The organism is Nonomuraea polychroma, from assembly GCF_004011505.1.
GTDB lineage: Bacteria > Actinomycetota > Actinomycetes > Streptosporangiales > Streptosporangiaceae > Nonomuraea > Nonomuraea polychroma.
In genome coordinates this window covers 4430982-4488652 of record NZ_SAUN01000001.1, presented here as the reverse complement: position 1 = coordinate 4488652, position 57671 = coordinate 4430982, and the positions used below count along the sequence as shown (strand labels likewise).

Here is a 57671-nt window from a genome sequence, read left to right as displayed (position 1 = left end):
TGCTGCGCGCCCAGATCGCCTTCGCCGTGGAACGCGGCAGCGACGCCGCCCCGTTGCTGCTCAAGGCCGCCCGGCAACTGGAGCCGCATGACGTGCCGCTCGCCCGCGAAACATACCTGGAGGCGATCAGCGCGGCGATGTTCGCCGGCCGCCTGGCCAACGGCGTCGGCCAGCTCGAAGCGGCCCAGGCCGCCCGATCGGCGCCGCCCACGGCACGGCGCCCACGCGCAACCGACCTGCTCCTCGACGGCGCGACGACGCTGATCACCGAAGGCTACGACGCCGGGACACCGGCATTGAAACTGGCGCTGAGCGCGTTCCTGGCACCTGATCTCCCCGAGGAGGAAGGGCTGCGCTGGCTCTGGCTGGCCAATGTGATCAGCGCGGGCCTGTGGGACCACGAGACCTGGGGTCGGCTCGCCACCCGTCACCTCCAGCTCACCCGGGAGACCGGCCAGGCCACCGCGCTCCCTTTCGCCCTCACCGCACGTACCGCTGTGCACGTGTTCGCCGGTGAGCTGACCGAGGCCGCTTCGCTGGCCGAGGAGGTGAGCATGGTCTCGCAGGCGATCGGCATTCCCCTGCTGCCTTACGCCGCCCTGTTCCTCGCCGCCTGGCAAGGCCGTGAAGCCGACTGCACAAGGTTGTTGGCTGCCGTCGCGGCGGAGGGCGTGCGCAGGGGCGAGGGAAACGCACTGACCGTCGTCGGCTGGGCAAGAGCCATGCTCTGCAACAGTCTTGGCCGGTACGAACAAGCGGCGGCGGCGGCGAGCGACGCCGGCAGGCGCCGCGGGCCCGAAGTGGGCGCCGCGGCGACGTGGGTTCTCGTGGAGCACGTTGAGGCCGCTGCCCGGAGCGGCGCACCAGAGCAGGCCGCCGACGCGCTCAAGCGACTCGCCGAGACAACAGGTCCGAGCGACACGGACTGGGCGCTGGGCGTCGAAGCGCGCTCCCGCGCGCTCCTCAGCACGGGAGCGGCCGCTGAGGACCACTACCGCGAGGCGATCGAGCGGCTCGGCCGCGCAGCGGTCCGCGGGGAACTGGCCCGCTCCCATCTTCTGTACGGCGAATGGCTGCGGCGAGAGCGCCGTCAGCGGGACGCGCGCGAGCAGCTGCGTGCCGCCCATGAGTCGTTCACCACGATGGGCATGGAGGCCTTCGCCCAGCGGGCCGAGCGCGAGCTGCTGGCCACCGGCGAGCAGGTACGCAAACGCACCGTCGAGACCACCAGCGAACTCACCGCCCAGGAAGCCCAGATCGTCCGGCTCGTCCGCGAGGGCCTGACGAATCCCGAAATCGGAGCCCGGCTCTTCATCAGCCCGCACACCGTCGAATGGCACCTGCGCAAGGTCTTCCGCAAGCTCGGCATCACCTCCCGCAGGCAGCTCCAACGCCCCATCTCCGCCTAGGAAGGCGCTGGAACCGTGCGAGGGAGTGCGTTGCCTGAGACCCCTCCACATCGGCGCCAAGACCGGGCGGCCGCATCACGGCTGAAGCCTTTGAGAAATCGCTTCACCGTTGCATATCTGTGATCTAACCCAGCATTGACGGTCCAACGGGCGGGATTTAGCTTAGGGGAAATCGATTTCTGAGCAATCGATTTCTCCCTCTTCACGACCTATGGAGGTCAACGACCGTGGCACGTATCGGAGTCCTGAGCATCTCGGACGGGCGCGACTTCGTCGCCCGCGATCTCGTGGACCACATCGACGCCGCCACCACCACCCTGGCGGAGGCGTTGCGCAAGGAGGGCCACGAGGTGATCGTGGCGCCGGAGATCGTGTGGACCAACGAGCTGGCCACGTCGCAGGCCCGCTGGCTGGCCGACCGGCGGCCCGATTTGACGATCTTCAACTACGCCGTCTGGGCGTTCCCGCATTTCACCATGCTGGCCGCGGAGTCCACGCCCGGCCCCCTGCTGCTCATGGCCAACATCGACCCCGCCCAGCCGGGTATGGTCGGCATGCTGGCCGGCGGCGGCGGGCTCGACCAGATCGGGCGGGTGCACGCCCGCGCCTGGGGCGACATCGCCGACCCGGCCGTCCTCGACCGGGTCCTGACCGAGGTGCGGGCGGCGAAGGCCGTGCGGGGGCTGCGCGGGTCGACGTTCGGCAGGATCGGCGGCCGGCCGATGGGCATGTACACCGCGGTCGCGAACACCGACCAGTGGATGCGGACGTTCGGCGTGGACGTCGAGGAGATCGACCAGTGGGAGATCGTCCGGCGTAGCGAGAACGCCTCCCAGGCCCGCGTGACCGAGGCCCGCCAGTGGCTGGAGCGCATGGGCAACGTCCACTACGACGGCAAGCAGCTCACGCCCGAGCTGTTCGAACGGCAGATCCGCACGTACTACGCCATGCGCGAGCTCATCGACGAGTGGAACCTGGACTTCTCCGGCATCAAGGGCCAGCCCGAGCTGACCACCCACTTCTGCACGATGGATCTCGCCGAGGCGTTCCTCAACGACCCGTACGACTGGGAGGGTCCCAAGGAGACGCACGTCTGCGCGACCGAGGCCGACATGGACGGCGCGCTGACCATGCAGATCCTCAAGCTGCTGAGCGGCGACCCGGTGCTGTTCGCCGACGTCAGGCACTACCACGCCGACAAGGACGTGTGGGACCTGTGCAACTCGGGCCAGCACGCCACGTGGTACGCGGCCAGGTCCGACGACCCGGCCGAGAACCTCGCCAGGACGCACTTCTACCCCGAGGTCTTCTTCTTCCCCGCGGGCGGTGCGAGCGTGCACCATCTGGCGGCTCCCGGGGCGGCCACGTTCGCCCGGCTGACGCGCAGGGACGGCGCGTACCGCATGCATGTGATGCGCGGCGACTTCGAGCTGTACGACGACGCCACCAACGAGGCGATGGCCAGGCAGTCGACGTTCGAGTGGCCGCACGCGTTCACCCGGCTGCACGTGCCGGCCACCGAGTTCCTCGGCCGCTTCGGCTCCAACCACATCCACGCCGTGCCGGGCGACTACGTCGCCGAGCTCCGGGCGGTGTGCGAGCAGCTCGGCGTCGCGTTCGAGGGGTTCGGCGATGCGGCTTAGCGCGATCGTGGGAGCGGCCGTCCTGGTGGCGGGCGGGCTGATCGCCGCTCCGGCACAGGCCCAGCAGGTCACGGTCACCGCCACCGCCAAGGGCCCGGTCGGGTGGGACGTTTACCGCAGGCTCGACCGGCTGCCCGAGCTGCCGGTCGGCGTGCAGACCAAACAGTTCTCCAGCTTCGACCGCACCGGCGACAACAACGACGGGTTCGAGGGCAAGTACTCCTGCCTGAGCACCACCGGCCAGGGCTGCGTGATCGCCGAGCACACAGGCGCCGGTGAGGTGCAGGCCATCTGGTTCACCAGGGACGGCGGTGACGTCACCCGCACCGGCACGATCACCATCGAGCTGGACGGCAGGAAAGTCGTCGAGACGAGCCTGCAGGACGTGGTGAACGGCAAGCTCGGCGCCCCCTTCGCCTACCCCCTCGTGGGAAACGCCGACCAGAGCTCCGGCGGCGTCTACATCCAGGTGCCGATGCCGTACACGCGCTCGATGCGCGTCACCACCGAGCACAATCCGTTCTTCTACCACGTCAGCTACCGCACGTTCGCCGACGCCGAGGGCGTGAGCACGTTCGACCCGGCCGACAAGGCGCAGGACGTCATCGACAGGCTCAAGGCGGGCGGCGACCCCAAGCCCCCGATGCCGGGCGCGCGCACGCACGACGCCGCGATCGATCTCGCTCCCGGCGCGTCGGCGCGGGTGGCGCGCACGGTGGGCTCCGGCCTGCTGTCGCAGATCAGGTTGAGGCTGCCGCAGGCCGTGCAGGTGCTGCCGAAGACCGAGGCCGACGAGGGCCGGGCGTTCGGCGCCGGCGGCTCCAGCGAGTTCACCGTCGCGATCGACCCGGCCAACGACGGGGTACGGCTGACCCGCCGCATCGACCCGGCCATCGGCAGACAGGTCGCCAAGATCCTGGTGGACGGGCAGGAGGTCGCCCAGTGGCCGCCCAGCAAGCTGGGGGCCGCCGGGATGTGGGCCGAGGAGGTCGTGGACCTGCCCGCCAGTGCCACCAAGGGCAAGTCCAAGATCACGATCAAGAACGTGTTCGCGTCGTCGGACCTCGACTACAACGAGTTCACGTACTGGGTGGACAGCGCCGGCAAGCGCACCGACACCGTGGACGTCGGCGACGCGGCCAGTGAGCCGGCTCACAACTACAAGATCGTCGCGCAGACCTGGCAGGGAGAGCGGACCTTCGCCTTCCCGATGAACGAGGACCAGCTCGCCACGATCAGGTCGGCCCAGGAGGTGTTGCAGGGGCTACGGCTGCGCATCAGCTTCGACGGCCACCGCACCGTCGACTCGCCGGTCGGCGAGTTCTTCGGCAGTGGCCACGCGATGATGCCGGTCGCGTCGCTGATGTCCGCGATCGACGCCAAGACGAGCACGCTCACCGCCTGGTGGCCGATGCCGTACCGGACGGGCGCGACGGTCGAGCTGTACAACGACTCCGGCCAGGCGATCGAGGGCCAGGCGGTGGTCACGTCCACCCACAGCCCTATAGCAGGAAATGTCGGCTATTTCCGGACGCAGTCCCGTGGCGGCGGCACCACCCCCGGCACGAGCTGGCCCTTCCTGCGCGTCACCGGCGCCCAGGGCAAGTTCGTCGGCGTCAGCCACACCATGCGCGGCCCGACGAACCGCAACTACCTGGAGGGCGACGAGCGCGTCTACGTGGACGGCTCGCGCACCCCGCAGATCCACGGCACCGGCACAGAGGACTTCTACCAGGCCGGCTGGTACTTCAACCGGGAGACCTTCACCACTCCCTTCCACGGCAACACCGCGCACCTGGCCCCCGCGACCGGCTGCCCGGCCGACGGCGACTGCACCGGCGCGTACCGGCTGATGATCGGCGACGCCGTGCCGTTCGGGAGCTCGCTCACCTTCGACATCGAGCACGGCTGGACCAACGACGTCGAGGGCGTCTACTCCTCGACCGCCTACTGGTACGGCCGCGACCAGGCGGCGGCCACGCAGACCGACGCTCTCACCGTCGGCGACCAGGCGAGCGAGCAGCAACACGGCTACACCGGCCAGGGCGAGATCACGACGCTGGACTCGGCGTTCGAGGGCGACTTCAGGAACCCGCTGACGCTGAAGACCACCCAGCGCACGACCGACGGCCCGGTGAGCTTCAAGCTGCGGATCGACCGCGGCAATCGGGGCGTCGAGCTGCGCCGCACCGGCGACCAGAACCTCGCGGGCCAGCACGCCGAGGTCACCGTCAACGGCCACAGGCTGGCCGACTGGGTGCAGCCCCTCGGTAACCGGACCCGCAGGTGGCTGGAGGACGTCTACCAGATCCCGGCGGGCGTCACGAAGGGCAAGAGCGAGATCACCGTCCAGCTCGCCCCGAAGACCCCCTGGTCGGCCGCCTCCTACACGGCATGGAGCCTGCGGTGACGACGGTTCTGACGATGCGGGCCATCGGCAAGTCCTTCCCCGGCGTGCGGGCGCTCGACGGCGTGTCGCTCACCGTCGGGGAGGGCGAGGTGGTGGCCCTGCTCGGCGAGAACGGCGCGGGCAAGTCGACGCTGATGAACATCCTGGCCGGGGTGTTCAAGGACTACGAGGGCGAGATCGAGATCGGCGGCGAACCCGCCCGCATTCACTCGCCCAAGGACGCGGGGCGGCACGGGATCGCCATGATCCACCAGGAGCTCAACCTGGTGCCCGAGCTGTCCATCGCCGACAACATCTTCCTCGGCAGGGAACGCGCGATCCTCGACCGCAAGGGCATGGAGGCGCGGACTGCCGAGCTGCTGCGCGGCCTCGGGCTCGACCTGTCACCGCGCACCCTCGTCAAGCAATGCAAGATCGCCGAGCGTCAGCTCATCGAGGTGGCCAAGGCCCTGTCGCAGAACGTCCGGGTCCTGGTCATGGACGAGCCCACCTCGGCGCTGGCCGACGCCGAGGTGCACCGGCTGTACGAGGTCATCCGCGACCTCACCGGGCGCGGCGTGGCCGTCATCTACATCTCCCACCGCCTCGAGGAGCTGGAGGAGATCGCCGACCGGGTGGTCGTGCTGCGCGACGGTCGCTACGTCGGCGAGCGCTCGTCCATCGACCGCGACGAGCTGATCCAGATGATGGTCGGCCGGCCGCTGGGCGAGATGTTCCCGCGCGCGAACGGCGGCTCGGACGGCGCGGAGCTGTTGAGGGTGGAGGGCCTGTCGGTGCCCGCTGAGCCCGGCTCGGGGCGCACCGCGCTGCGCGAGGTCTCCCTGTCCGTACGGACGGGCGAGATCGTCGGCGTCGCCGGGCTGATGGGCGCGGGCCGCAGCGAGCTGCTGGAATCGATTTTCGGCGTCCACCGGGCGGCGGCGGGCCGCATGATGCTGGGCGGCCGGCCGTACCGCCCGCGCAGCCCCAAGCAGGCGATCGCGCGCGGCGTCGCGCTGGTGGCGGAGGACCGCAAGGCGCAGAGCCTCGTCCTCGGCAACACCATCGGCTTCAACGCCAGCCTCCCCTCACTGAAGCGGTTCCTGCGCTTCGGGGTCGTGGACCGGCGGCGCGAGGGCGCGGCCGTCGCCGGGCAGGTGCGCGAGCTGCGCGTCAAGGCGCCGGGCACGCGCTTCACGGTCGGGAACCTGTCGGGCGGCAACCAGCAGAAGGTCGTGCTGGCCAAATGGCTGCTGACCGCGCCGTCGCTGATCCTCATGGACGAGCCGACCCGCGGCATCGACGTGGGCGCCAAGGCGGAGATCCACGCCCTGATGTCCGAGCTGGCCGCCTCCGGCAAGGCCGTGCTCGTGGCCTCGTCCGAGCTGCCCGAGCTGCTCGCCATGTGCGACCGGATCCTCGTGCTGTGCGAGGGCCGGATCACCGCCGAGTTCCCCAGGGGGCAGGCGACGCAGGAGGCGATCCTCGCGGCCGCCATGGCCAGACAGCAGGTGACGACCCTATGACTCTTCACGCGGACAACCGGATGCGGCGCACGCTGTCCGCCCTCGGCGCCGCGCAGGCGTACATCGGCCTGGTGCTGGTGCTCGCCGTCGGGATCGCCACCAAGGGTGAGATGTTCCTCAGCGAGACGAACCTCACCAACGCCATCGGCGCCTTCGCCTCACGCGGCATCCTCGCCGTCGGCGTCACGCTGGTCATCCTGACCGGCGGCATCGACCTGTCCGTCGGGTCGCTGCTGGGCATCGCGTCGATGACGGCCGCGATGATGCTGTCCGAACACGCGCTGGAGCCGTGGCAGATCGTGCCGATCTGCATGGCGGTGGGGGCGTTCTTCGGGTTCCTGAACGGCGCCGGCACCGCCTGGCTGCGCATCCAGTCGTTCGTCGTGACGCTGGCCATGCTGTCGGTCGTACGCGGCTTGGACCGGCAGGTCAGCGACAACGTCAGCGTCGGAACCCAGATCACCGGCCCGGACGGGCAGCTGACGCCGCAGGCGGAGGCGTTCCAGCTGTTCGGCACGCCCGGGCACAACCTGTTCGGCCGAATCTACTACCCGGTGCTGGCCTTCATCGTGGTCTGCGTCGTCTTCCACCTGATCCTGACGAAGACCCGGTTCGGCCGGCACGTGTACGCCGTCGGCGGCAACCCCACGGCCGCCCGGCTGTCCGGCGTCAACGTCACGGCGGTCACGATCGCGGTGTTCACGCTGTCCGGCATGCTCGCCGGGTTCGCCGGGCCCATCGACGCCGCCTACAGCGCCTCGGCCGACCCCCAGGCCGGGCAGTCCTTCGAGCTGGACGCCATCGCCGCCGCGGTCATCGGCGGGGCCTCGCTGGCCGGCGGCAAGGGCACGATCGTCGGCACGTTCGTCGGGGCCCTCATCCTGACGCTGCTGGACAACGTGCTCGGGCTCAACGCGGTCAGCGACAACTGGCAGCTCGTGATCAAGGGACTGATCGTCGTCGTGGCGGTCGTCCTGCAGCGTCCCGATCTCTTCACGTTCTTCCGAGGAGGGTCTCGATCATGAAGAGGACCATTGCCATCGCGCTGTGCGCGCTGCTCGCCGCGGCGTGCGCGTCCAAGGCGCCCACCCCGACGGCTTCCGCGGACGGCGGGAAGAAGAAGTTCGTCGTCGGCTACTCGCAGTCGAACAACGCCGAGCCGTACCGGGCGCAGCTCAACCTGCAGCTGCAGCACTTCCTGGAGAGATATCCGGACATCGAGCTGCTGCCGATCGCCGACGCCAAGCAGTCGAGCGCCACGCAGGTCTCCCAGGTCCAGAACTTCATCACCCAGAAGGTCGACGCGCTCATCGTCTCGCCCACCGAGCCCGCGCCGCTGACGGCGGCCGTGCAGCAGGCGTGCGACGCCAAGATCCCGGTGATCATCCTGGACCGCACGGTCAACACCGACTGCTACACGGCCTTCATCGGCGGCGACAACGTGCTCATCGGCAGGAAGGCGGGCGAGGAGGCGGTCAAGCTGCTGCCGGACGGCGGCAACATCGTCGAGCTGCGCGGCATCCTGTCCAACCAGCCGCAGATCGACCGCGACAAGGGCTTCCGCGAGGCCATCGCGGCCAACCCCAAGATCAAGATCATCGCGGATCGCGAGGCCAAGTGGGTGAAGGAGCAGGCCACGCCGATCATGCAGCAGTGGCTGGCCCAGCATCCCAAGATCGACCTCGTGTACGGGCACAACGACCCGATGGCGCTGGGCGCGTACCTGGCGGCCAAGGCGGCAGGAAAGGCCGAGCAGATCAAGTTCATCGGCATCGACGGTCTGGCCATCCCGGACGGCGGCATTCGCGCCGTGCAGCTCGGCCAGCTGTCGGCCACGTTCATCTACCCGACGGGCGCGCAGGAGGCGGCCGACACCGTCAACAAGATCCTGCACGGCCAGCCGGTGGACAAGCAGCAGGTGCTCGGCACCACGCAGGTCACCAAGGACAACGCGGCCGACCTGTACAAGCAGTTCGACCTGTCCGGGCAGAACTGATGTTCCTCGGCGTCGACATCGGGACCTCGAGCTCCAAGGGCGTCCTCGTCGCAGCGGACGGCACGGTCGTGGCCACGGCCGTACGCGAGCACCGGACCGCCACGCCCCGGCCCGGCTGGTTCGAGCACGACGCGGAGGAGGTGTGGTGGGCCGACTTCGCCGCGATCGCCGGCGAGCTGGCCCGCCCCGGCATCGAGGCGGTCGGGCTGAGCGGGATCGGGCCGTGCGTGCTGCCCTGCACGGAGGACGGCACGCCGCTGCGCCCGGCCATCCTGTACGGCGTGGACACCCGCGCCACCGCCGAGATCGCCGCCCAGACCGCCCGCTACGGCGAGGCCGCGATCCTGGACCGGTGCGGCTCGCCGCTCACGTCCCAGGCGGTAGGGCCCAAGCTGGAGTGGCTCCGCGTCCACGAGCCTTCCGTATGGGCGCGGACCCGGCGGACGTTCATGGCGCACTCGTGGCTGGCGTACCGGCTGACCGGGGACTACGTGCTGGATCATCATGCGGCCAGCCAATGCACGCCGCTGTACGACACCCGCGCCCACGAGTGGATCACGGACTGGGAGATCGTGCCGGAGCTGGAGCGGCCCGCGCTCGCCTGGAGCGGCGACGTCGTGGGCACGGTCACCTCCGGCGCGGCCGCCCTGACCGGACTGCCCGCCGGGATCCCGGTGGTCGCGGGCACCATCGACGCGTGGGCCGAGGCGCTGAGCGTCGGGGTGAGCTCGCCGGGCGACGTCATGCTCATGTACGGGACCACCATGTTCCTCGTCGAGGTGCTCGCCTCGCGCGCCGCCTCCCCGCAGCTGTGGGGGACCGTGGGGGTGGCGCCGGGGACGTACAACCTGGCGGCCGGGATGGCCACGTCGGGAGCGATCACCGCATGGCTCCGTGACCTGACCGGGGCCTCGTTCTCGGACCTCACGGCGGAGGCTTCCGCCGCGGGGCGCGGGGCGGAGGGGCTGCTGATGCTGCCGTACTTCGCGGGGGAGCGCACGCCGCTCTTCGACCCGGACGCCCGGGGGACGATCGCCGGGCTGACGCTGCGGCACGGGCGCGGCCACCTGTACCGGGCCGCGCTGGAGGCCACGGCGTTCGGCGTCCGGCACAACCTGGAGGCCATGCGGGAGGCGGGCGGGTCCGCCAAGCGGCTGGTGGCGGTGGGCGGCGGCACGCAGGGCGGCCTGTGGACGCGGATCGTCTCCGACGTCCTCCAGCAGCCGCAGGTCGTGCCCGCCCACACGGTCGGCGCCGCCTTCGGCGACGCCATGCTGGCGGCGCAGGCGGTGGGGGTGTCGTGCGAGGGATGGAACCCGGTGGCGTCCGTGGTGGAGCCGGACCCCGCGGCCGCCGCGGATTACGACCGCCTGTACGCCCTCTACCGCGACCTGTACCACTCGACGTCTCACATCACTCATGCCCTCGCCTGACCAGCGCCGAACGGCGGGGCGGGGGTCAGCGGGCGCTGCTCTGGCGAGGGCGGAGCTCGGCGGGCAGGACGACCTTGGCGGGCTTGGCGGCCGGGGTGGCGATGCGGTCCACCAGGAGGCGGGCGGCCATGCGCCCCAGCTCGTACGTCGGCTGCGCCACCGTCGTCAGCGTCGGCCGGACGAGATCGGCCCACGGGATCTCGTCGAACCCGACCAGCCCCATCTCCCCGGGCACGTCCACACCCCGATCGGCCAGGCACCGCAGGGCGCCCACCGCCATGAGGTTGTTGGCCACGAACACCGCGTCCGGACGATCGGAGGAGGACAGCAGTGAGGACATGGCGTCGTACCCGCCCTGCTCGCGGAAGTCCGTGCGAACCACCAGCGGCTCGCTCGGCAGGGCCCCCGCGTAGCCCCGCAGGCGCAGGTCGGCGGTGCTCACGCCCTCGGGCCCCGTGATGCACGCGATCCGCCGGTAGCCGGCCGTAAGGAGGTGCTCCGTGGCCGTGCGCGCGCCTGCTTCGTTGTCCACCACGACCGTGTCCACCTCGCCGCGCGGCAGCTCGCGGTCGATGGCGACGACAGGGACGGGCGACTCGAGCAGGGTCTTGGCGGCCTTGACGCTCCCCGACGAGGAGATGATCACGCCGGCCATCTGCTCGCTCAGCGCCGCAGCGACATATGTCTCTTCCTTGGCCGGGTCCTCGTCGCTGTTGCACAGCACGACCGAGTAGCCGGCCTGCTGGGCGACGTCCTCGATCCCGCGGACGGTGGCGGTGAAGAACGGGTTGCCGATGTCCGAGATGATCACGGCCCAGAGGGTGGTGCGGCTGCGCCGCAGGTTTCTGGCCACCGCGTTGGGGCGGTAGCCGAGCTCTCTGACGGCGGTGAGCACGCGCGCGACCATGGCGGGGTCGACCGTGCGGGCGCCGTTGAGCACGCGTGAGACGGTGGCGGCGGATACGCCGGCCTCGCGGGCGACATCGTAGATAGTTGCCATCGAACCAAGTTTCTACCATCGCGGAGGCCTGCAATGCCGCCGCGCTGAGGCCGCCTACGGCGAGCTCACCAGCACGCTTTCTCTCCAAGATCATCATCCGATGCTTCCGGAATGTTTGAAACAGGGGTTCAGCTGAGCGAATACCCCTACCGAAATCTCGACAAATCAGGGCTTGACGCTGTCAGGCAGCGATTGTACCTTGCCTGAGAAATCGATTGCTTCCAGCTCTTCTCCCTTCACCCCCCACCCTCGCGACCCCTGACTGACGCGTGCTCAGGGCCACCGGACTGCCTGGAGAAGTCATGTATTCGACCCTTCGACGACGCCTGAGCGCGGGCCTGGCGGCTGTGCTCGTCGCTGCCGCAATGACGGTTACGGGAGCGGCCCCCGAGACCGCCGGAGCGGCCACGTCGCCGCCGCCCAGCACGTTCTTCTCGACGGTGCAGGTCGACTCGGCCGCCACGGTCGGCGCCCCGGCCGTCGGCGACAACCGCAACCACGGCGACCTGTGGCCGAACTGCTGGTCCGACGACGACAACGTCTACACCGCCTACGGCGACGGCATCGGCTTCGCCAACACGTACAGCGACATCGGTGTGGCCCGCATCTCCGGCATGCCGGGCAACCTGACCGGCGCGCAGCTGCCCATCGGCGACAACGTCGGCCAGGTGTGGACGGCGAACCACACGCGCAAGCCCACCGGCATGGCCTGCGTCGACGGCACCCTCTACCTCGCCGTGCAGGACCTGGCCCTGGACTTCGACGATGCCCCCGCCGCCACCATCGCCAGATCCACCGACCACGGCAGGACGTGGACGTGGGACCGGTCGGCGCCGATGTTCGGCAACGGCGTGTTCACCACGATCATGTTCCTGGACTACGGGAAGGCGTACGCCAACGCGCCTGACAGCTACGTGTACGCGTACGGGCTGGACCACAACTGGCGCGACTCGTTCGCGGGCCGCGTGCCCGACCCCGTGGACGTGTGGCTGGCCCGCGTGCCCAGGGACTCCGTGCAGAACCGGTCGGCCTGGCAGTTCGTCAGCGGCTTCACCGCCTCCGGCACGCCCACCTGGTCGTCGGACATCGGCCGGCGCGTCGCCGTGCTCCGCGACGACCGGCGCCTCTACCCGGACGTCTACACCGCGGGCCGGGTCAGGAACCTGAGCGTGATCAGTCAGGGCGGCGTCGTCTACAACAAGCCGCTCGACCGCTACATCTACACCTCGTGGACCGAGTACACCTTCGAGTTCTACGAGTCGCCCACGCCGTGGGGCCCGTGGAATCACGTCACGAGCAAGGACTTCGGCGGCTATCCGTGGACGAGGACCAAGCACGGCGGGTACGCCACGACGATCCCGTCGAAGTACATCAGCGCCGACGGCAAGTCGATGTGGCTGCAGTCGAACGTCTGCCCGTGCGGCGGCGGCTACCCGGAGGGCGAGCACTGGGCGTACACGTTCTCGCTGCGAAAGATGCGCCTGGAGCCGCACACCGACACGACCCCGGGCAACCAGCCGGACGGCGGCAGGAACCTGGCCAGGGAGCCCGGCACCGTGGGCGTCGAGCGGGCCATGCACTTCGGCACCACCGCCTTCTACAACGACGGCAACAGGTCCCACAGCGAGGACGACTGGAACGACGAACGCAAGGGCGCGAGCTGGTGGGGATACACGTGGCCGCGCGAGTACCTGATGAACAAGGTCATCTTCACCAGCGGGCAGATGTTCGGCGACGGCGGCTGGTTCGCCGGTAACCTGCGGGTGCAGGTACGCCGGGACCACCAGTGGGTGGACGTGAGCGGGCTGCGGATCACGCCGGACTACCCGTACAACAACACGGCGGGGCCGAACCGGATGTACGAGCTGGGGTTCGACCCGGTGGACGGGGACGGTGTGCGGATCATCGGCGCCCCCGGCGGCACCCGGACGTTCACCTCGATCGCCGAGCTGGAGGTCTACTACGCGGGCACCTCGGGGAAGATGTTCGGCGGCTCGCCGGCCGATGTCACCGGTGACGGCAAGGACGACGTCGTCGCCTTCTCACACGGGACGGGCGCCGACGTGTACGCGGCCGCTTCCACCGGGACGAGCTTCGGCACGGGCGCGAAATGGCACGACTTCTTCTCGCCGGACGGGGAGACGCCGTACACGGGCGATGTCACCGGTGACGGCAAGGACGACGTCGTCACCTTCTCACACGGGACCAGCGCGGACGTGTACGTGGCCCCGTCCACCGGGACGAGCTTCGGCACGGCGGCCAAATGGCACGACAACTTCGCGTTGAGCGGTGAAATACCGGCCGTCGGCGACGTCAACGGCGACGGCAAGGACGACATCGTGACCTTCACCCGTGGTTCCGGCGCCGACGTCTACGTGTCCCTCTCCACCGGCGCAGGCTTCGGCCCGGGTGCGAAATGGCACGACCACTTCGCCGCCGGCACGGAGTGGCCGCAGCCCAGCCAGATCCGTTGACCGTGCATCGAGGAGAGCCCGCCCCCGCCACTCGGGAGCGGGCTCGCCGCACGCGGCCCGAGGCAGCCCTCAAGGCCACTGAGACCCACGCGTACCCGGCTTAGACGACGATCGGCACCCGCGCCCCGGTGCGCACCGACTCCAGGGCCGCCGTCACCATGGCCACGCTTCGGATGTTGTCATGGCATTCGCCCTGTGGCGGCCGTCCCGTCCGCAGTCCGGTCACGAACTCCTCCAGCCCTTCCGCCAGGCCGGTGTAGCGGTTGCGGCCGGGGTACGGGTCGGGTTCCTGCTTGTGCGGCCGCACCACGTGGCCCTTGGCCGCGTCCGCGGTCGGATCGCCGTCGCCGTCCCAGCAGGCGGTGCCGCGGGCGCCGGCCGCCCGCCAGTTCCCCGTCCACGACGTCGGACGGCCCGGCGCAGACCAGCTCCCGGTGAAGGTGTAGCGCAGCCCGCCGGTCATCTCGAAGATCGCGGCGGCCGAGCAGGCGCCCGGGTACCAGGTCCACGGGGCCTGGAACGACTCACAGTAGACGGACACCGGATCGGCGCCGGAGACCGCCCGTGCCGCGTCGAACAGGTGGATCGCCATGTCCTGCACCAGCGGGTGTTCCAGTGTGTCGAGGAACGCCGGCCCCCGGTACGGCATGAAGAACTCCGACGTCATCAGCCCCAGCGGCCCCAGCTCGGCCACCGTGCGGCGGAAGGCGACCAGGCCGGGCATGAAGCGGCGGTTCTGGTTGACCGCGAACAGCCGCCGCGCGTCGTCGGCGGCGCGCACCATGGACCGCGCCTGCTCCAGCGTGACCGCCATGGGTTTCTCGCTCAGCACCGACACCCCGCGCCGCAGCGCGGTGACCGTCACCTCGTGGTGCGCCTGCGGCACCGTGCAGTTGACGAGGAAGTCCGGCTCCTCGCCGTCCAGGACGGCGGTCAGCGAGGAGCTGACCGGCAGGTCGTCGAGGCCGAGCTCGCGGGCGGCGGCGCGGGCCCGCTCCTCGGCCACGTCGACCCAGCCCACCAGCTCGGTGCCGGGGTGGGCGAGCAGCTCGGGCGCCCAATGGCCGCCGATGAACCCGGCGCCGGCCACCACGCCGCGCAGCGGCCGGTCCGCGTCGATGGTCGCGAAGGTCATGCGGCGCCTACCACTGGATGGGGGTGTGGGCGTTCTGCGGCGGCTCGCCGACGCCGTGCTCCGGGGCGGCCCACAGGACCGCGTTGGCCAGCACGCGGCGCACGTCGGGGTGGTAGTAGACGGGATATTCCTGATCGCCCGGGGCGAAGTAGAAGATCCTGCCCAGCCCTCTGCGGTAGCAGCAGCCGCTGCGGAACACCTCACCGCCGCCGAAGGAGCTGATGAAGACCAGCTCGTCGGGCTCGGGGACGTCGAACGGCTCGCCGTAGGTCTCCTGGCGGTCGATGACCAGCGGGCGGGGGATGTCGCGCGCGATCGGGTGGCCGGGGGAGACCGTCCACACCAGCTCGCGCTCCCCGGCGTCGCGCCAGTTCAGGGTGCAGGTGGTGCCCATCAGCGAACGGAAGATCTTGGAGTAGTGGCCGGAGTGCAGCACCAGCAGGCCCATCCCGCCGAAGACGCGCCGCCGTACCCGTTCGACGACCTTGTCGTCCACCTCCTCGTGCGCCATGTGCCCCCACCACGTCAGCACGTCGGTCTGGGCCAGGGTCTCGTCCGTCAGGCCGTGCTCGGGGTCCTCCAGCACGGCGGTGCGGACGCGGACGCGCTCGCCCAGCACCTCGGTCAGCCCGGCCGCGATGGCGCCGTGGATGCCGTCGGGGTAGCGGCGGCGCACGTCCTCCTCGCGGGGCTCGTGGTAGTTCTCGCTCCAGACGGTGACGTTGACTGCCATCCGCTTCCTTCCGCTGCCGGTTCGTGAGTCATCGCCCTCGTACCCACGAGATCACCCGTTCAGCACGTCCAGGGCACGATCGACGTCGTCGGCGGTGGTGTAGACGTGGAAGCTCGCCCGCACCCGGCCCGCCCGCACGGCCGCGCGGATCCCGGCGGCCTCCAGCCGCTCGCCGGGCGCGTCCACGGACACGATGGCGCTGCCGGCCGGCTCCAGTCCCAGGCCGGTGCGGAAGCGGTCGGCCAGGGCCACGTTGTGGTCGTGGACCCGTTGCACGCCCAGCTCGTTGAGCAGCTCGATGGCCGGGGCCGCGCCCACGTACGAGAACCAGGCCGGCGACAGGTCGAACGCGCGGGCGTCGGCGGCCAGACGCAGGGGCGGGCCGTAGTAGGAGCCGCCCTCGTCGGCCCCGGCGTACCAGCCGGCGGCCAGCGGGCGCATGCGCTCGCGCACTCGCGGCGACAGATAGCCGAAGGCGGCGCCGCGCGGCGCCATGAGCCACTTGTACGCCGCGCACGCCAGCACGTCGATGCCGGCGCCGACGTCCACGGGCAGCCAGCCGCATGCCTGCGAGCCGTCGGCGATGACCAGGGCGTCGTGGGCGCGGGCGGCGGCCACGATGTCGGGGAGCGGGGCGACGTCCCCTGTGGCGGACTGGACGAGGCTGAAGGCCACGGCGGCGGTCGAGCCGTTGATCGCGTCGGCCAGCCGGTCGGCGGGAACGGTCTCGATCTCGGCCGCGACGGCCCACGGGAACAGGTTGCTGGTGAACTCGATGTCCGGCACCACGACGCGGGCGCCCGGCGGCAGCGCGGTGGCCACGACGGACATGATCTGCGAGACGGTCGAGCTCACGCTCACATCCGAGGCCGGCGCACCGATCATGCGCGCGAACGCGGTGCGCGAGCGGCCCACGGAGGCGTCCCACGGTTTCCAGTCGCTGGAGCCGTGCCGCCAGCCGGTCAGCGCGGCTTGAAGTTCCTCGAAGGCGCGGCGCGGGGGCAGCCCGTAGGAGGCGGTGTTGAGCCAGCCGGGATCGGCGTCCCAGAGCTGTCCCGCTGTGGCGATGTCCATGAGGCCCAGGTTAGGACGCCCATATCTGATCTACAACGTAAAGGCGCCGGGCTCAGGCGACCCGCTCGAGGTCGTCGTGTGTGACCTGATGCGCCAGCGGCGACCCGGCGATCAGCCGTTCCAGCTCGTCGACGACCGCGGTGCCCATCCGGGACAGCTCGTTGCCGTGCGAGCCGGCGATGTGCGGGGTGAGGAAGGCATTGGGCAGGTCGAACAGCGGCGAGTCCGACGGCAGCGGCTCCGGCTCGGTGACGTCCAGGACCGCCGACAGCCGGCCGGACTTCAGCTCGGCGATGAGGGCGTCGGTGTCGACCAGCGATCCCCGGGCGGTGTTGATCAGCACCGCGCCGTCCCGCAGCAGCGCCAGACTCACGCGATCCATCATGTGCCGGGTCTCCGCGGTGGCGGGGGCGTGCAGGCTGACGATGTCGCTGCGGCGCAGCAGCTCCTCCAGCGACACCTGCCGGACGCCGGGGACCAGGGTGTAGGGGTCGTAGACGCACAGGTCCAGGTCGTACGGGGAGAGCAGCTCGATCACCTTGCGGCCGATGCGCGAGGCGCCGACGATGCCCACCGTCCGGCCGTTGTTGCCGATGGACGGCTGGATCTCGGCGAGGGTGAAGGTGCGCTCGCGCTGGTAGCGCTCGTTGAGGGCGAAGACTCCCTTGCCGGCCATGAGGACCGCGGCGACCGTGTACTCGGCCACCGGGACGGCGTTGGCCTCGGCGGCGGAGGAGACCACCAGGCCGCGCTCCCAGCAGGCGGGGGTGACCAGTGATTTCACCGAGCCGGCGGCGTGCAGCACGCCGCGCAGCCGGGGAGCGCGGGCCAGGACGGCGGCGTCGAGGGGCGGGCAGCCCCAGCCGGTGATGAGGATCTCGGTCTCGGCGAGGTCCAGGCGGGGATCGTCGAAGCTCTCGGCGACGAGGGTCACGTCGATGTCGACCAGCGTGTCCAGCCGTCGCAGCAAGGGCGCGGGGAAGAGCGACGCGAGATGTTCCTCGCGCATGGCGAACAGCGCCTTCGGGCGTGGGGACACGGAGGAGCCTCCTTTGTAGGTATCGGTTTCTAACCGTAGAAGCACAACGGTTGATGGTCAATGGTGCGTTCGAATTGACGCGATGTTGCACGTTCGCGCAGGAGAAGACGGCTTTCGGGCGGCTGGAAGAGACTTGTGTGTAACGTATCCGTAACGCCGCCTTGTGGTGAATGCCGCTCGGACGTAGCGTTCGCAGCTACCGGTTTCTATCCAAACTTCGCGGGCATCTTCTGCCGCCTCAGACGGGACTTCGGTGATGAGCAGCACGCTAAAGGCGAGGCAAGAGCCTCAGACAAGACCTCCGACCGGGCCACCCCGGCGCCGACGCCGCAGCAAAGGCGTGGCGGCCCGCAAGGGCTGGGTCGTCGGGCTGCTCGCGTTGCCGGCGGTCGTCTTCTTCCTGGTCTTCAACTACCTGCCGATGGCCGGCCTGGTGGTGGCGTTCAAGGAGTTCGACGTCAACCTGGGCATCTTCGACAGCCCGTGGAACGGGCTGGAGAACTTCACCTACTTCCTGGAGTCCGGGGACGCGGCCAGGATCCTGTTCAACACCCTGTTCCTCAATGTGTTGTTCCTCGGGGCGACGCTGGCCGCCGGGATCATCCTGGCGATCATGCTGAACGAGATCCGCAGCACCTTCTTCAAGCGGGTCTCCCAGTCCGTCGTCTTCTTCCCCTACTTCGTCTCCCCGGTCGTGATCAGCATCATCCTGCAGGTGCTGCTCGCCGGGGCGTCAGGTGGGGGAGGGGCGGTCAACGACGCGCTGAGCGGTTTCGGATTCCCCGCGGTGGACTGGTACACCGAGCCGGGGCCGTGGCCGTGGATCCTGACCGTGGTGAAGATCTGGCAGCTCGGCGGCTACCTGAGCGTGATCTTCCTGGCCGCGATCACCGGCATTCCCGAGGAGGTCTACGAGGCCGGGATGATCGACGGCGCCTCGCGGGCGCAGATGGCCTGGCGCATCACGCTGCCGCTGCTGAAGCCCACCGCGGCGGTGCTGCTGGTGCTGGGGGTCGGCCGGATCTTCTACGGCGACTTCGGCACCATCTACGCGATCATCGGCGACAACGGCACGTTGTTCGACAACACCGACGTCATCGACACCTACGTCTTCCGCGCCCTGCGCCAACTCGGCGACTTCGGCACCACCGCGGCGATCGGCCTGTTCCAGTCGGTGGTCGGCTTCATCCTCGTGGTGATCGCGGTGCTGATCCAGCGCAAGTACTCGAAGGAGACGAGCATCCTATGAGCAGCAGAAAGCTGGAGCCGTTCACCGTCGTCAGCGTCATCGGCGTCTCCCTCGCCGTGCTGGCCTGTGCCATCCCCTTCTGGATGATCATCTCGGGGTCGTTCACGAGCGAGACGAAGCTGGCCACGACCGGTTACAGCTTCCTCCCGGACTTCGACTTCACCGCCTACAAGATGATCTTCACAGGGCCGGCGGTGCTCAACGCCTACATGGCCAGCCTCTTCATCACCTTCGTGGGCACGGCGCTGTCCCTGGCGGTGACCTCGGGGCTGAGCTGGGTCATCGCCCGCCGGGTGCCCGGCATCAGCCGGCCACTGACGATCTACTCGTACCTGCCGATGTTGTTCTCCGGTGGCCTGGTGCCGCTCTATCTACTGGTGACGCAGTACCTTCACCTGCAGAACAGCTACTTCGCGGTCATCCTGCCGCTGCTGGTCATGCCGTTCCTGGTCTTCGTCCAGGTCAGCGCCTTCCGCCAGCTGCCCGAGTCGATCTTCGAGTCGGCCAAGATCGACGGGGCCGGCGAGCTGCGCATCTTCTTCACGATCGCGCTGCCGCTGTCCAAGCCGATCCTGGCCGTCGTCGGTCTCTTCTACGCCGTGCACTACTGGAACGACTGGTTCATGGCGCTGCTGTTCATCGACGACGTGCACAAGTTCCCGCTGCCGCTCGTGCTGCAGAACCTGATCTCCAACATCTCGTTCACAGCGATGCTGCCGCAGCTGGCCGAGGCGGCCACCCCCGTCTACCAGCTTCGGCTCGCCCTCACGACCGTCGCCATCGGCCCGATCCTGCTCGCCTACCCCTTCGCCCAGCGCTACTTCGTCAAGGGCATCACCCTCGGTGCCACCAAGGGCTGACTCTGTTCCCTCAACTTCCCCCCATTTCAGGAGTTACCGTGTCCAACCCCATGATGTCGCGGCGCGGCCTGCTGGCCGCCGGCGGTGGTCTGTCCGTCGCCGCCTTCCTCTCCGCCTGCTCCAGCGGCTCCTCGCAGTCGCAGGCCACCGGCGGCGCCGGCAGCGGCGCGCTCACGCTGAGCTTGTTGCTGCCCGGCGACGTGCCGGTCGGCTGGGACCCCGTCCTGGCCGAGGTCAACAAGAAGCTCCAGAAGGACCTGGGCTTCACCATCAAGCCGCAGTTCATCCCGTGGACCAGCTACGGCCAGCAGGCGCTGCTGAAGTTCACCGCCGGGGAGAAGTTCGACACGGCGCTGCAGGCGCGCTGGCTCAACATGACCCAGCTCGTGGCCAGCGGCTCGATCGTCGAGCTGAGCAGCCTGCTGTCCAGCGGCAAGTATCCCAACCTGACCGCCACGATCGACCCGAAGATCATCGAGTTGAACCGGTGGAGCGGCAAGCTCTACGGCCTGCCCCAGATCAACTCGGTCGCTCGCTTCCACCACTTCAGCATCCGCCAGGACCTGGCCGAGAAGCTCGGCATGAGCGACATCACGGACTTCGCCGGGCTGGAGAAGTTCTGGTACGACGTCAAGCAGAAGAACAAGGACATCATCCCCATCGGGGTCAGCTCCCGCATGCCCAAGCTGATGGTGGCGTGGAACCCGGTCGGCTGGCTCAACCCCTACATGTGGGACAACCCGAACATGAGCATCGCCTCCTTCACGGGCGACTCGTTCAACTTCGTCCTGGCCGCCGACGGCAAGACGACCGGCTCGTCCAACCCGATCCCGTGGTGGGAGGCCCCGGGCATGGTGGACGCGCTGCGCCTGATCCGGAAGTACTACCAGGACGGGCTGATCAACAAGAACGCCCTCACCCTGGACTCCAAGGCGCTGGACTCCCAGTTCAAGGCCGGCCGCGTCGCCTCCGGCTGGGCCATGACCGACGGCCTGTCCTCCACGGCCCTGCCCGAGCTGACCAAGAACGTGCCGGGCGCGATGCTCGCGAACGTGATGCCGCTCAAGGGCGGCGAGAACGCCAAGCCGTACCAGACCTTCCAGAGCGACAACTTCGTCGTGCTCAACGCCAAGGGCCAGAGCAACGAGAAGGCCATGCAGCTGCAGGACTGGGTGTCGATCAAGGAGAACCACGACCTGCTCACCTACGGCATCCCCGGCAAGGACTGGAACCCCGACGGCGACGACGAGTACGAGAAGGTCTCCACCTACACCTTCCCCGGCTTCGCTCTCGCCTGGCGGGCCAAGCTGGAGCGCCGGATCAAGGACATGACCGAGTCCGAGACCAAGTGGTTCGACTGGGCCCAGGACATCGACAACTTCACCGTCGACCCGTACGCCAGCTTCGTCCCCGACCCCGAGCCGGTGAAGCGGGAGAACACCCAGGTCACCGCAGCGCTCACGCAGTTCGCCAACCCGCTGTTCATCGGCGCCGTGGACGTCGACCAGGGCCTCGACAAGCTGAAGAAGGCCCTCGACAGGGCGGGCCTGGCCAAGCTCCAGGCGGAGATGGCCAAGCAGGCCGACGCCTACCTCAAGGGCCAGTAACAGCGACGACGCCGGGAAAGGAACGCACCCCCCGTGAAGCCCGAACTGTCCCGGCGTACCCTGCTCCGCGCGAGCGGGGCCGGGGTCGCGGCCGCCGCGAGCTGGAACCTGCTGGCCGGGCCGGAGCAGGCGGCGGCCACCGCCCGCGCCGGCCGGCCCCTGGACGTGGTGATCTTCGGCGACGCCGCGTCGGAAGCCGCCCACGCGGTCACCCCGACGGGGTCCGACGTGGTGGCCGGGGCACTCGGGCAGAGCGCCCGCGTGCTCACCCCTCAGACGCCCGCGAGCGCCTGGGGCGGCACCGTCGCCTGCACCGTCACGTGCGTGCCGGACGGCACCACGTACGTGACGATCAAACTCTGGGGCGGCGACCGCGCCCCCGCCGAGGCCGACCAGTCCCGGCTGCAGCTGTTCTGCGAGGGCCGGCAGGTCGGCCACTACCACCTGGGCGCGGTCGACCCGCTGGACATCCTCAGCCTGGACGCCCACTCGCCGGGCCGCTTCCACTACCACACCCTGCCGCTGCCCGAGGCGATGACCAAGGACAAGGAGGAGGTCACGCTGGAGATCCGGGCCATGGGCCGGGTCTGGGGCTACGGGCAGAACGCCGCCGAGTTCTACCGCACGCTGAACCAGCCGACCCGACCCTTCTACCGGATCTACACGCACAAGGAGCCGTACTTCCCCGGAGACGGCATCCAGGGACCCGAGCCCGAGGCGCCCGTCCGGCCCGAGCCGGGACCCGAGGTCCTGGAGACGATCAAGGCCAGGGTGGTCAACGAGCACCGCACCTGGCTGGGCGGCAGCGCCGCCTCGATGGACTCCTGGGCGTATCTGAGTCTCGCCGAGGGCTACTTCTACCCCGACAGCCCCGCCTACCGGAACGCCGACGCCATCGACCAGGCGTTGGCCGCGATCGACGCCCGCTACACCAAGTGGCTCACGGACCCGACCGTGCTGACGGCCTCCGACCAGCAGTGGGAGGGTTTCGGCAAGGTGGGCCACGTGCTGGTCCTGCTCAAGGACGTGCTCGGCGACCGGCTGGAACGGAAGATCGGGGCCCGGACCGTGGGCGCGCCGAACCCCGGGTTCGAGCGCGGCGGCACGGCTCCGGCCGGCTGGACGACCGCCCGATGGGCCGGCACGGCCACCTGGCTCTGGGACGACACCGTCAAGCGCAGCGGCTCCCGCTCGGTCAAGGTCGCCGCCGCCGCGGGCGCCGTGGCAGGGTGGACCAGCTCCCAGAACCGCACGCTGATCGGCCAGGGCGAACACCGCTACAGCGTCTGGGTCAGGACCGAGAACGTCGCCGCCCCCGGCGCGTACCTCAATGTGCTCTTCTACGACCCCGCCGGGAAGATCGTCGGCACCGACCAGAGGGTCTTCGCCCCCACCGGCACGAACGACTGGAGCCAGATCAGCACCGAGCTGGCCACTCCCGCCACCGCGACCGAGCTCCGGCTGGACGTGCGGGTCCAGGGCGGCGGCACCGCCTGGTTCGACCACGTCGAGGTCACGCCTCTGGACGGGGCCACCGAGCCGGACCAGGGAGACCTGCCGGTCCGCCGGGACGCGTACACGACGATGATGGCCGAGTCCATCGCGTACTGGCGTCAGCACATGCCGCACTACAGCAACCAGGTCCAGATCTGCGCGCTCGGCATCTACCGCTGCAACCGCGGCCTGATGCTGATCGACCCGGGCAAGGCGCCGCTGACCGAGGAGAAGGCCCGCGACTACATCCACCAGGCCGTCGGTCTCAAGCCGTTCCTCGGCAGGGAGGACGCCTCCGGCGTCCCGAGCAAGCCGCTGGGCGAGCACTTCTACCAGGCCACGCGCAAGGGGCTGACCAAGGAGCTGGGGTACGTCGGCAGCTACGGCGAGGTCACCTGCTGGCTGGTGCAGCTGTATGAGGCGGTCACCCGCTTCGACGGGGTCGAGGATCCCGAGCTCGAGGCGCACCTGGTCAAGATGATCAACGCGCGGGCGGTGTTCCGCTACCCCGAGGTCGACAACGACGGCTACCGCACCATGCGCCTGGAGGCGGCGGTCGGCTGGCGCGACGACCACTATCCGGGCGTCGTCGCCTACGCCCAGCGGGTGGACTGGGACGGACACCCGCTCATGGCCTCCGCGGTCTTCGACGATCCCGCCCTCGTGGGCCGCGGCCAGCGCATGGTCGCCGACAACCAGTTCTTCGGCGCTCTCGACCTGCTGGAGACCCACTCGTGGTCGCGGGTCGGGGTGGCGGCCCTGCGCCTGCTCCTGCGGGACTGGCCCGCCTTCACCGCCCACCCGGCCCGGCCGCAGGCGTTCCCGATGGACTGGGACGCGCCCTCCTTCGTCTTCTCCGACGAGGAGAACGGCGTCGTCGCCATCAAGAACGGAAAGGAGATCCTCTACGCCTCCCTCTACTGGCGGGCCCGGCAGGCCGTGAACAACCTGGCCCGGGTCCACCACATCACCCCCGACACCCACCGGGTCGCCACCCTGCGCCAGCAGTGCTCCGTCACCCCGACCGGCGAGACCTGGACCGAGCAGGACTGGCTCTGCTTCAATTTCGCCATCAACGATCCGGCCGCCTCCCACATCCCGCCCGGCGGGTTCCCGCCGCCCCGCCCCGAGCTGCACCAGGCCTTCGCGGGCGAGGTGCTCAAAGTCGCGCCGCACCCCGCCGACGTGCCCGACCCGGCGCTCGGCGTGGACTTCCCCGGCGTCGAGAAGCTCTTCGTGGGCAAGGCGCAGTTCTACCGCTGCTCCTACGGCCGGTACCTGATCGGCATGAACACCGACAGCGGGCGCACCCGCCGCCTCTACACCACCGGTCCCGGCACGGCCCGCGACCTGGCCACCGGCCGGCAGGTCAGGCTCGGCGGCTCGATCGAGGTCGAACCGCTCAGCACCGTGGTCCTCTACCTGGAGGACTGACGATCATGCGGCTGCACGTCCAGACGCGCGGGTCCGCCGGCCCGCCGCTGCTCCTGGTGCACGGCTGGGGCGGCGACCACCGGGTGTGGGACACGCTCGACTTCGGCGCGCGCCGCGTGATCGCCGTGGACCTGCGCGGCCACGGCAAGTCCCCCGCTCCGGCGGCCGGGTACACCCCCGCCGATCTGGCCGGCGATCTGCTGCCGCTGATCGAGGAGCCGGTGGTGGCCGTCGGGCACTCGATGGGCGCCCAGGTCGTCACCGCGCTGGCCGTCGAGCACCCCTCGGCGGTCCGCGCGATGGTCGTCGTCGCCCCGGCCTACGGGGCCGACGAGGCCGAGGAGCGGCTCATCCCCGGCCGCCTGGCCGCGCTGCGGGCGGACGGCGCGGCGGCCGCGTCGCGGCAGCTCGGGCCGCTGCCCGTGGCGGTGAGGGAGCAACTGCTGGCCACGCCGGGGCACGTGCTGGCCGAGTGCTACGCCGGGATGTACACGCTGCCGGAGTCCTTCGGGGTGCGGCGGCGGTCGGAGCGGTATCTGGCCAGGCGGATCTGCCCGGTGCTCGCCGTGCACAACGTGCCGCAGGCCGCGCGGTGGGAGGCCGGGCTGCCGGCGCATCCGCACTCCAGGACCGTCGTGTGGCCGGAGGCCGGGCATTTCCTGCACCTGGAGCAGCCGGAGCGGTTCGTGGAGCTGGTGCTGTCCGGCTGCTGAGCCTGCAGCCCGAGAGCCGCCGACACCTCCCCGCTGATCGCCGGGGGTGGTGGCGGGCACGACCTCGACGATCGCGCCGGCCACACGCGGACGCAGCGGCCCGGGCGCCCGGTCGGTCACCGTGTACAGGCAGTCCTGGGCGCGCATCGCCTCGACGGTGGCCGCCGAGCGAGGGGCGACGGCCGCGATGCCCCACGGCTCGCCCGAGCGGGCAGCGGCTTCCTCGGTGTAGCTCATGTACTCCTGAATACCGGAATTTGACACACTCATGATCGAGGTGCACCGGGGTCGCCGCCGTTCCGCGTCTGATGCGCGCCGCCGCTCACCCGGTCATGGCGTTAGACGGCACGCTGCGGGCATGTACCGGAAGGGGGAGCAGCGAGGGGGCACGTCCATGAGTGCGTGGACTTTCGAGGGGCAACCGGGGGCATTGGGAGAGACGGTCACGCTGGTGGAGGGCGGCTCGTTCTGCCTGAGTCAGCGTGGCGGCGACATCGTGCCCGGCGCCGCGCAGGGCGTCTACCATGCCGACACGCGCCTGTTGTCACAGTGGATGCTGAGGGTGGACGACCACCCCGTGGAGCCGCTGCAGACGATCTCGGTCGCGCCGTACCACGCCACGTTCGTGGGCAAGGCCCGGCCGCGGCCGGGCGCGGTGGAGAGCACGCTGCTGGTCGTACGGGACCGCTACGTCGGCGGCGGGCTGCGTGAGGACCTGGTGTTGCGCAACATGTCGGAGGAGCCGGCAGGGTGCGTGGTGACCGTCCACGTGGGCTCCGACGTGGCCGATCTCTTCGAGGTGAAGGCCGAACGGGTCCGGCCGGTCACCGATGTGGAGATGAACCCGAGCGAGTCGGGACTGGAGGTGTTCTCCGCCGGCCGGGCACGCGGCGCCCGGATCGTGGCCGAGTCGCCCGGCACGCCGGTGGTGGCCACGCCGGGATTGCTCACCTTCCACCTGGTGGTCCCCCCTCGGCAGGAGTGGCGGACGAAGCTCGTGGTCAATCCGATCGTCGAGGGTGTGGAGACCTCCGCGTGGTTCCCCGCGGACCACTCGATCGAGCACGCCGAGCCGGCCCGCCGCCTGGCCGCGTGGACCCGCAACAGCCCGGTTCTGACCAGCACGAACGCCGACCTCGTCCAGGTCATGATCCGATCCAGGGAGGACCTGGGCAGCCTGCGGCTGTTCGACCGGCGCCATCCGGAGGAGCCGCCGGCGATCGCCGCCGGGGCGCCGTGGTTCATGACGTTGTTCGGCCGCGACTCGCTGCTCACCTCCTGGATGGCGCTGCCGCTCGACCAGTCGCTGGCCTTGGGCACGCTGCGCCGGCTGGCCCGGCTGCAGGGCACCGAAGTCGATCCCCTCTCCGAGGAGGAGCCGGGGAAGATCCTGCACGAGCTGCGCTACGGCGTGCAGAAGGGCGCGTCGCCGTACGGCGGCCAGGCCTATTACGGCTCGGTCGACGCGACGCCCTTGTTCGTCATGCTGCTCGGCGAGCTGCGCCGGTGGGGCCTGCACACCGAGGCCGTCGAGGAACTGCTGCCCCACGCCGACGCCGCGCTGACCTGGATCGAGGAGTACGGCGGACCCGACGGGCTGCTGTGGTACTGCCGCAAGACCGACCGCGGGCTGATCAACCAGGGGTGGAAGGACTCCTTCGACGGCATCACCTTCAGCGACGGGACCATCGCCCGCCCGCCCATCGCCCTGGCCGAGGCGCAGGGCTACGTCTATGCCGCCTACCTCGCGCGCGCCCACTTCGCCCACGAGCAGGGCGACGACGCGACCGAGCGGCGCTGCGTGGAACGTGCCATGGACATCAGGCGGGCCTTCAACGAGCGCTTCTGGCTGCCCGGCCCCGGCTATTACGCGCTGGGCCTGGACGGCAGGGGCCGGCCCATCGACGGCCTCGGCTCCAACATGGGCCACTGCCTGTGGAGCGGCATCGTCGACGAGGACAAGGCGGCCTCCGTGGCCGCGCATCTGCTGTCGGACGAGATGTTCACCGGCTACGGGGTGCGCACGCTGGCCACGTCGATGGGGGCGTACAACCCGATGAGCTACCACAACGGGTCGGTGTGGCCCCACGACAACGCGATCATCGCGGCCGGGCTGATGAGGTACGGCTTCATCGAGGAGTCCCAGCGGATCGCGATGGGGCTGCTGGCCGTCGGGCAGGCGTTCGGCGGCCGGCTGCCTGAGCTGTTCTGCGGCTTCGACCGGGCGGAGTTCATCGAGCCCATCCCGTACCCGACCTCCTGCTCGCCGCAGGCGTGGGCGGCCGCCGCCCCCATCCACATCCTGCGTACGCTGCTGCGGCTGGACCCCTGGGTGCCGTACGGGAAGATCTGGATCGTCCCGGCCCTGCCGGACGGGTTCGGCGAACTGCAGATCGCGGACCTGCCCGTGGCAGGCGCACGGATCACCGTCGGCGTCGGCAGGGACGGGAGCACGGCCGTCGTGTCGGGCCTGCCGGAGGGCCTCGAACTGCACACCGAACCACGCTCGCCGATCAGCGGCGCCTGCCGGTCCGGCGTGGCCGACCGCACCTACGGGCTGGCGACGCCGTGATCGCCACCGACGCCAACCTGGAGAGGGCCCAGCCGAGCCTGCGGCCGGGCGGCCGGCTGCACATCGCCATGATCGCCCCGCCCTGGCAGGACGTGCCGCCCCGGGCGTACGGCGGCATCGAGGAGATGCTCGCCAGCCTGGTCAACGGGCTGGACCGGCGCGGCCACCAGGTGACCCTCATCGGCGCCGGCCGCACCACGGCGCCGGCGAGGTTCCTGTCCACCTACTCGCGGCCGCCGTCCGAGCGGATCGGCGACCCACTGCCCGAGCTCCTGCACGCGGCCCGCGCCCGCCGCCTGCTCGCCGGGCTGGACGCCGACATCGTGCACGACCACTCGCTGGCCGGCCCCCTGACTGCGGCCTGCCGCGCCGTGCCGACCGTCGTCACCTGCCACGGCCCCGCGGACGGCGAGCTGGGAGCCTGCTACCGGGAGCTGGGCGCCGACATCTCCCTGGTGGCCATTTCCGACGCTCAGCGGCGGAACGCGCCCGGTCTCGACTGGGTCGCCACCGTCCACAACGCCCTCGACGTCGACACCTACCCCTTCCGGCCCGACAAGGAGGAGTGGGTGTTGTGGCTGGGCCGGTTCCACCCGTACAAGGGCGCCCATCTCGCCATCGACGCCGCCCGCGCGGCGGGCCGCAACATCATCCTCGCCGGCAAGCTCACCGAACCGACCGAACACGCCTGCTTCGACACCTACATCCGGCCCCGGCTCGGCCCGGACGCCACCTACATCGGCGAGGCCGACGCCGGCCGCAAACGCGAGCTGCTCGCCGCCGCCCGCTGCCTGCTCTTCCCCATCCACTGGGAAGAGCCGTTCGGCATGGTGCTCATCGAGGCCATGGCCTGCGGCACCCCCGTCGTGGCCCTCGGCAGGGGAGCGGTGCCGGAGGTCGTGGCCGACGGCCGCACCGGCTTCGTCCTGCACAGCGCCGCCCAGCTGCCCGAGGCGATCCAGGCGATCGAGCGGATCGACCCGCACGCGTGCAGGAAGCATGTGGAGCAGTACTTCAGCGCCGAGACCATGGCGGCCGCCTACGAGCAGGTCTACTGGCGGGTGCTGCGATCCCGAAGCGCACGCCGACCGGCTTCCACCCGCGTTGATCTCCCCTGAGGCGCTGCCGGGCGGCCGCCGGAGGGACGGCCGCCCGGTTCTGGGACGGAACAGGATCGTCAGCGCTTCATGATGGCGAACACGCCCCAGCCGAGGAGCGGCCGCTGGTAGCGGGTGTAGGCCAACGGCGCCTGCGACAACTCGGCCCGCAGCTCGGGCGCGAGCTCGTCATCCGGGTTGGCGTCCAGCCAGGTCCGGAGGTTGAGCCATTGGGCGGCGACGTACCGGTCCCAGCTGTCCTCGTCGGCCAGGACCATCTCGACGACGTCGTAGCCCAGGCTCTGGAACAGCGCGATGAGCCCGGGCAGCGTCTCAAGATCCTCGCGTGACCGGACATGACAGGCCTCGACGGCCTCCTGGCTGGGCGGCTCGGCACGCCAGAACGGCTCGCCGATGAGGATCATGCCGCCCGGCCGCAGGCTGCGCTCCAGCAGCGCGACGGTCCCCGCGACGCCCTGGCCGATCCAGGTCGCCCCGACGCACGCCGCGACGTCGACGGGCCCGGCCGCCACATGGGTGGAGGCGTCGCCGTGGACGAAGGTCACCTGACCGGTGACGCCGAGCGCGGCGGCGCGCTTGCGCGCGGCGGCGAGGAACACCGTGCTGATGTCGACGCCGGTGCCGGTGATGCCGTGATCGCGGGCCCAGGTGGCCAGCATCTCGCCCTTGCCGCAGCACAGATCGAGCACGGAGGCGCCCGGGCGGAGCCCGATCGCGGCGCCCAGCGTGGCGAGCTTCTCCGGCGTGTACGGGTCGAGAATCCGGTGGCTGCTCTCCCGGATGGTGAAACTACGTGGCAGATCCAAGGGAATGAGTCCTAACGTGCGCGGGTCGAATGATCGAGTTGATGAGTTGACGCACGTCACGGACCCGCATGTTAAGCAACTCCTCCGTCATGGATGATGATCGCGACCTTAGGTCGTGATCGGGAACGCGGCAATCGATTTTTCCGCGGGTGAGATCCAGGTCACTTTTCCTCCGTGGACGTCACGTACCGGCCCCTGTACGGGCTCAAGGGCAGGAGTCACGCACAGAGGGGGACCTGCGATGCCCGATGCCACCCAGGTGTTCGCCGACCATCGAGAGCTGCTGTTCTCCATCGTCTACAACATGCTCGGCAGTGTCAGCGACACCGAGGACGTGCTGCAGGAGACCTGGCTGGCGTGGGCGTCCAGGGATCCGGACCAGATCGACCACCCGCGCGCCTACCTGGTGCGTGTCGCGGTCAACCAAGGACTGGCGCACCAGAGCGCCCTGCGCCGGCGGCGGGAGACCTATGTCGGCCCCTGGCTGCCCGATCCGCTGGTCACCTCCGCCGACGCCGCCGCCCACGCCGAGCGGGCGGACACGCTCTCGCTCGCGCTGCTCGTGGTGCTGGAGACGCTGACGCCGCTGGAGCGGGCGGTGTTCATCCTGCACGAGGTGGCCGCCTACCAGCACACCGAGATCGCCGCCATGATCGACCGCAGCCCCGCCGCCGTGCGCCGGCTCGCCCACCGCGCCCGCGAACACGTCCAGGCCCGGCGCCCGCGCACCCAGGTCGACCCGCGCCTGCAGCGGCAGGTCACCGAGCGGTTCGTCGCCGCCGCGTTCGGCGGCGACCTCCAGGCGCTGATGGAGCTCCTGGCGCCCGACGTGACCCTGTGGGCCGACGGCGGCGGCAAGTCGAACGCCGGTGGCCCGCGTCCCGTCCGCGGCCGCGACAACGTCGCACGCGTGCTCGTCGCCAGCGCCGCCCAGCCGCTCGACGGCCTCGACCTGCAATACCGCCAGGTCAACGGCGATCCCTGCGCGGTGCTGTTCGTGGAGAACGCCCCGTACGCGGTCATGGTCGTCGACCTGAACGCCGACGGCTCCCAGGTCCGTGACATCTACACCGTGAGCAACCCCGACAAGCTCGCCCACCTCCCCGCCGAATGAATCGTCAGATCCAGCCCTCTTCCCAGGCGCGGTGGGCGGCCGCGTGGCGGGAGCTGACGCCGAGCTTGGCCATGGCCGCCGACAGGTAGTTGCGTACGGTGCCGGGCGCCAGATGGACCTGGGAGGCGATCTCCCTGATCGAAGCCCCGGTCCGGGATGCCCGCAACACTGCCAGCTCCCGGTCGCTGAGCGGGCAGTCGTCCTCGGTGAGCGCTGAGGCGGCGATGTCCGGATCGACGTAGCGTCGTCCCGCCGCGACGTCGCGGATGATCTCCGCGAGCCTGGCCGCGGGGGTGGTCTTGGGTACGAAACCGCTCACGCCGGCGGACAACGCGCGGCGCAACACTCCGGGCCGGGCGTGGCGGGTCACCAGGATGATCTTTATGGTCGTGGTGGTCGGATCCGACCTGATCTCCTCGGTGGCACGCAGGCCGTCGGCCGGCGGCATCTCCAGGTCCAGCACGGCGATGTCCGGGCGGTGCTCGCGAGCCAGGCGCACGGCGTCGGTGGAGGTGGCCGCCTCGGCGGCGACCGTCAGGTCGTCCTCCAGCTCCAGCAGCGCCGCCAGGGCGCCCCTGATCAGATCCTCGTCGTCGGCGATCAGCAGCCGGATCATCGCGCCTCCGTCTCCGAGATCAGCAGCCGGGTCATCGCGCCTCCGTCTCCGAGATCAGCAGCCGGGTCATCGCGCCTCCGCCTCCGAAGCCGTCGTGGCGGGCCGGTCGGTCCCGGGTTCCTGGCCAGGCGTCTGCACCGGCAGCGAGGCCGCCACGACGAACTGGTCGCCGTCGTGCCGCCAGCTCAGCTCGCCCCCGGCGGCCCGCAGCCGCTCGGCAAGCCCCCGCAGGCCGGTGCCGGGGTCGGTGATGGCGCCGAGCCTGGTCGCGGTGCCCGGATCCGCCGCGGTGCCGGGGTCGGTGGCGGTGGCGGGGTGGCTTGCGGTGCTGCGGTCTGCCGCTTGGCTCGGGCCGGTGGTGGGGGCCGGGCCGGGGGTGGAGGGCGGGCGGGCGCCGTCGTTGCTGATGCGGAGGCAGGCCAGGCCGCCGGCGATCCGGTAGCCGACCTTGGCATGCCGGGCCCGGCTGTGACGTACCACGTTGGTGGTCGCCTCCCGCATCACCAGGCCCAGCAGACGTCTGCCCGGGTCGGGGAGAAGGTCAGGGGCGGCGGCGGGGTCGAGCTCCATCCGGGCGTCGATGCCGGCCGCCGCGAGGACTTTCGTCGCGTTCGCGATCTCCTCTTCCAGCGTGACGCGGCGGTAGCCCTGGACGACGGCACGGGTGTCCCGCAGCGCGTCCGTGGCCAGCCGCCGCACCTCCTTCATCTCCTCGGCCGCCCGTGCCGGGTCGGCCTGTGCCAGCCGCGCCGCCAGCTCGCTCTTGAGGGCGATCACCTGCAGGTGGTGGCCCTGGATGTCGTGGAGATCGGCGGCGAAGCGCAGCCGCTCGTCCTTGACCGCCAGCTCCGCCGACAACCGGCGGGCCGCGTTCAGGCGTTCCGCGACGTCCCAGGCCCACAACATGCCGAGGGTGACCCACCCGCTGAAGACGACCAGCCCGGCAGGGAACGCCGCCGCGAACAGGAGTCCCTGCCCCGAGACCGCGGCCGTGACCCCGCCGAGGACGGCCGCCACCGCCGCCGCGGCGGCGATCAGCAACCACCGGCGCCCGGCCGGCGAGAACATCGCGACGATCGAGACCATCATGGCCGGGCCGAAGGACCAGAGCCCGAAGTCCCGCAGCGCGAGCAGGATCCCGCCCAGCACCGCCGCACCCGCGGCCCCGGCCACCAGCCACGTCACCGGCGGCCGGCCGGCCCACCCGGCCGGGTCCGGGCCCGGGTGGGGGGACGGGCCGTTCCCGTTCGCCACGGCGCGGGACTCGAAGGGGACACGCGGGAGGCGGCGGCTGATCGACACCGCGATGGCCGACACGGTCACCGTCAGGGCGGCCACGGCGGCGAGCCGGACCGCCACCGGCACCGCCGGATCCGTGATCCGGCTTCTGACGCTGAAGACCAGGAAGAACGCGGTGACGCCGATGAGACTCCACCACGTGTAGCGGCGGAAGTTCGTCAGCCCCGTCCCGGGATCGACCGGCAGGTCACGCACGCCGCCATTGTCGCAGCAATCCGCCGCGCCGGCCCGCCGCCGCCATCGCCCGCCTGCTGATGACAAATGTCACGCGATCATGTGACACATCCATGCGGGGACATGCGGTTTCGGCGCTACCGGGGGATGCGCGCGTCGGCGAGCCTGGAGGCCGTACATACCTCACCCCGGTATCAAGGAGGCTTCCAATGCAGCCCAACGCCCCATCCACCCCCAGGCGCTGGGTCGGCGTCCTCGCGAGCCGCTGGCCGACCGCGGTCGCCCTCGCGATGACGTACCTCTCCATGAGCAGCGGCAGCCCCCTGAGTGAGGAGGTGAGGAGCCTCGCGCAGGTCCTGCCCGCCCTGCCGCTGCTGTATCTCGTCGTCGCCAAGCTCGGGCGGCCCGCGCTGTCGTGGCCGCTGCTCGGCGTGGGCATGGTGATCATCTTCGGGACGCGATTGCTGGACCTCGTCGCGCCGTCCACCGTCCTGCTCGCCCTGGCGCTGGTCGTGCTGATCTGGGGTGCGATCGACGGGCACCTGCGCCGGCCCGGCGAGTTCAGGATCCAGGCCATCGGCATGATCGGGTTCGGCGTGCTGGCGCTGGCCGGGCTGGCCGTCGTCCCGGAGGCAGGCCGGTACGTGATCGGGGCCGGATGGCTGCTGCACGGCGTCTGGGACTTCGTGTACCTGCGCCGCGGCACGGTCGTGGCGCGCTCCTACGCCGAATGGTGCGGCGTCCTCGACGTGCTGATCGCGATCGAGTTGATCTTCCTGGTGTGACGGGGCTCAAGCGGGAAGCCGCGCGCGCCCGTATCCCCTGCCGCTCCGGGCGGCCAGGGGATACGGGCGTGATGCCCGGCGATCAGGACGTCGGCGTGGGCGAGGAACTCGGCGAAGGCGTGGAGGCCGGAGGCTGGCCGGGCCGGTGGTCGCCGTGCCAGCGGCCGCCCTTGCCGCGCCAGCCCTGCCCGTCACGCAGGGTCGCGTCGTGGATCCCGACGGCCGTGGCCGTGCCGCCCTCCACTGTCGCCCTGACCATGACCTTCTGCCCGGTCTTCACCGCGTCGATGCCGTCGCCGCCGCGGTTGATCCGGGTGTCGCCGTTGACCACGTACTCCCTGGTGTAGCCGTCCTCGCTCTTGACTGTGATCGAGTCCTGGTCGACGGCCGTCACGTCGCCGTACTGGGTGGCGACGGTCACGTACTTGCCCGTGCCGTCGGGCACGACGAACTCCCCGTGAAGGGCAGGGCCGCCGAAGCCCATCTTGCGGCCCCAGCCCCGGCCGTGCCCCGGGCCCTGGTCGGACGGCGTGCCGGACGGGCTCGCGGACGGCGCCGCGGTGCCGGTTGCCGTGGGCGTCGGGGACGGTGAGGGAGACAACGCCGCCGCGCCGGCGACGCCCGCGCCCGTGACCACGACGAGCGCGGTGGTGCCGGCGAGCAGCAACGAACGGGGGAAACGGCGCCTGGGCGGCTCGTTCGACAGTGTTTCCGTGGTGCTGAAGTCATCCGGCCCAGGGGTCATGTTTCGTCCTCCCGATAGGTCTGCAATGGGACAACTGTGCATCAAGACAGCTAAGAGCGCCGTAAACGGCTTCTTTGTACGTTCGCGGCTAATCGCCGAGCAGGTCGTACAGGTCCAGGCCGCTTGGCTCGGGGAGCAGGGCGGGCGCCGATGGCCTCAAGGATTGTTCGGTCCAGATGCACTTGCCTGTGGGGGTGTAGCGGGTGCCCCAGCGATGCGAGATCGCGGACACCAGCTGCAGCCCGCGCCCGCCCTCGTCCGTTTCGGCGGCACGACGCATACGCGGAGTGGTCAGGCTGCCGTCGGAGACCTCGCAGGTGAGCACGTCGCTGCGGAGCAGGCGGAGCTGGATGGGGCCCTTGGCGTGGCGGATCACGTTGCTGACCAGTTCGCTGGCCAGCAGCTCGGTGGTCACCGAGAGGTCATCCAGGTCCCAGGCGCTGAGCTGGGCGCGGACGTGCTCGCGGGCCTGGCCCGCGGCCTTGGGGTGCTCGGGCAGCGGCCAGGAGGCCATGTCCTCGCCGGGCAGCGCGTGCGTGCGGACGACCAGCAGGGCGGCGTCGTCTGCCGTGCCCTGCCTGGCGGGCAGCAGGGTGGTGGTCAGACTGTCGCACAGGGCCTCGAGGCACTCGGCGCAGCGCAGCCCCGCCGGGTCCGTCGCGTCCGGGTGATTCTCGTGCCGGAACGGTGTTCCGGGGAGCGTCCCGGAGACCCAGCCGCTGAGCGCCTTGGCGAGGTGGGCCATGCCCTGGTCGATGTCGAGGTTGGAGGACTCGACCAGGCCGTCGGTGTACAGCACCAGCAGACTGCCTTCGGGCAGCTGCATCTCCACGGTGTCGAAGGGCGGGGTGGCGGCGCCGAGGGGCGAGTTCGGGTCGGCGTCGGGGAAAAGCACGCTGCCGTCGGGATGCACCACGGCGGGCGGGGGATGGCCGGCCCGGGTGAGGACGCAGGCGCGGGTGGTGGGGTCGTAGACCAGGTACAGGCAGGTGGCGTAGAAATCGTCGCCGAGCTCGCTCACCAGGTCGTTGAGGTGGGAGAGCAACTCGTCGGGAGGCAGTTCCAGGTCGGCGAGGGTACGGACGGCGGTGCGCAGGCGCCCCATGGTGACCGCTTCGGACACGCCGTGCCCCATGACGTCGCCGATGACGATGGCGACCCGATCCGCCGACAGCGAGATGACGTCATACCAGTCGCCGCCCACCTCCATGTCCTTGCCGGCGGGCAGGTAGCGGGCCGCGGCGGTGACCGCGGGCAGGCTGGGCAGTTCACGGGGGAGCAGCCCGCGTTGCAGTTCCTTGGCGCGGGTGTGCTCCCTGTCGTACAGGCGAGCCCGTTCCATGGCCTGAGCGACCAGCCCGCTGAGTGCGGTGAGCAGGTTGCGCTCCTCGCCGGTGAACTGACGCGGCTCGGCGAAGGAGACGACACAACTGCCCACCGGCCGTCCCGAGGCGATCAGCGGCAGGAACGCCCACGCCTGCTTGCCCCCCGCCGCCGGCAGCTCGGCCGTCGTGGGGTAACGCTCGACGTACTCCTCTGCCGAGGTGACGAACGTCGGGTTGCGATGACGCAGAACCTCCGCGAGCGGGATCCCCGAAGCGGTCGGTATCCGGGAGATCCGGTCGAGAAACTCCTTGGAGTAGCCGGTGAACCCTACCGGGCGCAGGTGGTCACCCTCCAGGTAGGCGAGGATCAGTCCGGCGGCGCCGAACGACGGCAGGATGTGATCGGCGGTCGCGTCCACGACATCCCGCACCGTGACGGCCTCGGCCAGGGCCCTGGTCAGCTGGCTGATCCGGGAGGCCCGCTCCACGGCGGCGCGCTCGGAGTTGGTCGTCCGCGATTCGGTGACCTTCTCCAGGGTCTCATGGGTCTTGGTGACGTCCCACAGGGTGCCGACCATGCGTGCCGGCTCGCCGTTCTCGTCCACCACCAGCCGGCCGCGGGACCGCACCCAGCGGGTCGTCCCGTCCGGGCGGCACAGCCGGTATTCGGTGCTGTACATCCGCCCCAGGCGGATCGCCTCGTCCATGTCCGCCAGCACCCACGGCAGGTCGTCAGGGTGCACGATGCCCGTCCAGGTCTCGATGCGTCCGTCGAAGGTGTCCTGGTCGAGGCCGAACACGGTGAGCATCGCGTCGTTCCAGATCACGTCGCCGGTCCGGAGATCCCAGTCCCACGTGCCGACCGCCGGCAGGTCCTGCGGCAGAGGCGAGCCGGTGGGCTGTTCGTGGCATCCCGTGATGCCCGGCCCCTGCGTGGGTGCCGAGGGCTTGCTCAGGCGCTCGCCGGCCCAGCGGCCCAGCGTGTCGAGGAAGGCCCGCTGCCCGGCTGACGGCTCTTCCGAGGAGACGGTCACGACCGACAGCGCGCCGACCGGCCCGCCGGGGCCGAGGATCGGAACGGACGCCATGGCCGTACCGGCCGGCAACGACCAGGCCGCGGACCCGCCCGCCGTCGTGTCAGGTTCGCGCATGCCAGGGACGACGTTCGCCAAAGCCGCCCAGACGAACGCACCGTCACGGAGCGCGCGCGCCGGGGCGAGCGGGCCGCTCCCCTCGATGCGCTCCCACGCCTGGGCGAAAGCCGAGGGCAGGCCGCTGGTGACGACCAGGCGCAGCCCGCCGCCGTAGCCGGGAGCGCCGAGATGCACCAATCCGCCCAGGCCGGCGAGCTCGGCCACCGCCTGCTGGATCGCGAACCGCAGGAGCTCGATCCCCCACAGCTCGTCGCCGACCACGGACAGCAGCCGTCTCCGCTCCGCGGAAACCCGCTCGGCCCCCGCGGTCCGCCAATGCCGCGCATGCCGCTCACCCATCCCCATCCCCTGCCCTTCACCACGTCATCAGGTCTTCATCAGGGTCAAGATGGGGGAATATCTACAATTGTATGACTACCCACCGCACACGGCTCATCGCGGTGTGGTGGGGCGAACGCGGTGGAATGGATGGATCGTAAGGTTTCCGCATGGCCGACGACATCTTCGAACATCCGCGGCTGGCCGCCGTCTATGACCCGCTCGACCCTGACCGTGGGGACCTGGAGGTGTACGCCTCGATCGCCGCCGAACTGGGCGCCCGCAGCGTGCTGGATGTCGGCTGCGGCACGGGAACGTTCGCGCTGCTCCTGACCGGGCTAGGGATCGAGGTGACCGGGGTGGATCCGGCCGCCGCCTCGCTCGACGTGGCGCGGGCCAAGCCGGGAAGCGAGCGCGTGCGCTGGATCCACGGCGACGCGACATGCCTTCCGCCGATGCGGGCCGACCTGGCCACCATGACGGCGAACGTCGCCCAGGCGATCGCCGAGCCGGACGACTGGGACGGGACGCTACGCGGGATTCACCAGGCGCTGCGGCCCGGCGGGCACCTGGTGTTCGAGACCCGGGTGCCGGCGAGGCAGGCGTGGCTGGAATGGAATCGCGCGGCTTCGTACCGGGTGGCCGAGATCGACGGGATCGGCAGGGTCGAGAGCTGGTGCGAGGTGACCGACGTCAGCGGGCCGCTGGTGACCTTCCGCGGGACGTGGGTCTTCGCGGCGGACGGCGCGGTGCTGACGTCGGACTCGACGCTGCGTTTTCGCGAGCGGGAGGAGGTCGAGGCGGCGCTGGTCGCCCACGGATACACGGTGGAGCACGTCCGCGACGCGCCCGACCGGCCCGGCAAGGAGTACGTGTTCCTGGCCCGGCGACCGGCGGACTGACGTCCGGCACGTCCCACGGACCGTGAGCCGTCACGTGAACAGCTGGCCGCCGTTGACGTCGATCGTGGCGCCCGTGACGGCCTTGGCATGGTCGGAGGCGAGGTAGATGACGGCGCGGGCCACGTCCTCCTCGGTGGCGATGCGCCGCAGCGCCATCGCCGAGACGTCGCGCGCGAGGATCTCCTCGAACGTCACGCCTTCCGCCGCGGCCCGCGTGCGCATCCACCCATCCAGCACCTCGCTGGCGATCCACCCGGGCGCGACGCAGTTCACCCGCACCCCGTACGGCCCGAGCTCGTCGGCGAGGCATTGTGACAGCAGATGCGCGGCGGCCTTACCGGCGGCGTAGTCGCTGCGCCCGGCGTAGCCCTTGCGGGACGACATGGACGTGATGGTGACGATCGAGCCGGAGCGCTGAGCCACCATGTGCGGCGCGATGAACCTGCAGGCCAGCAGCGTGCCGTAGCCGCCGGTCTCGACGGCTACGCGCCACGTCTCCAGGTCGCCCGCGGACATGTCGAGCACGTTCCTGCGGTGCGAGCCGGGGAAGGCGGCGTTGACCAGCACGTCCACCCGGCCGAACCGGTCGATCACGGTGTCGGCGAGCCGTCGCGTGTCGTCGATCCTGGTCACGTCGGCGGGCACCGCCAGCACGCCTGGCACCTCGGCCGCGGTCTTCTCCAGGGTGGCCGCGGTGCGGGCGGCCACGACCACCTTGGCGCCCTCCTCGCTCAGCAGACCCGCCAGGGTCCGCCCCAGTCCCGGGCCCGCACCCGTGACGACCGCCACCTTGCCATCCAGCTGCACGCGCCTACGTTACCAAGCGTTTGCTCAACAGGCCGGGCGGCGCCGCCGGGAAAAGCTTGTGACGCGAAAGCCGTTCTCGGCATACCAAACCCCTGTAAGGTACATCTGCTGCTGCATATTACTCGCAATAACGAAGGACACGCATATGTCGGATACGACCCTGCCTCCTGTACGACGGTCGCTGTTCCTGCACGCGCCGATCCGGCGCAAGCCGCGCGCGATGCTGGAACAGATGCTGGCGCTGGTGGACGACGACACCCCGCCGGACGGCCCCGACGGCCCCGTGGCGGTGCTGGAGCGGCGACTGGCCGATCTGCTCGGCAAGGAAAGCGCCCTGTTCTTCCCCAGCGGGACGATGGCCCAGCAGGTCGCGTTGCGGCTGCACGCCGACCGGCGCGGACGCCGTACCTTCGCCGCTCACCCGCAGTCTCACCTGGACGTGTGGGAGGAGCAGGGCTACAACGCCGTCCACGGCCTGCGGCTGCGCAGCACCGGCGACCTGCACGAGCTGATGACCGCCGGCGATCTGGCCGCGATCGGCGAGCCGCTCGCCGCAGTCGTCTGGGAGCTGCCGCAGCGCGACATAGGCGGGCAGCTCCCGGAATGGCCCGACCTGTGCGAGCAGGTGGCGCTCGTACGGGCGACCGGGGCCGCCGCTCACCTGGACGGCGCCCGCCTCTGGGAGGCCCAGACCTACTACCGGCGCCCCTTCGACGAGATCGCCGCACTGTTCGACACGGCGTACGTCTCGCTCTACAAGAGCCTGCAGGGTGTGCGCGGCGCCGTGCTCGCCTCCGACGCCGCCACGGTGGACGCCGCCAGAGTCTGGCGCCAGCGGCTCGGCGGCGGCATCCGCGATGCCTGGCCACTAGCCCTGGCCGCCCTGGTCGGCCTCGACACGCTGGCCGCGCGCATGCCCGCCTACCGCAAGCACGCCATCGCCATCGCCGCCGCGATCAACGCCGACGGCGCCGCCCATGCCTACCCCGACCCTCCCCAGACCCCGCTGTTCCACATCCACCTGCCGGCCTCCCGGCGCGCCGTCGAGCAGGCCGGCGAGCAGATCCTCGCCGAACACGGCATCCAGCTCTGGGGCCGGGTCCGCTCCGCCACGGACCCCGGCCGCTGCAGCTTCGAGATCAGCGTCGGCGACAATGCCATGGAGTTCACCCCCGGCGAGGTGGTCACGCTCGTCCGCGACGTCCTGGCCCGTGCCTCCTCGCACCCGGGCTCGCCGCCCTCCCTGGCGGACTCCCCGCAAGGGTCCTCCTGATCGCTCCGCGACGCCACCGAACCCCGGCGTGACAGGCGAGAAACGTGCCCCCTGCAGAGACGGTCGCCGGTCTTCCTCGAAGTCTTTTAACGAACTGTCTTTCCGGTAATGGCGTTCGGGATTAGGGTTGTGTGCAAGCAGATCCCCTTCATCGTCAGCCCGAATCGAGTCATCAGGAGGACGCCATGACCCCCCTGAGCCTCCAGGGTGGCCCCACGGCCACCGGCGTGCTGATCAGCGTAGGTGGCGAGGTCGATGTCACCAACGCCGACCGGCTGGAGTCCTACGTCGGCCAGATGTGCCGGCGCGGCGATCCGGTCGTGCTCGACCTGAGCGAGCTGAGATTCATGGACAGCAGCGGCATGAACGTGCTGCTGCGCCTGGACGCCGCAGCACGGGAGCAGGGCGGCGGCCTGCACCTGGCAGCCGTGGGGCGGGCACCTGCGCGGCTGCTGGAGCTCACCGGTGTCGTGCGGGCTCTGCAGGTCCACTCCAGCGTGGACGAGGCCCTCACCTGCCTTGCGGCGAGCCGATCCGCCCCTCCAGGAGATCTCGCTTGATCGATGGTCGTGACGGACGCGGGGCGGCGGGCATTATCTTTGCCGTGTGATCCGCGCCGTGGTGATTGATGTGGACGACACGCTCTGCCTGACCGAGGCGGTGTGCTTCGAGCTGGAAAACGAGGTGCTGGCGCGCATCGGCCGCGAACCGATGTCACGTGCGGTGCATCTGTCCACGTGGGGACAGCCCCTGCTCCGAGCGATGCGTGAACGGTCACCCGGCGTTGACCTCGACGCCTTCACCGCTGCCTATCACGTGGTGCTGCAGGAGTACGTGATGGGCGGCCGGCTGGATGTCGTCGCGCAGGAGAACCTGGAAGCACTCGACGAGCTCGCCGCCGCAGGCCGCAGCGTCATGCTGTTGACCTCACGCACGGAAGCGGAGGTGAGGCACCTGCTGGCGCCGGATCACGCGCTCGCCGGTCGGCTCGCCGCCGTCTACCACGCGGACAACACCCGTTTTCGCAAGCCCGACGCCCGCGCCTTCGACGAGCTTTTGGCCGCCACCAGGCTGCTTCCCCATCAGTGCCTGTACGTAGGGGACTCGCCCGGCGACGCCCAGGCCGCCAAGGGCGCCGGCTTGCGCTTCGTCGCGTGCCTGCAGAGTGGAATCAGACAGCGCACCGACTTCGACTTACACCAGGTCGACGCGTTCATCGACACCTTCCCTGAGACGGTTGACGCTGTCGCGCGCCTGGAACAGTAAGCGCCGAGCGCCTCCGCTGCATGATCACCATGTCGTCTCCATCACATCTCGAAGACGCGCAATCGCCTCCTTGAGTACGTGGTCCCAGGCCAGAATCAGAGTGGATCAACAGACTTTGAGTATTGGGCGACGAGACAGGCCCGGGGCACGATGGACGAGTGCCTGGACGGCGGCTCCCCCGGAAGGAGAACGCATGATCGACACCAACGTTCCGCATTCTGCTCGCATCTGGAACTACTGGTTGGGCGGTAAGGACAACTACGAGGTCGACCGCATCGCGGGGGAGGAGTACAAGAAGATCTTCCCGGAGGTGGTGGAGCTCGCCCGGGCGTCCAGGGCATTTCTTGCTCGCACCATCACATACCTGACCAGGGAGGCGGGCATCAGGCAGTTCCTGGATGTCGGGACCGGCCTGCCCACGGTGGACAACACCCACGAGATCGCCCAGCGGATCGCCCCCGAGTCGCGGATCGTCTACGTCGACAATGACCCCCTCGTGCTGGTCCACGCCCGCGCGCTGCTGGTCGGCGCGCCGGAGGGCGCCACCGACTACATCGACGCCGACGTACGCGACACCGAGACGATCCTGACCGCCGCCGCGAAGACGCTCGACTTCAGCAAGCCCGTGGCGCTCAACCTCAGCGGCATCATGGGCCACATCGCCGACCTGGACGAGGCGCTGTCGATCGTCGGACGGCTGATGGACCCGTTGGCGCCGGGCAGCTACCTGGCGCTCAACGACGGCACCAACGTCCACAGCGCCGCAGGGGCAGAGGCGCAGGACCAATACAACGACAGCGGCGCCGTGGCGTACATCCAGCGCACCCCCGCGGAGATCGCCCGCTTCTTCGACGGCTTGGAGCTGGTCGAGCCGGGCGTGGTGACGGTCAACCACTGGCACTCGGACGGCCGCGAGCTCGACGCCTACGGTGGGGTCGGCCGGAAGTCGTGATCAAGGTTCGGGAGTGAGAGTGCCGGTGGCCACAGGGTGAGGGCGGCGCCGAGGATGCTCCCGGCCGTGGCGCTGCCGAGGGCGATGCTCCACCCGAGCGGCCCCAGCGGGGTGCAGCCGAAGAAGCCGCTGACGAACGGCGTCTGGATGACGGTGGCGAGCAGGGCGGCCGAGCCCAGGCCGGCTGCGAGGACGTTGCGGTCGAGGCCTCCGGTGAGCAGGGTCTGGCCGAGCTGGGTGCCGACGAGGGCGGCGAGCGCCACCGTGGAGGCGCGGCGGGAGCGCCCGGTGAGGCGGGCGGCGAGCCACGCGCCCCCCGCGCCGGCGGTGGTGGCCAGGGCCCGGGTGGTGATCTCCTGAGTGAGCGCCTCGCCGAGGGACATGTCGGGGCCTTCGCGCAGCAGGTGCGCCACGTCATACCTGCTGGGCGGGCGCAGCGCGATCGCCAGTGCCGGTGCGAGGTCGGTGAGCAGGTTGACCAGCAGCAGCTGGCGGGCGTTGAGCGGGGATCGGCCGGTCAGGGCCGTGCCGAGCACGGTGAAGGCGATCTCGCCGAGGTTGCCGCCCAGCAGGATGCCCAGCGCGTGCCGTACCGACGACCACATGGCGCGTCCCTCGATCAGCGCCGCGATGATCGTTTCCAGCCGGTCGTCGGAGACCACCAGGTCGGCGGCGGCCTGCGCGGCCGGGGTGCCGCGGCGGCCGAGCGCGATGCCCACATCGGCCAGCCGGATGGCCGGTGCGTCGTTGGCGCCGTCGCCGGTCATCGCGACGACCTTGCCCAGCCGCTGGTAGGCCTGGATGATGCGGACCTTCTGCGACGGGCTGCAGCGGGCGATCACGTCCACCTCGGGCAGCCGCCGGTCCAGCGCGGCGTCGTCGAGCCGGTCGATCTGCGCCCCGGTGATCACCTGGTTGGGCTTGGCGTCGGGGTGCACGGTCGCCGCGATCGCGTCCGCCGTCGCGGGGTGATCCCCGGTGATCATGACGGTCTGCACGCCTGCCTCGCGCAGGCGGGCGGCGGCCGGGGCGGCGCTCGTACGCACCGGGTCGGCGAGCGCGAGGAAGCCGAGGAACACCAGGTCGTGGACCGCGTCCTCGACGGCCTCTTCCGGCGCGGTCGCCGTACGGCGCTCGGCCACGGCGAGCACCCGGTTCCCGGCCCCGGCGAGCCGCTCGGCCAGCTTCGTCATGGCGGCGCGGTCGCGGTCGGTCATGTCCCGCTCGTGACCGTTCAGCCGCCGCCGCCCGCAGCGGGGCAGCAGGACCTCGGGGGCGCCCTTGACGCTGACCAGCAGGTCCTTGCCCGACCGGCCAAGGGTGGCGTGGAAGCCGCGAGACGGCTCGAACGGCAGCACGAGAACCTTGCGCCACCCGCGTTGACCGGTTCCCGGCCGGATCCTGGCCCGGCGCGCGCACTCCACCACGGCGCGATCGGTCCGGTGAGCCAGGTCGGTGGGGTGTCGTGCGTCCGGGCTGGCCCGCAGGGCGGCCGCCACCACACCCCGGCATGAACCGTCGAGCGACTGCGGTGAGCAGGCGTGGGTGCCGTCGTGGACCTGGTGCACCGCCAGCCGGCCCTCGGTCAGGGTGCCGGTCTTGTCGAAGCACAGCACGTCCACCCGGCCGAGGGCCTCGATGGTACGCGGGTTGCGCACGAGCGCCCCGAGGTCGGCCAGCCGGCGGGCGGCGGCGAGCTGGGCGGCGTTGACCAGGAACGGCAGCCCTTCGGGTACGGAGGCGATCGCCAGGTTCACCGCCGCGCCCAGGCTCTTGCGGACGGACACGCCGTGCAGCAGCCCTGCCCCGGTGACCGCGGCCGCCGAACCCAGCGCCACGGGCAGGCTGTGGCGGGTGAACCGGCTCAGATGCGCCTGCACGCCGGTCGTGGGGGCGCTCTGCCGGGCGGCCGCCATGCTGCGGCCCACTTCGGTGTCCGCGCCGGTCGCCACGACGACCGCCGTGGCGCGGCCGGCCGCCAGCGTGGTGCCCTCGTACAACATGGAGCGACGCTCGGCGATCTCCGCGGCGACGACCGGCGCCGGATCCTTGGCCACCGGCAGGGACTCGCCGGTGAGCGACGACTCGTCGGCCTCCACCCCGTCCGCCTCCAGCAACCGGCAGTCGGCCGGGACGACGTCACCGGGACCGAGCCGGATCACGTCGCCCGGCACGAGCTGCTCGGCGGTGACGACACGGTCGATGCCGTCGCGGCGGACGGTCGCTCCCACCGCGGATCGGGCCATCAGGTCGGCCAGGGCGCGGTCGGTGTGCACCCGTTGCACGGCGCCGGTCAGCGCGGACACCCCGGTGATCCCGGCGACCAGACCCGCGTCCACGAGCGATCCGACGACCGCGCTCAGCGCCGCTCCGCCGGCCAGGATCGGGGTCAGCGGATTGGCCAGCTCTTCCAGGAACGCCACGCCCAGGCTGGTGCCCAGTGGCTCCAAGCGACCGCCCGCCCGCCACCGCGTCCGTGCCTCGTCGCTGGTCAGGCCCTGTTCGGTGGTGTCGAGCCGGCGCAGGGCGGCCGCGGCGGGCATGAGGTGCCAGGGCGGGCGGGCGGCGGCACGCGTGGGCGTACGGGTGTGCACGTGATGGGCGCGCCAGACCCCGTCGAAGAAGCCCAGCGCCGCACCGGCGTTGACCGCGCCCAGACTGCGCGCGGCGGGCCGCGCCCCTCCCTCCAGCGCGGCCACGGCGCCGATGCCGGTGGCCGCCTGCGCCAGCATGATGCAGTCGCGGTCGACGCAGCGAGCCGCCGCCACGGCCTCCACCAGCAGAACCGCCGTGCCCAGCTCGGATCCGGCCAGCACGTGCGCTCCCCACGGCGGCGGCGAGCCGTCCTGGTGCACGCCGATCCCGCAGTCCGCGCTGCCCAGCGCCCGCCGATCGCCCGAGATCAGCATGACCGCCCCGCCCGCCGCCTGGATCTCGCGCACCGCGGCGGCCAGACCACGGGAACGCTCGATCACGTCATCGGCGTAGCCGTCCCGCGGCCGCTGCTCGTCCGTGGCCAGCACGATCCTGAGCCCCGCGCGGCGAGCCGCGCCGATCAGCGCGTCGAGTCCGGCCGCGGTCTCCCGCTCGGCCGCCAGCACGGCCTCCAGCCGCCCGCGCCGGGCCAGGCCCAGCACCACCTCGGCGCCCCGCCTGGCCAGCCGCCGCCGCTCGCGTACCCCGGTGCGCCCGCGCAGCTCCAGCTCCTCGACCGGCCCCAGCACCCACTCGCCCGCACGGCGCACCGCCCGCGCGTCCTCGGGCGCGAACAACGCGAAACCGGCCTCGGCCACCTCGCCGGCGTCCACCCCCGCCAGCGGGACCAGGTCGGTCGTCTCCCACCGCGCCGAACGCAGCGCGACCTCGTCCAGTACGAGCGTGTCCAGCCGCCCCAGCAGGCGCAACGCCGCCCGGTCCATCACCAGCGCGCCGCTGCGCGCCAGCACCGTACCCAGATGGGAGGCGAACGCGGCCCGCCCCGCCTCGGTCGCCTTCGGCAGCGTGGCCAGCCCCACGGCCGCCGCCCGCCGCCAGCCCACCAGCGGCGTGGCCGCGGGCACCGCGGCCGCCCCGAAAGCCAGCACCCGCCGCTGGTAACGCTCCACCGGGCCGTCCGGCAACCGGCACGGACGCTCCACCACCACCGGATCGGCCCCGGCGTCCTCGGGACCGCGGATGAGCCGCGGCTCCGCCTCCTGCCACGCCTGCTGTGAGGCACGCGCCTCCTGCCACTGGCCGATCCGCTGGGCGACGTCCAGCACCACGCCCGAGCCGCCCTCCGCGAGGGCGTGCGCCAGCCCGGCGGCCATGGAGACCAGCGACTCCGCCCGCTCCTGTCCGTGCAGGTGCTCGGCGGCCAGCTCACGCAGCCGCGGGTGCAGCGAGGTGGCGGAGAGCAGGCCGGCCAGCTCGGTCGGCAGCGGCGCCCACGGCGCCAGCCGGGTCAGGCCGGACAGGGCCAGCGCGGCCGTGTCGACGGCCAGGTTGGGCAGCGCCCGGGTCCGTGCCGGGCCTTCGGCGGGGTGGTGCAGCTCCTCCTCGGCGATCTCCTCGTCCTCGTTGATCGGGGCGGACTCGGCATGCTCCACCAGGGCCACCAGGTCGCGGCGGGGCGGCGGCGGGTCGGCCAGGCCGACCACCACCCGGCAGGCCGGCGCGTTCACCCGCGCCCACAGCACTCCCGGATGCCGCTGCAGGGCGTGCTCCACCCGTCGCGCCACGCGGGAACCGCCCGGGCCGTGCACGCCATGCGTCTCGATGTGGAGCCGGCCGGGGCACTCCCACACATCCCGCACGTCACGCTCTCCACCCAGCAGCCAGCCCGCCGCTCCGGTGACCAGCCCGACCGCTCCAGAGACAGGGGCCGGCGCCCGCAGCCCCAGCAACGCCATGTCTCTCCCCTCCCGTATGTTCTGGGTCCCCAAGTTCCCGAGCAGATCGATGTCATGCCAGCGCATTGCGATGGGTTTGCGGACGTACCCCCCGGAGGGCTGACCGGCGAACACGTTCTCATAGTCTGCCTCTAGAGTTGGGTTAATCTTGCTCGCGTGAGCGATGGCAAGAAGCCCGGCAAGAAGGCGCAGAAGTCCGCAGAGACCCGGCGGCGCATCCTGGAGGCCGCGGGGGACCTGTTCGTGACGCAGGGCTACGGCGCGACCATGCTGCAGCAGATCGCCGACAAGGCGGGCGTGGCGGTGCAGACGGTCTACTTCGTGTTCGGCAACAAGCGCCGGCTGCTCAAGGATCTCGTCGACGTCACGATCGCGGGCGACGACCTCCCCATGGCGACCATGGACCGGCCCTGGTTCCGCGAGGCCCTGGCCACGGCCACGGCCCAGGAGCACCTGCGGCAGCACGTGTCGGGCACGCGGGCCGTGCTGGAGCGGGTGTCCCCGATGGTCAAGGTGCTGGAGATCGCCGAGGCCACGGATCCGGAGGTCGCGGAGATGTGGCCGAGCGGAGAGGACCCGCGCCACATCGTCTCGACGGCCGCGGCGCAGAGCCTGATGGGCAAGCCGGGGGCGCGCCCGGACGTGCCGGCGGAGCACGCCGCCGATCTCCTCTACGGCGTGCTCAGCCCGGATGTCTACCTGTTGTTCGTCCGCAACCGCGGCTGGACGCCCGACCGGTTCGAGCGCTGGGCCCACGACACCCTGCGTGCCCAGCTCTGCGCGGATTGACCGGGACCGCCCCCCTTCCGCCCGGCTGTGCCGAATGCCGCGCCGCGCCCACACACCGGCTGTGCATGGTGCACCGGCGGCCACTATATGGACAGGTCAGAGGGGCGTTTCTCGGCGAGGTGCGGCGATGCGGCCCCGTCTTACGGAGCCGGATGCGGGTTCCCATCCGGCTCCGGACGCACGCCGCGATCCGGCGTGGAAGGGGTCAGAAGGCGAGCTGCCGCCAGTTCTTCACCTCGTCGGCGGTCAGCGTCCTGGCGATGATGGCCGCCCTGTCCACCCCACCGCTGAGTCGCTGGCCGCCGCCCTGGTCGGCGCCGAAACGCAGCGGGCGGGAGGTGCAGCCGGTGATGCCGTCGGAGGTGGCCTGACCGGTGGCCTTGCGCTGGCCGTCCACGTAGACGGTGAGGGCGCCGCTGCGGTCCAGGGTGACCACGAGGTCGATCCAGCGGCCGGTGGGCAGGGCGGTGTTCAGGGTGACGTTCGTGCCCGCGCCGATGAAGCGCAGCGTGTTGCTCGGGGTCACGTCGATGAGCACGCCGTCGGTGCCGGGGTCACCGGACCGCTGGGAGTCGAACAGCCGGCGGTAGCCGCTGCCCGCAATCTTGACCTCGGCGGCGAACGTCGCCTCGCGTATGAGGCCGAGCGTGGTGTCCGCGGTGGTCAGGAAGGTGTTGCCGTCGAGGACGAGTCCGCTGCCCGATGGGGCCGTGGCGTCGTAGGCGGCGGTGCCGCCGGTGACGGTGGCGTCGCGCCCGTTGCCTGAGGCGTCGGCGACCGTGGCGCCTTCCTGCGGGTCCCAGGCGACCAGGACCGAGCCGCTCGCGGGCGGGGCACAGGGTTCCATGGCGAGCACGGCCGAGGCCGCGCCCTTCCAGGAGTCGCCGGTGACCGCCGTGGACAGCACCGCGCGGCGCGAGCCGCCGGCCGGTCCGGGCGTGACGGTGAAGGCGGCGGTGCGCGTCTCGCCCGGCGCCGCGGCCGCCACGTGACGGGTGGCCGGCTCGACGGTCCACCCTTGCGGTACGGCGAGCGTCACGTCCGCGGCGGGCACCGCCCGCCGGCCGGTGGCGGTGACCGTGACCCGGGCTTCGAAGGCGGTGTCCGGCCTGGCCGTGTCGGGCGTCTCCAGGGCGACGGCCGCCTCGTTCTGGATCGTGTACGCCTTGCCCGCGCGAGCGTCCCAGCTCAGGGTGTCACCGTCGCGGTGCGGGCCGACCTCGTGGCCCTGCTCGTCGTAGACGCGGTAGCGGCCGGCGATGAACGGCGACCTGACCTTGATCGGGCCGGTCCTGGCCGGGCGCACGGTGACGGTGCGGGGCGCGCCGTCCTTCCAGGCGGCGTCCACGGTGACGTCGCCGCGGGCGCGCAGGCCGGACACCGAGCCGTCCCTCCAGGCGGAGGGCAGGGCGGGCAGCACGTGCACCACGTCGTGCTGGCTCTGCACCAGCATCTCGGCGATGCCGGAGGTGGCGCCGAAGTTGCCGTCGATCTGGAACGGCGGGTGGGTGTCCCACAGGTTGTCCAGCGTGGAGCCCTTGAGCTGTTCGGCGAGCATCTTGTGCGCGTGGTCGCCGTCCAGCAGCCGCGCCCAGAAGTTGATCTTCCAGGCCTTGCTCCAGCCGGTGCCGCCGTCGCCCCGCGCGGTCAGCGAGATCCTGGCCGCCTCGGCCTCCGGGGTGCCGGGGGTGATCTGGTTGCCCGGGTGGAGGGCGTACAGGTGGGAGACGTGCCGGTGGGTGTCGGTCTTGGAGTCCCAGTCGCTCTTCCATTCCTGGAGCTGGCCCCAGGAGCCGATGCGCAGGCCCGGGTCGAGCTTGGCCAGGGCGGCGTTCACCTCGGCCTGGAAGTCCTCGTCCACGTTCAGCTTCTTGGCGGCGGCCAGGGCGTTGGTGAACACCTCCCGGACGATCTGCTGGGACATCGACGCGCCCGCGGAGAAGTCGCCGTGCTCGGGGGAGTAGCTCGGGGAGACCACCAGCTTGCCGTCGCGCGGGTCGGTGTGCAGGAAGTCCAGCCAGAACTCCGCCGCGCCCTTGATCACCGGGTACGCGGTCTCGCGCAGGTAGTCCACGTCGCCGGTGAAGCGGTAGCTGTCGTAGAGGTGCTGGGTGGTCCAGGCGGCGGCCTCGGGGAACCAGAAAGCGGTGGCCCAGTCGTGCACGCCGGTGAAGCCGAAGGGGTTGGTCTCGTTGTTGACCACCCAGCCGCGCGCGCCGTACATGTCCTGGGCGGTCTTGCGGCCCGGCGCGACCAGGGCCGCGATGTAGCGGTCGTACGGCGTCGTGGTCTCGTGCAGGTTGGTCTGCTCGGCGAGCCAGTAGTTCATCTGGAGGTTGATGTTGACGTGGTAGTCGGCCGACCAGGGCGGGCTGGTGGACTTGTTCCAGACGCCCTGCAGGTTGGCCGGCAGCAGGTCGTTCTCCCGGGAGGAGGAGATGAGCAGGTAGCGGCCGTAGGCGAAGAACAGCGCCTCCAGCGCGCGGTCGTCCGCCGAGGTGCCTCCGGTGTAGTTCTTGCGCAACCGGTCGGTGGGGATCGTCGGCGCGGTCTGGCCGAGGTCGAGCTTCACCCGGTCGAACAGCTTGCGGTAGTCGGCGACGTGCGCGGCCTTGAGCTGGTCGTAGCCCTTCGCGGCGGCGGCGTCCACCGCGGCGGTGACCTTGGCGTGCGGGTTGTCGCCCCGGTAGGTGGGGTAGGTGTCGGCGTAGTCGGTGCCGGCCGAGAGCACGAACACGGCGCTGTCGGCGCCGGTGACGGTGATCTTGTCTCCGGCGTCGGTACGGGTGCCGCCGTGAGCGATCACCTGCACCTGGGCCTCGAACGTCATGGTGTTGTTGCTGAGCCGGCCGCGGATGGTGAGCCGGCCGCCGGCGGCGGTGACCGTCTTGTCGTTGCGCGGCGAGGTGTGGCGCAGCGTGAACGACACCTTGCCGCCCTGGTCGGCGGCGAGCCGGCCGACGATCACGTTGCCGGGGTTGCTGGCGAAGTATTCACGCTCGTAGCGGACCCCGTCGGCGGTGTAGCCCACCCGGGCGACGGCCTCGCGCAGGCTCAACTCGCGGCGGTAGCCGGCGGCGTCCTGCGGCGCGCCGGCGAAGTCCAGGTGCAGGTCGCCGAAGGTCTGGTACGCGCCGAAGCCTGTCTTGGGCTGGCCCAGCCTGGCGGCCACGTCGTTCGGCGCCATCTTGCCGTCACGGTCGATCTGCTGCTGCACCGCCGCGATGGCGCCGGGCCGCGGCGTCTTCCAGTTGCCGAAGTCGTAGCCCGGGGAGCCGGGGCCGCCGGTCCACAAGGTCTTCTCGTTGAACTGGATCTGCTCCGACGCCACGCCCCCGAACACCATCGCGCCCAGAGGGCCGTTGCCGATGGGCAGCGCCTGCGTCTCCCAGTCTGTGGCGGGCTTGTCGTACCAGAGCGTCAAGTCATCGGGTGTCCGGCCTGAGCCGGTCGGCGCCTGGCCGCCTGATTGCGCGAATGCAGGGGCTGAAAGGCCCGCTGCCAGGCTTAACGCGACCATCAGACTGGCGCTGAATCGCCGCCTTGGGGGGTGAGCCACGGAATCCTCCGATCACAAGGAACGTCGCCCAAGGAGATAGCACCGAAATGGACACGTAACAAGAGTTGACATCCGATGTATTTTGCGTAGATGCAGTGGATCCGCTGCATTTAGCAGCGAGGACTCATTGCACGCGCACATTGATCCGATGTCATGAGCTCGGCCTGCGGTCGCCGGGTGAGACACGCGCTCGGGTGCCGGCGGACCTGGTCGATGGAGGTGAGGGCCGCTCCGAGACGGCGGCGCGGGCCGAGCAGGGCGGGAGCTCTCCCTACCTCACGACCCGGCCACGATGGATGACGCGCGCGGGATGTTCGAGAACTCTCAGGTCGGTACGGGGGTCCTGGTGGTAGGCCACGACGTCGGCGGCCGCTCCCGGCTTCAGCAGAGGAAACCCCAGAAAGGACCGTGCGGTCCACGATGCCGCGCCGATCGCCGCCTCCGCGGGCATCGGCGCGGCCGCCAGGTGGCGAACCTCGCCGCTCACGCAGCCGTGCGGGAGCACGGGCGTCCCGTAGCTGTCGGTCCCGGCCAGGACCGTCACGCCCGCCTCGTACGCGGCCGACACCAGCGGTCCCAGCCGGGCGTGCGCGGTGCGGAACCAGTCGCGGAAGCGGGCCGAGCGCGAGGCGCGAGCGACGCGTTCGAAGGTGCGCCAGACGGTGAACGTCGGCACGAGCGCCGTGCCCTGGGCCGCCATCCGATCCAGCAGAGCGGCTTCCAACCCGAGGCCGTGTTCCAGGCTGTCCACCCCTGCCTCGACCGCCACCCTGGCGCCCTCGGCCGTCTGCGCGTGCACGGCGACCCGCCCTCCGACGGCGTGCACCCGCCGGGTGGCCTCGGCAAGCCGGTCGGCTGGCAGGCGGGGACCGTCCAGCCCGGCTTCGTCGACCACCCAGTCGGCGTAGATCTTGCACCAGGCGCCGGAGGCGAGCGTCTCCTCGACAGCCGCGTCGGCCAGCTCCGCCTCGCCGACGTGCCGTACCCAGCCGTCGTAGAACATGCCGGGCAGGCCCAGCCAGCGGCCGGCGGACACCACCCGCGGCAGGTCCGGCTCGGTGCCGAACCATCCCGGCAGGCGATCCGCCGAACCGGGCACGCGCAGCAGCGTCACGCCCGCCGCCAGATGCTCCCTGCCGTGTCGCCGCAGCAGGTCCGCATCGAGCGGGTCGCCCGGCTGCTCGGCGCCGGGATGGGTGTGGGCGTCCACGAGGCCAGGCACCAGCCAGCCGCCGTCCACGACGGTCGCGGCTCCCGGCACCGGCTCATCCGTCAGCAGGCCGTCCCTGATCCAGAACTCGACGGCCTCCTCCGCCGGAAGCGCGATGCCGCGCAGGTGCAGCGGCCCGGTCACAACAGACGGCTTCCCGTGACGGACTTCCGAGAACCCCAGGTCTGGTCACAGCCGGCCGACGAAGGACTGCAGGAGCAGGCCGGTGGCGCCGACGCCGGCGCTGAGCAGACCGCCCAGCAGAAGGGAGCGCGCGCCCGAGCGGCGGATCCCGGCAGGATCCAGGGTGAGGCCGATCCCGGCGAGGGCCATGGTGATCGAAAAGGTGCCGGCCCACGACAGTGCCGGGAGCCAGGACGCCGGGATCACGCCAGTGGCGGCAACGGCCGAAGCGGCCACGAACCCCACGATGAACAGCGGGAACACGCGCAGGATGCCGGCCCGCCGGGCGGACGGGCGCGGGGCGGCTCCGTGGCCGCCCGCCCGGTGCCGCCACGTGGCAAGGGCCAGGCAGATCGGCACGATCATCAGGCTGCGCGCCAGCTTCACCACGACGGCGTGCCGGCCGGCCTCGGTCCCGAACGAGTACGCGGCGGCCACGACCGATGACGTGTCGTTGATCGCCGTACCCGCCCACAACCCGAAGCCCTGCGGCGACAGCCCGAGGAGGCGGCCCAGCATCGGATAGACCAGGACGGCGAGCACGTTGAAAGCGAAGATCGTGCCCATGGCCTGGGCCACGCGCTCCTGGGACGGGCGCACGACGGCGGCGACGGCAGCGATCGCGGACGCGCCGCAAATGCCGGTGCCCACGCCGATGAGCAGGCGCGTCTCGGGGTGCACCCGCAGCAGTCCGCCGATCAGCCACGCACCGCCGAGGGCGATGCCGAGCGTGCCCACTGTGACCGGGAGCGCCGCACCGCCGACTCCCAGCACCTCCGTCAACGGCAGCCCCAGCCCCATGACCACGATCGCCGCCTGGAGCACGTGCCGGCTCGCCACGGCCGATCCCGGACGGCAGCGCTCGAGGATCGCCGGCGCCCGGCGGCGCAGCGCCCAGGACGCGACCATACCGGTCAGGATCCCGAACACCGGGCCGCCGGCCACCGGGACGAGCGAACCCAGCGCCATCGCGACAGCCGCGAGCGCGACGGTGAGCGCGAGACCGGGAACGACACCTCGGCGTACCACGTCATCTCCTTCGGCGACGTCCGGTTGTCCGTGTGACACCACGATCAGCCCTGGTCGGCCGCCTCGGTAGAGACCTAATCGCGAGGACCTCATAAGCTGTGCTTATGCCACTGCCGCCGGAAACCCCGGACCTGGACGTCCTCGACCTGCTGGTGGCGGTCGCGGAGACGGGAAGCCTCGGTCAGGCCGCGCAGCGGCACGGGATCAGCCAGCCGGCGGCCAGCATGCGGATCAGCACGCTGGAGCGCCGGCTGCGGCTGGTCCTGCTGGAGCGCGGGCCCACCGGCTCGCGGCTGACGACCGCGGGTGCGGCCGTGGTGACCTGGGCGCTGCCGGTCCTGGACGCGGCTCGGGCGCTCGTCGACGGCGTCACCGCGCTCCACGCGGAGGGCACCGGGAGGCTGCGCGTCGCCGCGTCGATGACGATCGCGGACCATCGCGTCCCAGGATGGCTCGTCGCCTTGCGAGCCCGCTCGCCCGACGTGCGGGTGGCCCTGCAGGTCGGCAACTCGGAGCATGTCGCGGCCCTGGTGCAGGGCGGCTCGGCGGATCTCGGCTTCGTCGAGGGGCCCGGCGTCCCTCGCGGTCTGCGCAGCCGGGTGGTCGAGTCGGACGAACTGGTCGCGGTGGTGGCTCCGGGACACCCGTGGGCGCGGCGGCGCGGCCGGCTGTCCATGGCCACGCTGGCCGGCACACCCCTGATCATGCGGGAGCCCGGTTCGGGGACACGTGACGCGGTGTGGGGGGTGCTGAGCCGCGTGCGGGAGCCGGCTCCGCCTGCCGCCGAGCTCGGCTCCACGGCCGCGATCAAGGCTGCGGTCGCCGCGGGGGAGGCGCCTACGGTGCTCAGCCGCCTCGTCGTACGCGGTGAGCTTGAGGACGGCCGGCTCGTCGCGGTGCCGCTCGACGCCGAGCCGGCCCTGTTGCGCAGGTGGTTCCGCGCCGTGTGGCGCCCGGAGGCGCCACCGTCCGGCGCGGGCGCGGCACTGCTCGCCATCGCGGTCCGCCGCTGAGCGTCAGGTTCCGATTGCCGTCCTGGTCGTCGCCGGTGTAGGCGACGATCCGGCCGCGGGCTTCGGTGACCGTGGCGCCCTCGTGCTTGATCCGTCCCAGCGCGGTGCGCTTGACCGGGGTGGAGGAGGGGCTGAACGGCCGTGCCCCAGGGGATCAGCACCTGGGCAATGCGCGCACGTACCTTCTGGTGTCGGCACGACAAGGCGCTCTTACCGGGGTAGACCTCACGGCCATGCCCGCCTGCTACTCTATGTATCAGACTGAATGCATTGCGTCACATGGGGGGCTCGTGTGAAGGTTGGCTGCGTAGGCGGCGGACCCGCCAGCCTGTATTTCGCGGTCCTGATGAAACGGGCCGACCCGTCCCATGACATCACCGTCTACGAGCGCTATCCCGAAGGCTCCACGTATGGCTGGGGTGTGACCTACTGGGAAGAGCTCTACGACAATCTTCACGCTGCCGACCCCGAGTCCGCGCGTGCCATCGGCGACGACTCGGTCCGCTGGGACACCTGGGTGGCGCACGTCCACGACCGCCCGCCGTGCCTGGTCGAGCACTGGGATTCGGGCTTCGGCGTCAGCCGGAGCCGGCTGCTCGCCATCCTCGCCGACAGGGCCCGCTCCCTCGGCGTCCGCATCGAGTACGAACGCGAGATCACCAGCGAGGAGCAGCTGGCCGGCGCGGACCTGATCGTCGCCGGCGACGGCGTCAACAGCGCGCTGCGCGAGCGCCACGCCGACCGTTTCGGCACCAAGGTCACGGTCGGCCGCAACGTCTACCTCTGGCTCGGCACCACCAAGGTGTTCGACTCCTTCACCTTCGCCTTCGCTGACACTCCGCACGGCTGGATCTGGTGTTACGGCTACCGATACAGCAAGGAGCGCAGCACGTGCGTCATCGAGTGCTCACCCGAGACGTGGGCGGGGCTCGGGTTCGACCAGGCGAACGAGGCCGACAGCTTGGCCCTCCTGGAGAAGCTCTTCGCCGACGTCCTCGACGGTCACTCGCTGGTCGGCCAGGACAACGCCGGCGAGAGCGCCCGCTGGCTGAACTTCCGCACGCTGACCAACGAAAGGTGGCACCACGGCAACCTCGTCCTCGTCGGGGACGCCGCGCACACCACCCACTACTCCGTCGGCGCGGGCACCGCACTCGCGCTCGGGGACGCCGCCTTCCTCGTCCACGCACTGCACGCCAAGCCGCGGCTCGAGCCCGCACTCGAGTTCTACGAGCGGGAGCGCCAGGCCGGGATCCGGCCCACGCAGAAGGCCGCCCGCAACAGCGCCCGCTGGTACGAGAGCCTCCCGCGCTACGTCAACCTCCCCTCGGAACAGCTGCTCGCCCTGCTCGCCCAGCGGCACTCGGCGCTGCTCCCGCACGTGCCGCCGCGGCTGTACTACCGGTTCGACCAGGCGCTCGGGCACGCTGCGTGGCTGTGGTCGAAGATCACATCCCGCGGGACGCCCGAATGAGCTGATCGCGCGGATGCCGGAGCGCCGGCGTCTCAGGCGGCCGGATCCGTTACGCGCCCCGCCACGCTCCCGGTGCCGCTGCCACGGTCGTCGAGCACGAGGGCGCTACGACCGTTGACGGTGTAACGCAGGTGCGTGACGTGCGGGGTGTGGACGACCCTGGTCGGTGTCAGTTCGATGGCCTCCTTGCCGGCCAGGTCGAGGTCGGCGTCGAGCAGCCGCATCCCGGTGCCGAGCACGACCGGGACGACATGGAGTTCCAGCTCGTCCAGCAGCCCCGCCTTGAGTACCTGGCGTACCAGCCTGCCGCCTCCGGCGACGGCGACGTCCTTGCCGTTCGCCGCCGCGCGGGCCTGTTCCACGGCACTGGCTATGCCGTCGGTGACGTAGGTGAAGCTGGTGCCGCCCTGGCGTACCAGGGTCTGCCGCGGGCGGTGCGTCACGACGAAGACCGGCGCGCGGAAGGGCGGGTTGTCCCCCCACGGCCCCTCACCGCCGTCCGCCATGCGCCGGCCCATGACGTACGCGCCGGCCGCCTGGAACGACTCGGCGATGATGTCGGAGTTCGTGTCCTGCTCACCACCGGCAAAGCCCTGCCGTTCGCGCCAGGCCATGGCGTCGGTCACCCAGCGGGTGATCCGGAAGAAGCCCGCGGCCTCCGCCGAGTCGATCCAGTTCCCGTCGCCGAGGTGCTGTGCGCCGGCATAGAAGCCGTCCAGCGACACCGACATCTGTGCCGTGACCTTGGTCATCGTGCTTCGCCTCCTGGTCCTGGCGACGCCCCCATTGGGCCCGCTCACCAGAGAGTCGAAGCTGCCGGCCGTACTTCTACATGGCGCATCAGAAATTGGAGAAAACGAGGCGAACACCTCGTCGATCAGGTCAGCGTCGGCGGCGCTGTAAGCGTGGGCCAGCCTGCGCATCGCGGTGCCGGAGTTCACGGCCTTGATGGTCACCTTGGCGCAGGATTCCCCGATCTTGCGCCCACCGTGCGCGCTATAGGCTTGCGCGACGTGATGACCTGGCCGCCGGGCTGGGGTGCCGGTGGTGGGCACCACCGCCCGGCGGCGGGGGCTGCTACGGCGTCACCACCCTGCCGCCGAAGGTCACGACGAGGCGGCCGTCCGCGGCGAAGGACCAGCCCAGGGAGCCGGTGTAGGAGGAGCACCGGGACCCGTTCGAGCCGGACCAGAACTGGTTCGTGCCGTCGGCGTCACCGACGATCCTGTCGTTGGTCCCGCTGCTGCTGCGGCACGAGGTGTTGTTGCGGAACACCGAGCTGCCGGCGTCGAAGGAGAAGTTGCGCTCGGTGTTGTCGATGCTGACGTTGTTCGACACGGTCATCGTGCCGGGGTTCCTGTTGTAGGTGAATCCGTGCTTGCCGTTGTCGTAGGCGAAGTTGCGCCGGATGACGTGGTTGACCGGCACGTCCTCGCCGCCGAGCTTGTAGCCGTTGCGGTCACCGGCGGTGTTCTGGGTGCCGTCGCTGAGGGTGCCGTTCTCGTAGGAGAGGGAGTCCTCGATGGTCACCGCGCCGATGGGTCCCTCGTCAGCATAGGTGTAGAGGTCCCAGCCGTCGTCGATGTTGT

42 protein-coding genes and 1 pseudogene (2 of these 43 cut by a window edge) are annotated in these 57671 nt (G+C 70.9%); 25 read left to right on the top strand and 18 right to left on the bottom strand.

What is annotated here, in order from left to right; translation table 11 throughout:
• The 7 genes from EDD27_RS20470 to EDD27_RS20440 all read left to right on the top strand — a co-directional run.
• Nucleotides 1-1409, top strand: the 3' portion of a protein-coding gene (locus EDD27_RS20470; RefSeq protein ID WP_421915535.1) for a helix-turn-helix transcriptional regulator. Its footprint begins 1339 nt before the window's first position; 1409 of the gene's 2748 nt are visible here — the last part of the coding sequence; the start codon falls outside the window, past its left edge; its stop codon occupies nt 1407-1409.
• A 227-nt stretch (nt 1410-1636) separates the two neighbouring features.
• Entirely contained in the window at nt 1637-3052 is a 1416-nt protein-coding gene (locus EDD27_RS20465; protein ID WP_127933835.1) for an L-fucose/L-arabinose isomerase family protein, read from the top strand.
• A complete protein-coding gene (locus EDD27_RS20460; RefSeq protein ID WP_127933834.1) occupies nt 3042-5462 on the top strand; it encodes a glycoside hydrolase family 172 protein in 2421 nt (806 codons plus the stop codon). Before EDD27_RS20465 ends, EDD27_RS20460 begins: the two co-directional genes overlap by 11 nt.
• Entirely contained in the window at nt 5459-6967 is a 1509-nt protein-coding gene (locus EDD27_RS20455) for a sugar ABC transporter ATP-binding protein (protein ID WP_241564156.1), read from the top strand. Before EDD27_RS20460 ends, EDD27_RS20455 begins: the two co-directional genes overlap by 4 nt.
• On the top strand, nt 6964-7992 hold the full coding sequence (locus tag EDD27_RS20450) for an ABC transporter permease (protein ID WP_127933832.1): 1029 nt from the start codon (nt 6964-6966) through the stop codon (nt 7990-7992). Before EDD27_RS20455 ends, EDD27_RS20450 begins: the two co-directional genes overlap by 4 nt.
• Nucleotides 7989-8963 carry a substrate-binding domain-containing protein gene (locus EDD27_RS20445; protein ID WP_127933831.1) on the top strand — a complete coding sequence of 325 codons (975 nt, stop codon included), beginning with the start codon at nt 7989-7991 and terminating at the stop codon, nt 8961-8963. The genes EDD27_RS20450 and EDD27_RS20445 overlap by 4 nt, the downstream gene beginning before the upstream one ends.
• Nucleotides 8963-10396, top strand: coding sequence for an FGGY-family carbohydrate kinase (locus tag EDD27_RS20440; RefSeq protein WP_127933830.1), 1434 nt, complete (start codon nt 8963-8965; stop codon nt 10394-10396). The genes EDD27_RS20445 and EDD27_RS20440 overlap by 1 nt, the downstream gene beginning before the upstream one ends.
• A gap of 25 nt (nt 10397-10421) precedes the next feature.
• On the opposite strand, the gene EDD27_RS20435 is transcribed toward EDD27_RS20440, so the two are convergent.
• The gene (locus EDD27_RS20435) at nt 10422-11396 is read right to left on the bottom strand and encodes a LacI family DNA-binding transcriptional regulator (protein ID WP_127933829.1); all 975 of its coding nucleotides are present in this window, start codon (nt 11394-11396) and stop codon (nt 10422-10424) included.
• Nucleotides 11397-11698: 302 nt separating this feature from the next.
• Between EDD27_RS20435 and EDD27_RS55615 the strand changes: the two genes are divergently transcribed.
• Nucleotides 11699-13870 (top strand): FG-GAP-like repeat-containing protein, encoded by a 2172-nt coding sequence (locus EDD27_RS55615; protein WP_206641544.1) that lies wholly within the window; start codon nt 11699-11701, stop codon nt 13868-13870.
• 100 nt (nt 13871-13970) lie between these two features.
• Here EDD27_RS55615 and EDD27_RS20425 read toward each other — a convergent pair whose 3' ends face one another.
• From EDD27_RS20425 to EDD27_RS20410, 4 genes are read right to left on the bottom strand one after another with little or no spacing between them, the layout of a single operon-like run.
• Nucleotides 13971-15005: a Gfo/Idh/MocA family protein gene (locus EDD27_RS20425; protein WP_127933828.1), complete on the bottom strand. Its 1035-nt coding sequence runs from the start codon at nt 15003-15005 to the stop codon at nt 13971-13973.
• Between the two features lie 7 nt (nt 15006-15012).
• Entirely contained in the window at nt 15013-15738 is a 726-nt protein-coding gene (locus EDD27_RS20420) for a ThuA domain-containing protein (RefSeq protein ID WP_127933827.1), read from the bottom strand.
• 51 nt (nt 15739-15789) lie between these two features.
• Complete coding sequence (locus tag EDD27_RS20415; protein ID WP_127933826.1) at nt 15790-16812, bottom strand: aminotransferase class V-fold PLP-dependent enzyme; 1023 nt, start codon at nt 16810-16812, stop codon at nt 15790-15792.
• 52 nt (nt 16813-16864) lie between these two features.
• Entirely contained in the window at nt 16865-17851 is a 987-nt protein-coding gene (locus tag EDD27_RS20410; RefSeq protein ID WP_127933825.1) for a hydroxyacid dehydrogenase, read from the bottom strand.
• Between the two features lie 340 nt (nt 17852-18191).
• Between EDD27_RS20410 and EDD27_RS20405 the strand changes: the two genes are divergently transcribed.
• From EDD27_RS20405 to EDD27_RS20380, 7 genes are all read left to right on the top strand, one after another.
• Nucleotides 18192-19100: an ABC transporter permease gene (locus EDD27_RS20405; RefSeq protein ID WP_206641543.1), complete on the top strand. Its 909-nt coding sequence runs from the start codon at nt 18192-18194 to the stop codon at nt 19098-19100.
• Nucleotides 19097-19960, top strand: coding sequence for a carbohydrate ABC transporter permease (locus EDD27_RS20400; protein WP_127933823.1), 864 nt, complete (start codon nt 19097-19099; stop codon nt 19958-19960). The genes EDD27_RS20405 and EDD27_RS20400 overlap by 4 nt, the downstream gene beginning before the upstream one ends.
• 38 nt (nt 19961-19998) lie before the next feature.
• Nucleotides 19999-21567 carry a DUF3502 domain-containing protein gene (locus EDD27_RS20395; RefSeq protein ID WP_127933822.1) on the top strand — a complete coding sequence of 523 codons (1569 nt, stop codon included), beginning with the start codon at nt 19999-20001 and terminating at the stop codon, nt 21565-21567.
• Between the two features lie 33 nt (nt 21568-21600).
• Complete coding sequence (locus EDD27_RS54390; protein WP_164903703.1) at nt 21601-24495, top strand: Tat pathway signal sequence domain protein; 2895 nt, start codon at nt 21601-21603, stop codon at nt 24493-24495.
• A gap of 5 nt (nt 24496-24500) precedes the next feature.
• Nucleotides 24501-25208 (top strand): alpha/beta fold hydrolase, encoded by a 708-nt coding sequence (locus EDD27_RS20390; protein WP_127933821.1) that lies wholly within the window; start codon nt 24501-24503, stop codon nt 25206-25208.
• Nucleotides 25209-25602: 394 nt separating this feature from the next.
• On the top strand, nt 25603-27780 hold the full coding sequence (locus EDD27_RS20385; RefSeq protein ID WP_127933820.1) for an amylo-alpha-1,6-glucosidase: 2178 nt from the start codon (nt 25603-25605) through the stop codon (nt 27778-27780).
• A complete protein-coding gene (locus EDD27_RS20380) occupies nt 27777-28898 on the top strand; it encodes a glycosyltransferase family 4 protein (RefSeq protein ID WP_241564155.1) in 1122 nt (373 codons plus the stop codon). Before EDD27_RS20385 ends, EDD27_RS20380 begins: the two co-directional genes overlap by 4 nt.
• Nucleotides 28899-28957: 59 nt before the next feature.
• Here EDD27_RS20380 and EDD27_RS20375 read toward each other — a convergent pair whose 3' ends face one another.
• The gene (locus EDD27_RS20375) at nt 28958-29704 is read right to left on the bottom strand and encodes an SAM-dependent methyltransferase (RefSeq protein WP_127933819.1); all 747 of its coding nucleotides are present in this window, start codon (nt 29702-29704) and stop codon (nt 28958-28960) included.
• Nucleotides 29705-29945: 241 nt separating this feature from the next.
• Between EDD27_RS20375 and EDD27_RS20370 the strand changes: the two genes are divergently transcribed.
• Entirely contained in the window at nt 29946-30818 is an 873-nt protein-coding gene (locus EDD27_RS20370) for an RNA polymerase sigma-70 factor (RefSeq protein WP_127933818.1), read from the top strand.
• Nucleotides 30819-30822: 4 nt separating this feature from the next.
• On the opposite strand, the gene EDD27_RS20365 is transcribed toward EDD27_RS20370, so the two are convergent.
• Together EDD27_RS20365 and EDD27_RS57835 are read right to left on the bottom strand one after the other, a co-directional pair.
• On the bottom strand, nt 30823-31434 hold the full coding sequence (locus EDD27_RS20365; protein ID WP_127933817.1) for a response regulator transcription factor: 612 nt from the start codon (nt 31432-31434) through the stop codon (nt 30823-30825).
• Nucleotides 31435-31500: 66 nt separating this feature from the next.
• Nucleotides 31501-32928 carry a sensor histidine kinase gene (locus EDD27_RS57835; protein ID WP_127933816.1) on the bottom strand — a complete coding sequence of 476 codons (1428 nt, stop codon included), beginning with the start codon at nt 32926-32928 and terminating at the stop codon, nt 31501-31503.
• A 188-nt stretch (nt 32929-33116) separates the two neighbouring features.
• Here EDD27_RS57835 and EDD27_RS20355 point away from each other — a divergent pair, with 188 nt between their 5' ends.
• On the top strand, nt 33117-33692 hold the full coding sequence (locus EDD27_RS20355) for a hypothetical protein (RefSeq protein ID WP_127933815.1): 576 nt from the start codon (nt 33117-33119) through the stop codon (nt 33690-33692).
• Nucleotides 33693-33774: 82 nt separating this feature from the next.
• On the opposite strand, the gene EDD27_RS20350 is transcribed toward EDD27_RS20355, so the two are convergent.
• On the bottom strand, nt 33775-34437 hold the full coding sequence (locus EDD27_RS20350; RefSeq protein WP_206641542.1) for a hypothetical protein: 663 nt from the start codon (nt 34435-34437) through the stop codon (nt 33775-33777).
• Nucleotides 34438-34525: 88 nt separating this feature from the next.
• Entirely contained in the window at nt 34526-37255 is a 2730-nt protein-coding gene (locus EDD27_RS20345; RefSeq protein WP_127933814.1) for a SpoIIE family protein phosphatase, read from the bottom strand.
• 149 nt (nt 37256-37404) lie between these two features.
• Here EDD27_RS20345 and EDD27_RS20340 point away from each other — a divergent pair, with 149 nt between their 5' ends.
• On the top strand, nt 37405-38136 hold the full coding sequence (locus tag EDD27_RS20340; protein WP_127933813.1) for a class I SAM-dependent methyltransferase: 732 nt from the start codon (nt 37405-37407) through the stop codon (nt 38134-38136).
• Between the two features lie 30 nt (nt 38137-38166).
• Here the strand turns inward: EDD27_RS20340 and EDD27_RS20335 are convergent, their stop codons facing one another.
• Nucleotides 38167-38943 carry an SDR family oxidoreductase gene (locus EDD27_RS20335; protein WP_127933812.1) on the bottom strand — a complete coding sequence of 259 codons (777 nt, stop codon included), beginning with the start codon at nt 38941-38943 and terminating at the stop codon, nt 38167-38169.
• A 145-nt stretch (nt 38944-39088) separates the two neighbouring features.
• On the opposite strand from EDD27_RS20335, the gene EDD27_RS20330 reads away from it, so the two are divergent.
• The 4 genes from EDD27_RS20330 to EDD27_RS20315 all read left to right on the top strand — a co-directional run bounded on the left by EDD27_RS20330 (nt 39089) and on the right by EDD27_RS20315 (nt 42434).
• Nucleotides 39089-40216 carry a threonine aldolase family protein gene (locus EDD27_RS20330; protein WP_127933811.1) on the top strand — a complete coding sequence of 376 codons (1128 nt, stop codon included), beginning with the start codon at nt 39089-39091 and terminating at the stop codon, nt 40214-40216.
• Nucleotides 40217-40401: 185 nt separating this feature from the next.
• Entirely contained in the window at nt 40402-40776 is a 375-nt protein-coding gene (locus EDD27_RS20325) for an STAS domain-containing protein (protein ID WP_127933810.1), read from the top strand.
• Between the two features lie 46 nt (nt 40777-40822).
• Nucleotides 40823-41482 (top strand): HAD family hydrolase, encoded by a 660-nt coding sequence (locus EDD27_RS20320; protein WP_206641541.1) that lies wholly within the window; start codon nt 40823-40825, stop codon nt 41480-41482.
• A gap of 193 nt (nt 41483-41675) precedes the next feature.
• Nucleotides 41676-42434, top strand: a complete 759-nt coding sequence (locus EDD27_RS20315; RefSeq protein WP_127933809.1) for an SAM-dependent methyltransferase — start codon at nt 41676-41678, stop codon at nt 42432-42434.
• Here the strand turns inward: EDD27_RS20315 and EDD27_RS20310 are convergent.
• Nucleotides 42407-46825, bottom strand: a complete 4419-nt coding sequence (locus EDD27_RS20310; protein WP_127933808.1) for a cation-translocating P-type ATPase — start codon at nt 46823-46825, stop codon at nt 42407-42409. The genes EDD27_RS20315 and EDD27_RS20310 overlap by 28 nt on opposite strands.
• Nucleotides 46826-46981: 156 nt before the next feature.
• Between EDD27_RS20310 and EDD27_RS20305 the strand changes: the two genes are divergently transcribed.
• The gene (locus tag EDD27_RS20305; protein ID WP_127933807.1) at nt 46982-47614 is read left to right on the top strand and encodes a TetR/AcrR family transcriptional regulator; all 633 of its coding nucleotides are present in this window, start codon (nt 46982-46984) and stop codon (nt 47612-47614) included.
• A gap of 205 nt (nt 47615-47819) precedes the next feature.
• Here the strand turns inward: EDD27_RS20305 and EDD27_RS20300 are convergent, their stop codons facing one another.
• The 3 genes from EDD27_RS20300 to EDD27_RS20290 form a co-directional block, all read right to left on the bottom strand.
• The gene (locus EDD27_RS20300) at nt 47820-51038 is read right to left on the bottom strand and encodes a glycosyl hydrolase family 95 catalytic domain-containing protein (RefSeq protein ID WP_206641540.1); all 3219 of its coding nucleotides are present in this window, start codon (nt 51036-51038) and stop codon (nt 47820-47822) included.
• A 406-nt stretch (nt 51039-51444) separates the two neighbouring features.
• Nucleotides 51445-52527 carry an amidohydrolase family protein gene (locus EDD27_RS20295; protein WP_206641539.1) on the bottom strand — a complete coding sequence of 361 codons (1083 nt, stop codon included), beginning with the start codon at nt 52525-52527 and terminating at the stop codon, nt 51445-51447.
• A gap of 45 nt (nt 52528-52572) precedes the next feature.
• Nucleotides 52573-53595 (bottom strand): YeiH family protein, encoded by a 1023-nt coding sequence (locus tag EDD27_RS20290; protein WP_206641538.1) that lies wholly within the window; start codon nt 53593-53595, stop codon nt 52573-52575.
• Nucleotides 53596-53699: 104 nt separating this feature from the next.
• Here EDD27_RS20290 and EDD27_RS20285 point away from each other — a divergent pair, with 104 nt between their 5' ends.
• Nucleotides 53700-54608: a LysR family transcriptional regulator gene (locus tag EDD27_RS20285; protein ID WP_127933804.1), complete on the top strand. Its 909-nt coding sequence runs from the start codon at nt 53700-53702 to the stop codon at nt 54606-54608.
• A 28-nt stretch (nt 54609-54636) separates the two neighbouring features.
• Here EDD27_RS20285 and EDD27_RS20280 read toward each other — a convergent pair.
• A pseudogene (locus EDD27_RS20280) lies at nt 54637-54735 on the bottom strand (alkaline phosphatase PhoX); the annotation flags it as partial.
• Between the two features lie 219 nt (nt 54736-54954).
• On the opposite strand from EDD27_RS20280, the gene EDD27_RS20275 reads away from it, so the two are divergent.
• Nucleotides 54955-56082 (top strand): FAD-dependent monooxygenase, encoded by a 1128-nt coding sequence (locus EDD27_RS20275; protein WP_241564154.1) that lies wholly within the window; start codon nt 54955-54957, stop codon nt 56080-56082.
• Between the two features lie 32 nt (nt 56083-56114).
• Here EDD27_RS20275 and EDD27_RS20270 read toward each other — a convergent pair whose 3' ends face one another.
• Together EDD27_RS20270 and EDD27_RS20265 are read right to left on the bottom strand one after the other, a co-directional pair.
• On the bottom strand, nt 56115-57038 hold the full coding sequence (locus EDD27_RS20270; RefSeq protein ID WP_206641537.1) for a dihydrofolate reductase family protein: 924 nt from the start codon (nt 57036-57038) through the stop codon (nt 56115-56117).
• A gap of 121 nt (nt 57039-57159) precedes the next feature.
• Nucleotides 57160-57671, bottom strand: the end of a protein-coding gene (locus tag EDD27_RS20265) for a carbohydrate-binding protein (RefSeq protein WP_127933802.1). Its footprint extends 1063 nt past the window's final position; 512 of the gene's 1575 nt are visible here — the last part of the coding sequence; the start codon falls outside the window, past its right edge — the gene reads right to left on this strand; it ends in the stop codon at nt 57160-57162.

Bases quoted from the DNA above. Each gene is read 5' to 3' on its own strand.
- EDD27_RS20325 (WP_127933810.1), top strand. From the start codon at position 40,402: ATGACCCCCCTGAGCCTCCAGGGTGGCCCCACGGCCACCGGCGTGCTG.
- EDD27_RS20435 (WP_127933829.1), bottom strand. From the start codon at position 11,396: ATGGCAACTATCTACGATGTCGCCCGCGAGGCCGGCGTATCCGCCGCC.
- EDD27_RS20285 (WP_127933804.1), top strand. From the start codon at position 53,700: ATGCCACTGCCGCCGGAAACCCCGGACCTGGACGTCCTCGACCTGCTG.
- EDD27_RS20365 (WP_127933817.1), bottom strand. From the start codon at position 31,434: ATGATCCGGCTGCTGATCGCCGACGACGAGGATCTGATCAGGGGCGCC.
- EDD27_RS20415 (WP_127933826.1), bottom strand. From the start codon at position 16,812: ATGGACATCGCCACAGCGGGACAGCTCTGGGACGCCGATCCCGGCTGG.
- EDD27_RS20275 (WP_241564154.1), top strand. From the start codon at position 54,955: ATGAAACGGGCCGACCCGTCCCATGACATCACCGTCTACGAGCGCTAT.
- EDD27_RS20445 (WP_127933831.1), top strand. From the start codon at position 7,989: ATGAAGAGGACCATTGCCATCGCGCTGTGCGCGCTGCTCGCCGCGGCG.
- EDD27_RS20355 (WP_127933815.1), top strand. From the start codon at position 33,117: ATGCAGCCCAACGCCCCATCCACCCCCAGGCGCTGGGTCGGCGTCCTC.
- EDD27_RS20420 (WP_127933827.1), bottom strand. From the start codon at position 15,738: ATGGCAGTCAACGTCACCGTCTGGAGCGAGAACTACCACGAGCCCCGC.
- EDD27_RS20425 (WP_127933828.1), bottom strand. From the start codon at position 15,005: ATGACCTTCGCGACCATCGACGCGGACCGGCCGCTGCGCGGCGTGGTG.
- EDD27_RS20370 (WP_127933818.1), top strand. From the start codon at position 29,946: ATGCCCGATGCCACCCAGGTGTTCGCCGACCATCGAGAGCTGCTGTTC.
- EDD27_RS20345 (WP_127933814.1), bottom strand. From the start codon at position 37,255: ATGGGTGAGCGGCATGCGCGGCATTGGCGGACCGCGGGGGCCGAGCGG.
- EDD27_RS20315 (WP_127933809.1), top strand. From the start codon at position 41,676: ATGATCGACACCAACGTTCCGCATTCTGCTCGCATCTGGAACTACTGG.
- EDD27_RS20390 (WP_127933821.1), top strand. From the start codon at position 24,501: ATGCGGCTGCACGTCCAGACGCGCGGGTCCGCCGGCCCGCCGCTGCTC.
- EDD27_RS20340 (WP_127933813.1), top strand. From the start codon at position 37,405: ATGGCCGACGACATCTTCGAACATCCGCGGCTGGCCGCCGTCTATGAC.
- EDD27_RS20385 (WP_127933820.1), top strand. From the start codon at position 25,603: ATGAGTGCGTGGACTTTCGAGGGGCAACCGGGGGCATTGGGAGAGACG.
- EDD27_RS55615 (WP_206641544.1), top strand. From the start codon at position 11,699: ATGTATTCGACCCTTCGACGACGCCTGAGCGCGGGCCTGGCGGCTGTG.
- EDD27_RS20450 (WP_127933832.1), top strand. From the start codon at position 6,964: ATGACTCTTCACGCGGACAACCGGATGCGGCGCACGCTGTCCGCCCTC.
- EDD27_RS20330 (WP_127933811.1), top strand. From the start codon at position 39,089: ATGTCGGATACGACCCTGCCTCCTGTACGACGGTCGCTGTTCCTGCAC.
- EDD27_RS20460 (WP_127933834.1), top strand. From the start codon at position 3,042: ATGCGGCTTAGCGCGATCGTGGGAGCGGCCGTCCTGGTGGCGGGCGGG.
- EDD27_RS20310 (WP_127933808.1), bottom strand. From the start codon at position 46,825: ATGGCGTTGCTGGGGCTGCGGGCGCCGGCCCCTGTCTCTGGAGCGGTC.
- EDD27_RS20440 (WP_127933830.1), top strand. From the start codon at position 8,963: ATGTTCCTCGGCGTCGACATCGGGACCTCGAGCTCCAAGGGCGTCCTC.
- EDD27_RS20350 (WP_206641542.1), bottom strand. From the start codon at position 34,437: ATGACCCCTGGGCCGGATGACTTCAGCACCACGGAAACACTGTCGAAC.
- EDD27_RS20400 (WP_127933823.1), top strand. From the start codon at position 19,097: ATGAGCAGCAGAAAGCTGGAGCCGTTCACCGTCGTCAGCGTCATCGGC.